Origin of the sequence: Cellulomonas pasadenensis, assembly GCF_047229365.1 — a bacterium.
Classification (GTDB): domain Bacteria; phylum Actinomycetota; class Actinomycetes; order Actinomycetales; family Cellulomonadaceae; genus Cellulomonas.
In genome coordinates this window covers 1-43,467 of sequence record NZ_JBFTEP010000015.1, presented here as the reverse complement: position 1 = coordinate 43,467, position 43,467 = coordinate 1, and the positions used below count along the sequence as shown (strand labels likewise).

General features: G+C 75.4%; 42 protein-coding genes and 1 riboswitch. Of the genes, 24 read left to right on the top strand and 18 right to left on the bottom strand.

Going from position 1 to position 43,467, the window contains the following annotated elements; all coding sequences use genetic code 11:
* Positions 1–179: 179 nt before the first annotated feature.
* Positions 180–887, bottom strand: a complete 708-nt coding sequence (locus tag AB6N23_RS04005; protein WP_412864806.1) for an NADPH-dependent F420 reductase — start codon at positions 885–887, stop codon at positions 180–182.
* The gene (locus tag AB6N23_RS04000; RefSeq protein ID WP_412864805.1) at positions 884–1,927 is read right to left on the bottom strand and encodes an LLM class flavin-dependent oxidoreductase; all 1,044 of its coding nucleotides are present in this window, start codon (positions 1,925–1,927) and stop codon (positions 884–886) included. Before AB6N23_RS04000 ends, AB6N23_RS04005 begins: the two co-directional genes overlap by 4 nt.
* A gap of 240 nt (positions 1,928–2,167) precedes the next feature.
* Here AB6N23_RS04000 and AB6N23_RS03995 point away from each other — a divergent pair, with 240 nt between their 5' ends.
* Together AB6N23_RS03995 and AB6N23_RS03990 are read left to right on the top strand one after the other, a co-directional pair.
* Positions 2,168–2,635, top strand: a complete 468-nt coding sequence (locus tag AB6N23_RS03995) for a hypothetical protein (RefSeq protein WP_412864804.1) — start codon at positions 2,168–2,170, stop codon at positions 2,633–2,635.
* 112 nt (positions 2,636–2,747) lie between these two features.
* The gene (locus AB6N23_RS03990) at positions 2,748–4,217 is read left to right on the top strand and encodes an SPFH domain-containing protein (RefSeq protein ID WP_378198915.1); all 1,470 of its coding nucleotides are present in this window, start codon (positions 2,748–2,750) and stop codon (positions 4,215–4,217) included.
* 95 nt (positions 4,218–4,312) lie between these two features.
* Here AB6N23_RS03990 and AB6N23_RS03985 read toward each other — a convergent pair whose 3' ends face one another.
* Positions 4,313–4,750, bottom strand: a complete 438-nt coding sequence (locus tag AB6N23_RS03985) for a nitroreductase family deazaflavin-dependent oxidoreductase (RefSeq protein WP_412864803.1) — start codon at positions 4,748–4,750, stop codon at positions 4,313–4,315.
* Between the two features lie 126 nt (positions 4,751–4,876).
* Between AB6N23_RS03985 and AB6N23_RS03980 the strand changes: the two genes are divergently transcribed.
* A complete protein-coding gene (locus AB6N23_RS03980) occupies positions 4,877–7,270 on the top strand; it encodes a glycoside hydrolase family 31 protein (protein ID WP_412864802.1) in 2,394 nt (797 codons plus the stop codon).
* Between the two features lie 254 nt (positions 7,271–7,524).
* Here the strand turns inward: AB6N23_RS03980 and AB6N23_RS03975 are convergent, their stop codons facing one another.
* Complete coding sequence (locus AB6N23_RS03975) at positions 7,525–7,656, bottom strand: hypothetical protein (RefSeq protein ID WP_412864801.1); 132 nt, start codon at positions 7,654–7,656, stop codon at positions 7,525–7,527.
* Here AB6N23_RS03975 and AB6N23_RS03970 point away from each other — a divergent pair.
* The 3 genes from AB6N23_RS03970 to AB6N23_RS03960 all read left to right on the top strand — a co-directional run bounded on the left by AB6N23_RS03970 (position 7,655) and on the right by AB6N23_RS03960 (position 11,072).
* Positions 7,655–7,927 (top strand): hypothetical protein, encoded by a 273-nt coding sequence (locus AB6N23_RS03970; RefSeq protein ID WP_412864800.1) that lies wholly within the window; start codon positions 7,655–7,657, stop codon positions 7,925–7,927. The genes AB6N23_RS03975 and AB6N23_RS03970 overlap by 2 nt on opposite strands.
* Before the next feature lie 53 nt (positions 7,928–7,980).
* On the top strand, positions 7,981–9,273 hold the full coding sequence (locus tag AB6N23_RS03965) for an alpha/beta fold hydrolase (RefSeq protein ID WP_412864799.1): 1,293 nt from the start codon (positions 7,981–7,983) through the stop codon (positions 9,271–9,273).
* Between the two features lie 107 nt (positions 9,274–9,380).
* Positions 9,381–11,072 (top strand): OmpA family protein, encoded by a 1,692-nt coding sequence (locus AB6N23_RS03960; protein ID WP_412864798.1) that lies wholly within the window; start codon positions 9,381–9,383, stop codon positions 11,070–11,072.
* Between the two features lie 19 nt (positions 11,073–11,091).
* Here the strand turns inward: AB6N23_RS03960 and AB6N23_RS03955 are convergent, their stop codons facing one another.
* From AB6N23_RS03955 to AB6N23_RS03945, 3 genes are all read right to left on the bottom strand, one after another.
* Positions 11,092–11,220, bottom strand: a complete 129-nt coding sequence (locus AB6N23_RS03955; protein ID WP_412864797.1) for a hypothetical protein — start codon at positions 11,218–11,220, stop codon at positions 11,092–11,094.
* A 69-nt stretch (positions 11,221–11,289) separates the two neighbouring features.
* Entirely contained in the window at positions 11,290–11,715 is a 426-nt protein-coding gene (nrdI, locus tag AB6N23_RS03950) for a class Ib ribonucleoside-diphosphate reductase assembly flavoprotein NrdI (RefSeq protein WP_412864796.1), read from the bottom strand.
* Positions 11,716–11,972: 257 nt separating this feature from the next.
* On the bottom strand, positions 11,973–13,169 hold the full coding sequence (locus tag AB6N23_RS03945) for a cobalamin-independent methionine synthase II family protein (protein WP_412864795.1): 1,197 nt from the start codon (positions 13,167–13,169) through the stop codon (positions 11,973–11,975).
* Between the two features lie 222 nt (positions 13,170–13,391).
* On the opposite strand from AB6N23_RS03945, the gene AB6N23_RS03940 reads away from it, so the two are divergent.
* Positions 13,392–14,924, top strand: a complete 1,533-nt coding sequence (locus tag AB6N23_RS03940) for a M20/M25/M40 family metallo-hydrolase (RefSeq protein ID WP_412864794.1) — start codon at positions 13,392–13,394, stop codon at positions 14,922–14,924.
* Positions 14,925–15,088: 164 nt separating this feature from the next.
* Here the strand turns inward: AB6N23_RS03940 and AB6N23_RS03935 are convergent, their stop codons facing one another.
* Genes AB6N23_RS03935 through AB6N23_RS03915 form a run of 5 tightly spaced genes read right to left on the bottom strand, consistent with a single transcriptional unit; the run spans position 15,089 to position 18,003 of the window.
* Complete coding sequence (locus tag AB6N23_RS03935; protein WP_412864793.1) at positions 15,089–15,346, bottom strand: helix-turn-helix transcriptional regulator; 258 nt, start codon at positions 15,344–15,346, stop codon at positions 15,089–15,091.
* 2 nt (positions 15,347–15,348) lie between these two features.
* Positions 15,349–16,227: an ABC transporter permease gene (locus tag AB6N23_RS03930; RefSeq protein ID WP_412864792.1), complete on the bottom strand. Its 879-nt coding sequence runs from the start codon at positions 16,225–16,227 to the stop codon at positions 15,349–15,351.
* The gene (locus AB6N23_RS03925; protein ID WP_412864791.1) at positions 16,224–17,141 is read right to left on the bottom strand and encodes an ABC transporter ATP-binding protein; all 918 of its coding nucleotides are present in this window, start codon (positions 17,139–17,141) and stop codon (positions 16,224–16,226) included. The genes AB6N23_RS03930 and AB6N23_RS03925 overlap by 4 nt, the downstream gene beginning before the upstream one ends.
* A gap of 55 nt (positions 17,142–17,196) precedes the next feature.
* On the bottom strand, positions 17,197–17,586 hold the full coding sequence (locus AB6N23_RS03920; protein ID WP_412864790.1) for a VOC family protein: 390 nt from the start codon (positions 17,584–17,586) through the stop codon (positions 17,197–17,199).
* A gap of 3 nt (positions 17,587–17,589) precedes the next feature.
* Positions 17,590–18,003: a VOC family protein gene (locus tag AB6N23_RS03915; protein ID WP_412864789.1), complete on the bottom strand. Its 414-nt coding sequence runs from the start codon at positions 18,001–18,003 to the stop codon at positions 17,590–17,592.
* Positions 18,004–18,151: 148 nt separating this feature from the next.
* On the opposite strand from AB6N23_RS03915, the gene AB6N23_RS03910 reads away from it, so the two are divergent.
* Positions 18,152–18,694 carry a hypothetical protein gene (locus tag AB6N23_RS03910; protein ID WP_412864788.1) on the top strand — a complete coding sequence of 181 codons (543 nt, stop codon included), beginning with the start codon at positions 18,152–18,154 and terminating at the stop codon, positions 18,692–18,694.
* A gap of 68 nt (positions 18,695–18,762) precedes the next feature.
* Here AB6N23_RS03910 and AB6N23_RS03905 read toward each other — a convergent pair whose 3' ends face one another.
* Complete coding sequence (locus AB6N23_RS03905; RefSeq protein WP_412864787.1) at positions 18,763–19,596, bottom strand: NERD domain-containing protein; 834 nt, start codon at positions 19,594–19,596, stop codon at positions 18,763–18,765.
* 195 nt (positions 19,597–19,791) lie between these two features.
* Here AB6N23_RS03905 and AB6N23_RS03900 point away from each other — a divergent pair, with 195 nt between their 5' ends.
* The 3 genes from AB6N23_RS03900 to AB6N23_RS03890 all read left to right on the top strand — a co-directional run bounded on the left by AB6N23_RS03900 (position 19,792) and on the right by AB6N23_RS03890 (position 24,379).
* A complete protein-coding gene (locus tag AB6N23_RS03900; protein ID WP_412864786.1) occupies positions 19,792–20,508 on the top strand; it encodes an alpha/beta fold hydrolase in 717 nt (238 codons plus the stop codon).
* A complete protein-coding gene (locus AB6N23_RS03895) occupies positions 20,505–21,911 on the top strand; it encodes an MFS transporter (protein WP_412864785.1) in 1,407 nt (468 codons plus the stop codon). The genes AB6N23_RS03900 and AB6N23_RS03895 overlap by 4 nt, the downstream gene beginning before the upstream one ends.
* A gap of 128 nt (positions 21,912–22,039) precedes the next feature.
* Positions 22,040–24,379 (top strand): UvrD-helicase domain-containing protein, encoded by a 2,340-nt coding sequence (locus tag AB6N23_RS03890; RefSeq protein WP_412864784.1) that lies wholly within the window; start codon positions 22,040–22,042, stop codon positions 24,377–24,379.
* 91 nt (positions 24,380–24,470) lie between these two features.
* Here AB6N23_RS03890 and AB6N23_RS03885 read toward each other — a convergent pair whose 3' ends face one another.
* Positions 24,471–25,361, bottom strand: a complete 891-nt coding sequence (locus tag AB6N23_RS03885) for a hypothetical protein (RefSeq protein ID WP_412864783.1) — start codon at positions 25,359–25,361, stop codon at positions 24,471–24,473.
* Positions 25,358–25,924, bottom strand: a complete 567-nt coding sequence (locus AB6N23_RS03880; RefSeq protein ID WP_412864782.1) for a DUF6318 family protein — start codon at positions 25,922–25,924, stop codon at positions 25,358–25,360. The genes AB6N23_RS03885 and AB6N23_RS03880 overlap by 4 nt, the downstream gene beginning before the upstream one ends.
* 140 nt (positions 25,925–26,064) lie before the next feature.
* A riboswitch (SAM riboswitch) is annotated at positions 26,065–26,178 on the top strand.
* 16 nt (positions 26,179–26,194) lie between these two features.
* Between AB6N23_RS03880 and AB6N23_RS03875 the strand changes: the two genes are divergently transcribed.
* Positions 26,195–27,022, top strand: a complete 828-nt coding sequence (locus AB6N23_RS03875; protein ID WP_412864781.1) for a hypothetical protein — start codon at positions 26,195–26,197, stop codon at positions 27,020–27,022.
* A gap of 64 nt (positions 27,023–27,086) precedes the next feature.
* On the opposite strand, the gene AB6N23_RS03870 is transcribed toward AB6N23_RS03875, so the two are convergent.
* On the bottom strand, positions 27,087–27,569 hold the full coding sequence (locus AB6N23_RS03870) for a hemerythrin domain-containing protein (RefSeq protein ID WP_412864780.1): 483 nt from the start codon (positions 27,567–27,569) through the stop codon (positions 27,087–27,089).
* Between the two features lie 58 nt (positions 27,570–27,627).
* Entirely contained in the window at positions 27,628–28,389 is a 762-nt protein-coding gene (locus AB6N23_RS03865) for a deoxyribonuclease IV (RefSeq protein ID WP_412864779.1), read from the bottom strand.
* A gap of 174 nt (positions 28,390–28,563) precedes the next feature.
* Between AB6N23_RS03865 and AB6N23_RS03860 the strand changes: the two genes are divergently transcribed.
* From AB6N23_RS03860 to AB6N23_RS03820, 9 genes are all read left to right on the top strand, one after another.
* Positions 28,564–30,519, top strand: coding sequence for an adenylyl cyclase (locus tag AB6N23_RS03860; RefSeq protein ID WP_412864778.1), 1,956 nt, complete (start codon positions 28,564–28,566; stop codon positions 30,517–30,519).
* A 285-nt stretch (positions 30,520–30,804) separates the two neighbouring features.
* Positions 30,805–31,086, top strand: coding sequence for an isoamylase early set domain-containing protein (locus AB6N23_RS03855; protein ID WP_412864777.1), 282 nt, complete (start codon positions 30,805–30,807; stop codon positions 31,084–31,086).
* A 139-nt stretch (positions 31,087–31,225) separates the two neighbouring features.
* Positions 31,226–31,525 (top strand): hypothetical protein, encoded by a 300-nt coding sequence (locus AB6N23_RS03850; RefSeq protein ID WP_412864776.1) that lies wholly within the window; start codon positions 31,226–31,228, stop codon positions 31,523–31,525.
* The gene (locus AB6N23_RS03845) at positions 31,522–32,910 is read left to right on the top strand and encodes a hypothetical protein (protein ID WP_412864775.1); all 1,389 of its coding nucleotides are present in this window, start codon (positions 31,522–31,524) and stop codon (positions 32,908–32,910) included. The genes AB6N23_RS03850 and AB6N23_RS03845 overlap by 4 nt, the downstream gene beginning before the upstream one ends.
* On the top strand, positions 32,907–33,629 hold the full coding sequence (locus tag AB6N23_RS03840; RefSeq protein WP_412864774.1) for a hypothetical protein: 723 nt from the start codon (positions 32,907–32,909) through the stop codon (positions 33,627–33,629). The genes AB6N23_RS03845 and AB6N23_RS03840 overlap by 4 nt, the downstream gene beginning before the upstream one ends.
* Positions 33,626–34,393: a hypothetical protein gene (locus AB6N23_RS03835; RefSeq protein WP_412864773.1), complete on the top strand. Its 768-nt coding sequence runs from the start codon at positions 33,626–33,628 to the stop codon at positions 34,391–34,393. The genes AB6N23_RS03840 and AB6N23_RS03835 overlap by 4 nt, the downstream gene beginning before the upstream one ends.
* 157 nt (positions 34,394–34,550) lie before the next feature.
* On the top strand, positions 34,551–37,196 hold the full coding sequence (locus tag AB6N23_RS03830; RefSeq protein ID WP_412864772.1) for a hypothetical protein: 2,646 nt from the start codon (positions 34,551–34,553) through the stop codon (positions 37,194–37,196).
* A gap of 114 nt (positions 37,197–37,310) precedes the next feature.
* A complete protein-coding gene (locus tag AB6N23_RS03825) occupies positions 37,311–37,967 on the top strand; it encodes a hypothetical protein (RefSeq protein ID WP_412864771.1) in 657 nt (218 codons plus the stop codon).
* Between the two features lie 96 nt (positions 37,968–38,063).
* Complete coding sequence (locus AB6N23_RS03820; protein ID WP_412864770.1) at positions 38,064–38,600, top strand: hypothetical protein; 537 nt, start codon at positions 38,064–38,066, stop codon at positions 38,598–38,600.
* A gap of 42 nt (positions 38,601–38,642) precedes the next feature.
* Here the strand turns inward: AB6N23_RS03820 and AB6N23_RS03815 are convergent, their stop codons facing one another.
* Complete coding sequence (locus AB6N23_RS03815) at positions 38,643–39,293, bottom strand: DUF4352 domain-containing protein (RefSeq protein WP_412864769.1); 651 nt, start codon at positions 39,291–39,293, stop codon at positions 38,643–38,645.
* Positions 39,294–39,650: 357 nt separating this feature from the next.
* Here AB6N23_RS03815 and AB6N23_RS03810 point away from each other — a divergent pair, with 357 nt between their 5' ends.
* The 3 genes from AB6N23_RS03810 (at position 39,651) to AB6N23_RS03800 (ending at position 43,311) form a co-directional block, all read left to right on the top strand.
* Positions 39,651–40,814: a sensor histidine kinase gene (locus tag AB6N23_RS03810; RefSeq protein ID WP_412864807.1), complete on the top strand. Its 1,164-nt coding sequence runs from the start codon at positions 39,651–39,653 to the stop codon at positions 40,812–40,814.
* A 64-nt stretch (positions 40,815–40,878) separates the two neighbouring features.
* The gene (locus tag AB6N23_RS03805) at positions 40,879–41,532 is read left to right on the top strand and encodes a response regulator transcription factor (protein ID WP_412864768.1); all 654 of its coding nucleotides are present in this window, start codon (positions 40,879–40,881) and stop codon (positions 41,530–41,532) included.
* A gap of 252 nt (positions 41,533–41,784) precedes the next feature.
* Entirely contained in the window at positions 41,785–43,311 is a 1,527-nt protein-coding gene (locus AB6N23_RS03800; protein WP_412864767.1) for a hypothetical protein, read from the top strand.
* The last annotated feature ends 156 nt before the right edge of the window (positions 43,312–43,467 follow it).

The window sequence follows — 43,467 nt, the reverse complement described above, 5'->3', positions numbered from 1 at the left end:
GGCTCGCCGAGGCGCGCCGCCCCGCCACGCGGGCCGCCCGCGTCGAGCGGGTCGTCCGCGCCGCCGCCGAGGGCCGTCCGGCGCACTGAGCCGTCCACGCACCGGGCCGTCCACGCACCGAGCCGTCCACGCACCGGGCCGTCCACGCACCGGGCCGTCCACGCGCCGAGCCGACGCCGTCACGCCGACGCGCGCCCGCCCTCCCCCGCCACCGCGTCGCTCCCGGCACGCGCCGCGGCGACGAGCCGGCCGCGCGGGCTGGTCGGGAACCGCTCGATCATCCGCTCCAGCTCCTCCCGCCCCACGTTCGCACCGAACGCCTCGCTGCCGGGCTCGAGCGCGACACCCGCGGCCAGGTCGCCGGCGACGACGGGGTCGAAGCCGAGCTCGTCGACGAGGGCGGCGGCCCGCGCGACGTCCGCGGGGGCGCCGGCGACCGCGATCGCCCGGCGGTCGGACGCGCCGGCGGGCCGGGCCCCGGACTCGAGGTCGTGGTAGCCCATGTGGTTGAAGGCCTTCACGACGCGTGCGCCGGGCAGGGACGCCTGCACGATCTCGCTCGACGACGTCCGGGGGTCGGTGAGGTCCTCGCGCGGGCCGTCGACCTCCCACCAGTGGTTCATGGCGTCGAGGACGAGCCGGCCGGCGAGCTCGCGCGCGGGCAGCTCGCGGTAGCGGCCCAGCGGCACGGCGAGGACGACCACGTCGGCGTCGGCGGCCTGCGCGGCCGTCACCGCCTGGGCCCCCGGCACGAGCACCTCGACGACCAGCCGGATGCGCTCGGGGTCGCCCGAGCCGGCGACGAGGACGCGGTGGCCGGCCGCGACCGCGAGGCGCGCCAGCACGGTCCCGACCTTGCCGGCGCCGATGATCCCGACCGTCGTCACGCGGCCTCCCCCAGCATCTCCTTGACCATGGGCACGACCTGCGACCCGTAGAGCTCCACGGCGCGCAGCCGCGCGGACGCGGGCAGCGGGCCGGCCGTGTAGATCATGTCGAACCGGCGCACGCCGAGCGTGCGGACGGCGCCGGCGATCTTGCGCGCCACCGTCTCGGGCGAGCCGACGTAGAGGGACCCGTGCTGGATCTCGGCGACGAAGTCGGACCGGCGCAGCGGCGGCCAGCCGCGCTCGGCGCCGATGCGGTCGCGGTTCTCCTTGAAGTGCGGGAAGAGGATCTCCGCGGCGTCGTGGTCGGTGTCGGCGACGAAGCCGGGCGAGTGCATGCCGAGCGCGTGCGGCGTCGTGCCGAGCTGGTCGGCCGCGCGCCGGTACAGGTCGACGTACGGCGCGAAGCGCGCGGGGTCGCCGCCGATGATCGCGAGCATGACGGGCAGGCCGTACCGGGCGGCGCGGATGACCGACTGCGGCGTGCCGCCGACGCCGATCCACGTGGGGATGCTCCCCGACTCCGTCTTCGGGTAGACGTCGGCGTCGCGCAGCGGCGCGCGCACGGCGCCGGTCCACGTCACGGGCTGCTCGGTGCGCAGGCGCGTGAAGAGCTCGAGCTTCTCCTCGAACAGCACGTCGTAGTCGGCGAGGTCGTAGCCGAACAGCGGGAACGACTCGGTGAACGAGCCGCGGCCGAGGATGACCTCGGCGCGTCCCGGGGCGATCGCGTCGAGCGTCGCGAACCGCTGGTAGACGCGCACGGGGTCGTCGCTGCTGAGCACGGTGACGCCCGTGCCGACGCGCATGCGCTCGGTGCGGGCGGCGATCGCCGCGAGCACGACCTCGGGGGCGGAGATCGCGTAGTCGGCGCGGTGGTGCTCGCCGACCGTGAAGACGTCGACGCCGAGCCGGTCGGCGAGCACGGCCTCGTCGACCACCTGGCGGATCGCGGCGCCGTCGGTGAGGCGCACGCCGGCGTCGTCGGTGGGGATGTCCCCGAAGGTGTCGAGGCCCATCTCGAAGGGGGTGGTGGTCATGGCTGCCTGCTCGTCGCTCGGTGGGTCGCGCGGTGCGCGCGGGGCTGTCATCGCAGTTGAACTCTCAACTACCCGTGAGTGTTCCGCACCTGGACGACCACCGGCCCGCGAGGCCCGGGGACGCCGAACCGACCACAGCCTCCGTCACCCGAACGCCCTGCCCACAGGGGGTCCCGGCCGCCCGGGCGCGGGGCATGCTCCGGCATACTGGCCGCCACCACCACCGGAGGGACCCGTTACGTGACCGTCTTCCTCGTCATCGGTGCCGTCGGCCTCGTCGTGCTCCTCGCGTCGCTCGTGTTCGGCGACCTCCTCGAGTCGTTCGACATCGGCCAGGGCGGCGTCTCCGGCATCGCGGTCGGCGCCGGTGCCGTCGTGTTCGGCGCCAGCGGGGTCATCGCGCTGTCGTCCGAGCTCGACCTCGTGTGGGCGTACGTCCTCGCGGTCGGGCTCGCCGCGCTCGCCGTCGTGGTCGCGCAGCTGCTCATCCGCAACCTGTCCGCGACGGAGGACGCCCCGCCGCCGCCGCTGGAGGGCGCGTTCGGCGTGACCACCGCGACCACGGGCCCCGGCGGCGGTGAGGTCCGGCTCGAGGGCGTCCGCGACCTCGAGAGCCGCCTCGCCTGGGCCGACGACGAGATCGAGGCCGGCGCGCGCGTCGTCGTCGTCGCGGTCTCCGGCTCCCGGGTGCGCGTGACGCGCGCCTGAGCCCGCACCACCCGCCCCACCCCGGCCGCGCCGGCGCGACCGCCGCGGCCCGGCAGCACGGACGACCACCACACGGCACCCAGCGGAAGGAGCCCGGCCGGGCCGGGACACCATGTTCGAGTTCATCGAGGGCGGGACGACCGTCCTGGCCGTCGCCGCGCTGGTCATCGCGTTCGTCGCGGTCATCGCGCTCATCACCAAGCGCATCCGCCGGGTGCCGCCCAACGAGGCGCTCGTCATCGTCGGGCGCGGCGCCGGCAAGGCCGCCGCGGCGGACGCCGGGCAGCGCGTCGTCGTCGGCGGCCGCGTGTTCGTGTGGCCCGTCCTGCAGCAGGGCTTCCCGATCTCGCTCGAGCAGCGCCAGATCGGCATCACCGTCGAGGGCGTCGACCGCAACCGCATCAAGCTCGCCATCAAGGCGTCCATCAACTTCAAGGTCCGCGGTGACGAGGAGGGCGTGCGGCGCGCCGCGCAGCGCTTCCTCTCGCAGCAGGCGACGCTGAACGACGTCATCAAGGAGTCCCTCGAGGGCTCGCTGCGCGCGATCATCGGCGACATGACGATCGAGCAGATCATCAGCGACCGGAAGTCGCTGCAGGACGCGGTCGTCAGCTCCACCAAGTCCGACCTCGCCGAGCAGGGTCTGCAGGTCGACCTGCTCAACATCTCCGACATCTCGACGCCGGGCTCCGACTACCTCGCCAACCTCGGGCGCGCCGAGGCCGCCCGCGCGCGGCAGGTCGCCGAGGTCAAGGAGGCCGAGGCCCAGCAGGTCTCCGAGTTCGCGAAGATCCAGGCGATGGAGTCGATCGCCGAGCGCCAGCGCGACCTCGCGCTCAAGCAGGCCGGCATCAAGGCCGAGACCGACCGCGCCAACGCCGAGGCCAACGCCGCCGGCCAGCTCGCGCGCGCCGAGCAGGACCGCCTCGTCGCGACCCAGGAGCGCGAGGCACTCGCCGAGAAGGCGAAGGTCACCGAGGAGCAGCTCGACATCGACGTCCGCAAGCCGGCCGAGGCCGCCGCGTACGCCGCCGTCCAGCGCGCCAACGCCGAGCGCGACGCCGCCAACGCCGGCACCGAGGCCGAGGCCTTCCGGCGCATGCGCATCGCCGAGGCCAACAAGACCGCCACCGTGCAGGACGCCGAGGCCGCCGCCGAGGCGACCGTCCGCGCCGGTAACGCCGAGCGCGACCGCCAGCTCGCCGAGGCCAAGGCGCTCGAGGCGCTCGGTCTGGCGCGCGCCGCGGCCGCCCGAGCCGAGGGCCTGGCCGCCGCCGAGGCGACCCGCGCCCAGGCCGAGGCGCTGCGCGAGCAGGGCGAGGCCGTCCTGGCGCAGCAGGTCATCGCGCTGCTGCCGGAGATCGTCCGCGCCGCGGCCGAGCCGATCAGCGGCATCGACCAGCTCACGGTCGTCTCGACCGACGGCGCGTCGGCCGTCACGCGGACGGTCGGCCAGGTCCTCGGCGAGGGCCAGGAGGTCATCAAGTCCCTCACCGGGCTCGACCTCAACGACCTCGTGTCCAGCATCGCGGGGCGCGCGGTCGCGCGTCCCGCGGCCGGGCAGGTCGACGGGCACGCCTGACCGACCCCCGACAGCGCGACGCGCCCGGCCCCGCACGGGACCGGGCGCGTCGTGCGTCCGGGCGCGTCGTGCGTCCCGATGTGGCCGCCGCCGGGTCAGTCGACGGGCGTGAGCACGAAGACGGGGATCTCGCGGTCCGTCCGGCGCGTGTAGTCGTCGTAGGCCGGCCACGTCGCGACCGCACGCTCCCACCAGGCGGCCCGCTCGTCGCCCGTGACGATCCGCGCCTCGTAGTCCTTGCGCACGGCGCCGTCCTGCAGCTCGACGCGCGGGTGCGCCACGATGTTGTGGAACCACGTGGGGTGCTCGGGGGCGCCGCCCTTGGACGCGACGACCGCGTACTCGCCGTCGTGCTCGACGCGCATCAGCGGCGTCTTGCGGAGCTTGCCGCTCCGCGCGCCCACGGTCGTCAGGACGATGATCGGGCGTCCCTCCAGCGTCGCGGCCTCGGTGCCGCCGGAGGCCTCGTAGCGCTCGGCCTGGTCGCGGGCGAAGGTGCTGGGGCTCGGGGCGTACTCACCGGTGAGAGGCATGCCGGTGTCAACGCGCCCGCACGGACGCACCATTCCCCGTCCCGCACCGGCCGCGCCGCGCCCGGTGTGCGGGTGGCCGCGCGCGCCCGGTGTGCGGGTGCGCGGCCGCGCGCGAAGGATGGACGCATGCCGCTGCCGACGCTCCTCGCCCACCCGGTCGCCGACCCCGCCGCGGTCGTGCAGGGCGACCGCTACCGGATCACCGTCCTCACCGACGGCCTGCTGCGGCTCGAGCACTCCCCGGACGGCGTGTTCGAGGACCGCGCGTCGACGTTCGCGCTGCACCGCCGCCAGCCCGTGCCGGAGTTCCGCGTCGTCGACCGCGGCACGCACCTCGAGGTCGTCACGCGCCGCCTGCGCCTGACGTACGACAGGGGGCCGTTCACGACGAGCGGGCTGTCCGTCGCGGTGCTCGGCGCGGTGACGAGCTGGCACTCGGTGTGGCGGTACGGCCAGGACGACGACGGCCGCAACCTCGGCGGGACGGCCCGCACGCTCGACGAGGCGGACGGACCGGTGCCCCTCGAGCCGGGCGTGGCCGGCCGCAACGGGTACGCGGTCATCGACGACTCGTCGTCCCTGCTGCTCACCGCCGACGGCTGGGTCGCGCCGCGCGAGCCCGGCCGCACCGACCTGTACGTCTTCGCGTACGGGCACGACCACGCCGAGGCGGTCCGCGCCCTGTACGCGCTGTCGGGGCCGCAGCCGGTGCTGCCGCGGTGGGCGCTCGGCAACTGGTGGAGCCGCTACCACCGCTACACCGCCGACGAGTACCTCGACCTGCTGGCGCGGTTCCGTGCGGCCGGCCTGCCGTTCTCGGTGGCGGTGCTCGACATGGACTGGCACGTGACGGACGTCGACCCGTCGATCAGCAGCGGGTGGACGGGGTACACGTGGGACCGCGAGCTGTTCCCCGACCCGGCGGCGTTCCTCGCCGAGGTCCGCGCCCGCGGCCTGCGCGTGACGCTCAACGTGCACCCGGCGGACGGCGTCGGCCCGCACGAGGAGGCGTACGCGGCGATGTGCGCGGCCCTCGGCCTCGACGCGTCGACGCGCGACCCCGTCGCGTTCGACGTCACCGACGAGGCGTTCCTCACCGCGTACCTCCAGGTGCTGCACCACGGGCTCGAGGCCGAGGGCGTCGACTTCTGGTGGATCGACTGGCAGCAGGGGTCCCACTCGCGCGTCGCGGGCATCGACCCGTTGTGGATGCTCAACCACGTCCACTTCCTCGACAGCGGGCGCGACGGGCGGCGCCCGCTCACGTTCTCGCGGTACGCCGGCCCGGGCTCGCACCGGTACCCGGTCGGCTTCTCGGGGGACACGGTGGTGTCGTGGGCGTCGCTCGCGTTCCAGCCGGAGTTCACCGCGACCGCCGCGAACGTCGGCTACGGCTGGTGGAGCCACGACGTCGGCGGGCACATGTTCGGCGCGAAGGACGACGAGCTCGCGACCCGGTGGGTGCAGCTCGGCGTGTTCTCGCCGGTGCTGCGCCTGCACTCGTCGAACAACCCGTTCATGACGAAGGAGCCGTGGGCCTTCGCGCCCGAGCACGCGGCGGTGCAGACCGAGTACCTGCGGCTGCGCCACCGCCTCGTCCCGTACCTGCACACGATGAACCACCGCGCGGCCCGCGAGGGCGTCCCGCTCGTGACGCCGCTGTACCACCGGTGGCCGCGGCAGCCCGAGGCGTACGACGCGCCCGGTGCGTTCCTCTTCGGGTCGTCGCTGCTGGTCGCGCCCGTGACGTCGCCGCGGGACGGCGCGTCCGCGACGGCGGCGGTGCCCGCGTGGCTGCCCGACGGCGTGTGGGTCGACGTCCTGACGGGCCTCGTCTACGACGGCGGCCGCGAGCTCGTCCTGCACCGCGACCTGACGACCGTGCCGGTCCTCGCGCCGGCGGGGGCGCTCGTGCCGCTCGACGCCGCCGACGTGCCGGGCGACGACCCGGTGGAGCCGACGGCCCTCGAGGTGCTCGTCGTCGTCGGCGCGGACGGCGCGTTCACGCTCGTCGAGGACGACGGCACGGGCGACGGCCTCGACGACGCGCACGTCGCGCGCACACCCCTGGCGTGGGACCAGGCGGCGGGCACGCTGACGGTCGGGCAGGCGACCGGTGCCACCGCGTTCCTGCCGGCCGCGCGGACGTGGACGGCGACGTTCCTGTCCGTGGCCGACGGCGTCTCCCCGGCCGCCGTCGTCGAGGGGGCCGCCGTCGAGCCGGTCGTCGCGCGCACCGCCGAGGGGCACCTGCGCGTCACCGTCGCCGACGTGCCGGTCGGTGCGGTGCTCCGCGTCGGGCTCGGCGCCGCGCCGGCGCTGCGGCCGAACGACGTCCACGGGCGCCTGCACCGCGTGCTCGACGCCGCGCAGGCGGGCTACGAGCTCAAGCGCCGCGCGCTCGAGGTGCTCACGGCGGACCGCCCGCTGCACGTGCGCCTGTCCCACCTGGCCGCCCTGCCGCTCCCGCCGGCGCTTCGCGCCGCCCTGGAGGAGGTCGTCCTGGCGCGCGTCCCCTGACCTCGCGTCGCCTCCCCCGGCACCCCGGCGCGCGCGACCGGCACCTGCGCCCCCTCGCCGAGCGCGGCACGTGCCACCGAGTGCGGGCGGTGCACCACCCGCGCTCGGTGCGACGTACCGCGCTCGGCGGGGACGGCGGGCGCGGTGGCGGCGAGGTGAGGCGGGGCCCGGTGGTCGGTCCGGCGGGTCGAGGTGGGCAGGTGGCGCGCCCTAGCAGGCGGGGCACGGACGCGCTACGGTCGCTGTGCTCCACGTCACAGCCGCTGGTCGCACGACCCGACGACGCCGTCCGCACCGGGACGCCGTCGCGCCCCGGCACGGACGCCGGCGTCCCGCACGCCCGTACCCACCGCCGTGAGCAGCACGGCATCCGATCGGAGCAGCATGACGCACCACACGGTCGACCCCGTCGTGTCCGCAGTCCCCTACGAGGTCCTCGAGGTCGACGGCCGTGCGCCCGCCGCCATCGGCGACTTCGCCGGCACCGTCACCCTGCGGGTGCGCGGCCGCACCGGCGAGCACGTCGTCCGCGGTCAGGGCACCGCGGGCGACCGGGACGCCGTCCTGCAGGAGAAGACCGGTGACGGCACCGGCAAGGACGTCCGCCGGTGGCACGTCGTCGCGGACGGCGACGGGTTCGTCGCCCGCTCGTCCTGACGCCACCGCCCCGCCACCGCGGGGACCGCGCCCGCCGCTCGTAGGGTGGCGCGGTGGACGAGTACGCGATGACCGGGTTCGGGGTGCGCGAGCACCGCGTCGAGGTGCCGGTGGACCGGGCGGACCCGCACCGGTTCGGCACGCTCGAGGTGTTCGCGCGCGAGGTCGTCGACCCCGCGAAGGACGCCGACGACCTGCCGCTCGTGCTGTTCCTCCAGGGCGGCCCGGGCGGGCAGTCGCCGCGGCCGATGCCCGGCGGCGGCTGGTGGTCGACGCTGCTGCGTACGCACCGCGTGGTGCTGCTCGACCAGCGCGGCACCGGCCGGTCGGGACGCGTGGACGGCGTCGACGTGGCCGCGTTCGACGACGCCGCCACGGCCGCCGCCTACCTCGCGTGCTTCCGCGCCGACGCGGTCGTCGAGGACGCGGAGGCCCTGCGGCGCACCGTGTACGGCGGCCGGCGGTGGACGACGCTCGGGCAGTCGTACGGCGGCTTCTTGACGCTGACGTACCTGTCCCGGCACCCGGAGGCGCTCGACGCGTGCTGGGTCACGGGCGGCCTGCCGCCCGTCGGCGCCACGGCCGAGGACGTCTACCGCGCGACGTACCCGCGGCAGGAGGCGCGCAACCGGGCGTTCCGGCGCGCGTTCCCCGACGACGGCCCGGCGCTCGACGCGCTCGCCGACCGGGTCGCCGCGGGGGGCGTCGTCCTGCCGACCGGCGAGGAGCTGACGGTGGAGCGGCTGCAGGCGCTCGGCATGCCGCTGGGCATGAGCACCGGCGTCGACGCCCTGCACTGGCTGCTGGAGACGGCGCTCGACCGCCGCGGCGAGCCGGCGCACCACCTGCTCGCCGACGTCGCCGCCCGCACCGGCTTCGACGCCAACCCGCTGTACGCGGTGCTGCAGGAGGTCATCTACCACTCCGGCCCGCGCGAGCCCGGCTGGGCCGCCGCCGCCGAGCACGCCCGGCACCCGGAGTTCGCCGCGGACGCGCGGCCGCTGCTGCTCACCGGGGAGGCGATCTTCCCGTGGATGTACGCGCAGGTCCCGGCGCTGCGCCCGTTCCGCGGCGCGGCGGAGGAGCTCGCGGCGCGCACCGACTGGCCCGAGCTGTACGACGTCGAGCGGCTGGCCGCGAACGAGGTCCCGGTCGCGGCGGTGCAGTACGTCGACGACCCGTACGTCGACCTCGAGCTCGCGCTGCGCACCGCCGACGGCCTCGGCAGCAGCCAGGTGTGGATCACCAACGAGTTCCTGCACGACGGCCTGCGGGTCGCGGCCGACACGATCCTGCCGCGGCTGCAGGACCTGACGGCCGGCCGCTGGACGGTCACGAGCCGCTGACCCGCCGCCGTGCGCACGTCGCACCCGGCACCCACCCGGACGCCGGACGCGGGAGCGCGGGCACATCGGGCACCATGGGCCCCGCCCCACCCCCTTGGAGCCCGTCCGTGCGCCTGCACCACCCCCTCCGTGCCGTCGTCGGCGCCCTGCTCGCCGGCGTCCTGCCCGCCGCCGCGCTCGCGGCCTGCACGGGCGGCGCCGACCCGACGCCGTCGGCGTCCGCGAGCGCCGACCCCGGCCCGCAGCCGGAGGACGTCGTCGCCACGGCCGTCATCCCGGCGGGCGGCGTCGACCTGGAGGTGCGGGTGCATCCGCTGGTGCGCGCAGGTGAGCACGTGGTGCTGACCGTGGACTTCGTGCCGGTCGACGGCGTCGGGGACGAGGGCTACGTGACCCTCTCCGGGTTCGGCGTCACCTCGTTCGTCGCCGACGGCTCGCACCCCGTGAACGTGCGCCTGTTCGACCTGGAGAACGACGTCGCGCACCACGTCGGCGCGGACGCCGAGGGCGAGCCGGTGGTGGCGCCGGAGGAGTGGGACTGGGTGCGCAGCGAGCGCGGCACCCGCCTGCAGATGCCGTTCGCGGCGCCGCCGGCCGACGTCGAGGCGCTGTCGCTGCTGGTGCCCGGTGCGCCGCTGTTCGCGCAGGTCCCGATCGTCGACGGCGACGTGCCGTCGGGCGCGCACCCGGACGACGTCGCGGCCGCCGCCTCGGCCGCCGCGAGCGCGTCGGCGACGGCGTCCGCGAGCCCGTCGGCGTCCGCCCCCGCGGACGACGCGGAGCCGCCCGAGGTCCTCGACCTCGACGCCGTCGTCGCGGCCCCCACGTTCCCCCTCGAGTCGACGAGCGCGGAGCTGCACGGCGCCGTGCGGACCACCGAGTCCACCGAGCGCGTCGAGGTGACGCTGGGCTCGGACGTGCTGTTCGCGTTCGACTCGGCCGACCTGACGCCGGAGGCCGCGGACGCCGTCGCGCTCGTCGCGCAGCGCCTCGCCGAGCGGGAGCCCGGCACCGTCGACGTCGTCGGGCACACCGACGACCAGGCGGACGACGCCTACAACCTCGACCTCTCGCGGCGGCGCGCGCAGGCCGTGGCGGACGCGCTGGGCGCGCACGTCGACGCGTCCGCGTACCCCGTGCGCGTGGAGGGGCGCGGCGAGCAGGAGCCCGTCGCCGACAACGGCACCGAGGAGGACCGCGCGCTCAACCGCCGCGTCACCGTGTCGCTGACGTCGACGGTCGTGACCCGCACCGACGTCACGACCGCCGGCGAGCTGCCGCCCTTCGACGCGCACGTCGGGACCGCGGGCACACCGCTGCGGGTGGAGAACTGGGCGCGCGCGTGGGAGGTCGACGCGTCCGCGCGCCGGGTGCACGGGCACGTCGTCGTGGACCTCACCGTGCACGCGGCCGACGAGGAGGACGGGCTCGGCTGGGCCGTGAGCTTCCTGCGCGGCTTCTCCTCGCACCGCGGCGGCGACACCGTCACGCCGCACGACATCACCGCCCGCGGCACGGTGCTGCAGGGCGCGTCGCGGCTGTTCCCGCTGGACTACATGGTCGGCGCGGACGAGACGTGGCCGGACGGCGAGTGGTTCACCGCCTCCGACCTCGACGCCGGCGCGTGGATCGACGGCGGCCAGACCCGCACGTACTCGTTCGTCTACCCGCGCCTGGACGCCGACACGGTCGTCTTCCAGGCCGGCACGGGCATCGCGTTCGACGACGACTTCCGGCTCCTTGACGTGCCCGTCGCGCCCGAGGTCGTCACCGACCGGGGCGGCGCACCGCGTCCGTGACGGCCGGCCCGCCGTCGGGTCAGCTCGCCAGCACGTACACGAGGCCGAAGACGGCGCCGAGCACGACGACGACCCCCAGCCACGTCAGCACGCGCGCGAGCTGACGTGTCCGCCGCTCGTCGCCCCACGGCTCGTGGTGCCCGCTCACGTCGTCCCCGTCATGCCTCCACCCTGCGCGTCGGCGGCCGGGCGCGCACCCGCTGCGCGCCCGGCGGCGTCACGACGCGTGCCGGGCCGCCAGCGCCGCGTCGAGGTCCTCGAGCAGCCGCCGGGCCTCCGCCACGTCCCACGGCGTGCCGGCGACCTCGAACTCGAACAGCACGGGCCGCCCGGACCGGGCCGCGATCTCGCGTGCCGCGTGCTGGTAGTACCGCCCGAAGTTCCGGTTGCCCGACCCCATCACGCCGACGAGCAGCCGCCGGTTGCGCGCCGAGCGCAGGAACCGCCGCACGCCCTCGGGGATCGTGTCGTTCGCCTCGTTGCCTGTCGTGTACGACGGCGTGAGCAGCACCCACGGGGCGTCGACCTCGCTGCGCCGGTGCTCGCGCACGGCGACGTCGAACGCCGGCCTGTCCAGCCGCTCCGCGAACGACCGCACGAGCCCGCTGGCGGACGAGTAGTAGTACACGGGCGTCGCACGCACGCCCCCATCCCACCCCGCCACCCGGCCGCCACCCCCGGACCTCGGTCCCACCGCGTTCCCGTCACCCCGCCGATCCCGCCCGCCCGACCCACGACCACCGCCCCACCGACTGCGGTAGTTCGCACCGAGTGCGGGTGTTGCAACGCCCGCGCTCGGTGCGAACTACCGCACTCGACGGGAGGGGCCGAAGGGGGGCGGGTGGGGCGGATCGGCGTGGGTGGGGAGGGGGCGTGGACGTCAGGTCGAGCGGGCCGGCGTCAGGTCAGGCGGGCCGACGCGATCCGGGCGCCCTCCGTGAGCGCCTCGAGCTTCGCCCACGCGATCTGCGGGTGGACGCGTCCGCCCAGGCCGCAGTCGGTCGACGCGACGACGTTCTCGGGCCCGACGCGCGTCGCGAACCGCTCGATCCGCTCCGCCACCAGCTCGGGGTGCTCGACGACGTTCGTCGCGTGCGAGACCACGCCGGGCAGGATCACGGCGCCGACGGGCAGCGTGACGTCGTCCCAGACGCGGTACTCGTGCTCGTGCCGCACGTTGGCGGCCTCGAACGAGAACGCGCCGGCGTGGACCTCGAGCATCGTCCCCACGATGTCGGTCATCGGCAGGTCGGTCGTGTGCGGGCCGTGCCAGGAGCCCCAGCACAGGTGGAAGCGGATGCGGTCCTTCGGCAGGTCGCGCAGCGCGTGGTTGAGCGCCTCGACGCGCAGCGCGGTGAACGCCAGGTAGTCGTCGACGGACGGCTCCGGCTCGATCTGGTCCCAGTTCTCGGCGATCGACGGGTCGTCGACCTGCACCACGAGCCCGGCGTCGATGATCGCGCGGTACTCCTCCCGCAGGACGTCGGCCCACGCGAACAGGTACTCGCGGTCGGTCGCGTAGTGCTCGTTCGCGAGCCGCGCGGCCGAGCCGGGGGCGATCGAGGTGAGGAAGCCGGTGGACGCGCCCGTCGCGTCGAGGGCGGCGCGCAGGTGGGCGGCGTCGGCGGCGATCGCCTCCTGGCCGGTGTACGTCAGCGGGCCGGTCGCCTTGACGAACGTCGTCGGCGCCTCGCCGGACATGACGCCGGAGTCGGGGTCGCGGTACGCCTCGGTGAAGCGCTGCTGGTCGCGGCGGTGCAGGAAGCCGGTGGTCCGCAGGTCGCCGGGCGCGGACAGCCGCCGCTCCGTCGCCCAGGCCATCGACGTGTCGAGCTCGAGCCCGCCGGTGCGCTGGAACGAGTACGACCACCACGCGCCGAAGTCGAGCGTGCTGCTCATCGACTTCCCGTACTCGCCGTCACCGGGCACCGTGATGCCGAGGTCGACCTGGCGCCGCACCAGCGCGACGACCTGGTCGCGGAGGAACTCGTCCCAGTCCTCGCGCCGCTCGCCGGCGGCGCGGGCGGCGTTGGCGGCGATGAGCTCGGGGGTGCGCGGCAGCGAGCCGGCGTGCGTCGTGGCGATGGGGGTGGTCACGTCTCGCGATGCTACGTCGGCCACGGGACCCGTCCGTCACCGGGCCCGCCCGGCGCCCCCCGCCCGCGTTGCGCGCCCGCACCGCCGTCACACGGAAGTAACAGGAAAGTCATCCGATGTCGTGACTTCTCGGGCACCCGGCGCCTACGTTGGGCGGGCGACGTGACCATCGGCGCCCGGCCGCCCGGCCGACGCCGCTCACCGTGGAGAAGGGGGCACCTCGTGTCTGCTCGACGTCCCACCACCACCCTCGCCGGCGCGGTCGCGCTGACGCTCGGGGTGACCGCGCTCCTGGCACCACCGGCGGCCGCGCACGGCCGGCACGGCAGCCCCGAGCGCTTCGCGCAGCAGGTCAGCTCGCGTGCCGTCCTGCGGCACCTGGACGCGTTCCAGCGCATCGCGGACCGCAACGACGGCAACCGCGCCGCCCTCACCGCGGGCTACGAGGAGAGCGCGCGGTACGTCGAGCGGACGCTGCGCCGCGCCGGCTACCGCACGTGGCGCGACCCGTTCACGTTCGACCGTGAGGTCGTCGACGCGGCGACCCTCACGGTGACGGGCGGCGCGACGTACGAGGTCGACCAGATGGAGTTCTCCGTCAGCACCCCCGAGGGCGGGCTGACCTCCCCGGTCGCCGTCCCCGACGACCCGTTCGGCTGCACCGTCGAGGCGTGGGGGGACGCCGACCCGGCCGGCGCCGTCGCCGTCGTCAGCCGTGGCGGCGACTGCCCGTTCTCCGCGAAGGCCACGGCCGCCGAGGCTCTCGGCGCCGTCGCCGTCGTCGTGCACAACAACGTCGACGGCATCGTCGCCGGGACGCTCGGCGAGGAGGGGCTCGTCACGGTGCCCGTGGTGGGCGTGTCGCTGGCCGACGGCCAGGCGCTCGTCGCCGCCGCGGCCGCCGGCCCGGTCGAGGTGACGCTCGACGCGCGCGTGCACCCCGAGGAGGTCGAGAGCTTCAACGTCCTCGCGGAGACGCGCGCGGGCCGCGACGACAACGTCGTCATGCTGGGCGCGCACCTCGACGGCGTCGAGGAGGGCGCGGGCATCAACGACAACGGCACCGGGTCCGCGGCGATCCTCGAGGTCGCGGTGCAGCTCGGCCGCGAGAAGCGCCTGAACAACACCGTGCGCTTCGCGTGGTGGGGCGCCGAGGAGCTCGGCCTGATCGGCTCCACCGCCTACGTGGAGGAGCTGGCCACGCAGCAGGGCGAGCTCGACCGGCTCGCGACGTACCTCAACTTCGACATGGTCGGCTCGCCGAACTACGTCATCGGCGTGTACGACGCGGACCAGTCGACGTACCCGGCGCCCGTCGAGGTGCCGGCCGGGTCGCCCGAGACCGAGGACGTGCTCACCGGCTGGTTCGACGCGATCGGGCAGCCGTGGGTCGACACCGAGTTCAGCGGACGGTCCGACTACCAGGCGTTCATCGAGAACGGCGTGCCGGCGTCCGGCCTGTTCACGGGGGCCGACGACATCAAGACGGAGGAGGAGGTCGCGCTGTTCGGCGGCACGGCGGGCATCCCGCACGACCCCAACTACCACTCCCCCGCCGACGACGTCACGAACGTGAATCCCGAGGCGCTGCGGATCATGACGAAGGCGATCGCGTTCGCCACGGCCTCGCTCGCGCGGGACACCTCCGCGATCAACGGCGTCTCGGGCCCGGGCGACCAGGGCACGCCGTGGAAGCCGTGGTGGCCGGGCAAGGGCCGGCACGACGACGTCCGCTCGCTGGACGACGCGGCGTGACGCCCGCCTGACGCGCGGCGACGCGCACGCCGTCCGGGGGACGCACCGGGCGGAGCGCGTCGCACGCAGGGGGCCGCACCGCGGCTCGCACGAGGAGGCCCGGCCCGGGTCCGCCACCACGGCGGCCCGGGCCGGGTCGTGTCACCTCCCGGGACGGCGGCGGCTCAGCCGTCGGACGCGGTCGCCGGCGCGCCGATCCGCGGGAACGGCGTCAGGGAGAACAGCACCTCGACCGGCACGTCGAAGAACGCGGCGAGCCGCAGCGCGAGGTGCAGCGACGGCGCGTACTCGCCGCGCTCGAGGTACCCGACCGTCTGGTAGTGCACCCCGAGGGCGTCGGCGAGCTCGCGCCGGCTCACGCCCCGCTCGGTGCGCAGCAGGGCGATGCGGTTGTGGACGGCCTCGCCGCCGGGCTCCGCCACGCTCAGGCCGCCCGCTGCAGGTGGGCCTGCAGGCGCGCGGCCATGGCGCCGGCGGTCTGGCGGGACGTCACGCGGCGCAGCAGCAGCGGTGCGACGAGCGCGCCGACGACCGCCCACGCGGCGAGCACCGCCACGGCGAGACCCGGGTGCCACGCACCGCCGAGCTCGAGCGCCTCGGCGCCCGCCGGCAGCGTCGTCGACCGCAGGCCGTGCGCCAGCCAGTACAGGGGGAACGCCTGCACGGCGCCCTGCGCCCACCCGGGCAGCCCGGTCGGCGGCCCGAACACGCCGGACACGAACGCGAGCACGACGACCGGCGCGACGACGAACGGCACGACGCGGGCGGGCCGCCCGCACAGCGCACCCGCCACGACGCCCACCGGCAGCATCGCGAGCGTGCCGAGCAGCAGCCACCCCACCAGCGCCGCCCAGCCGCCGGCCCCCTGGTGCATCGGGTCGCCGAGCAGGAACGGCCACGGCACGAGCAGCACCGCCAGCATCGGCAGCGTGCCGAGCACCTGGGCGGTGAGCATGCCCACCGAGTACGTCGTCGTGCCGCGCGGCACCGCGCGCAGGCGCAGCACCGTGCCGTCCTCGACCTCGGTGGCGAGCGCGAACGCCGGTCCCATCGTCATGCCGAACATGATGGTGGCCGCGAGGATCCCCGGGAGCGCGAGCTCGGGCAGCGTGAGGCCGTCGGCCCCCGGCACCGGCGTGTCCCGCTGCGTCCACAGGTAGACGAGGACGGCGACGCCGATGACGACGTTCCAGCCGACCTCCTCGGCGGTGCGCAGCATGTGCCCGAACTCGGTGACGCCGCGGCGCAGGCCCAGGCGGACGGCCCACGCGCGGGGGCCGGCGGTGACGGTCGGCGTGCTCATCGGACGGCTCCCGTGGCGGTCGCGGCGGGTGCGTCCGCGGCCTCGTGGCGGCGGACGATCTCGAGGTAGGCGTCCTCGAGGCGCGCGTGGTGCACCTCGAGGTCGTCGACGGCGTCGGGCCCGGTGAGCAGCGCGCGGCTGAAGCCCACCGGGTCGTCGGTGCTGTGCACGTGCCGCACGCCGCCGGCCGACCAGCGCACCTCGCTGGGCCCGGCGACGGCGCGCGCGAGGGCGTCCGGGCTGCCGTCGGCGACGATGCGCCCACCGGCGAGCAGCAGGATGCGGTCGGCGACGACCTCGGCCTCCGCGAGGTCGTGCGTCGTCAGCAGGACGAGCGTGCCGTCGTCGTCGACGACCTCGTGCAGGAGCTCGTGGAACTCGCGCCGGGCTGCGGGGTCGAGGCCGGCGGTCGGCTCGTCGAGGACGAGCAGGTCGGGCCGGCCGACGAGCCCGACGGCGACGTCGAGGCGGCGGCGCTGCCCGCCGGACAACGTCCCGATGCGCTGCGCCGCCGCGTCGGTGAGCCCGACGCGGGCGAGCAGCCGGTCGGTGGGGTGCGCACCCCGCCCGCGCGCGGCGGCGTACGGCGCGTAGGCGGCGGCGAGCTGGTCGAGCAGCTCGCGCACGCGCCACCGCTTGTGGTCGCGCCACGACTGCAGGACGACGCCGACGCGGGCGCGCCAGGTCTCGTCGGCGCGTTGCGGGTCCGCGCCGAGGACGCGCACCGTGCCCGCGTCCCGCCGGCGGAACCCCTCGAGGATCTCGACGGTCGTCGTCTTGCCGGCGCCGTTGGGGCCGAGCAGGGCCACGACGCCCTGGTCGACGTCGAACGAGACGCCGTCGAGGACCGTGCGCCGGCCGTACGCCATGCGCAGGCCGTCGACGTGGATCGCGGGGTCGGTGACGGTGGGCATGTAGTAGGTGTACTACATGCCGTCGTAGGTCCGCTACCCCTCGACGTGCGCTCCGTCAGTGCGCGGCCACCCGCTGCTCGACGGCCCAGCTCTGCCCCAACGGGTCGACGAACCAGCCGCGACGCTCGTCGCCCGCGTCGGCGGGCGGGCGGTCGGACGTCGCCCCCGCCGCGACGGCGCGCGCGTGCACGGCGTCGACGTCCGCCACCTCCAGCACCAGCGCGACCGTGCTGCGCCCGACCGTCCGCGGCGCGTACCCGCCGTACTCGTGCGCCTCGTCGGAGACGAAGAACGTCGCGCCGGCGACGGTCAGCGCGGCGAACCCGATCGAGCCGTCCGCGTTCGGGTACCGCTCGCCCGTCTCGGCCGCGCCGAGCGCCGCGACGTACCAGTCGATCGCCGCGGCCGCGTCGTGCACCGTCAGGTACGGGACGAGCGCCGCCACGGCTCAGCCCTCCTGCGGCGCGCCCGCGATGTTCACCATCCAGTTCGTGCCGAACCGGTCCGTGAACATGCCGAACCAGTCGCCCCACGGCGCCTGGTCCAGCGGCAGCACGTTCGACCCGCCGGCGGACAGGCCCTCGTACCAGCGGCGCAGCGTGTCACCGTCCTCGGCGCCGCCGCTCAGCGAGATCGCCACGGACGACTCCGTGGGCACCTGCATGTCCGGCGGGGCGTCCGACGCCATGAGCGTCAGCCCGCCCGGGACGTCGAGCTGCCCGTGCATGACGCCGTCGCCCTCCATGCCGTTCTCGCCGTACGTCGAGATGGTGGGCGCGCCGCCCAGGACGGACGCGTAGAAGTCGAGGGCCTCCCGCGCCTGGCCGCGGAAACCGAGGTAGGGGTTGAGCACGACGGCCATGGGGTCCTCCCGGGGTCGGCGCGCACCCGGCGTGCGCGCGTACCGGGACAGACGTCCGACGACGCGCGAAGTCATCGGGGGCGCGGCAGGGTGGTGCGGACGGATCTCGCAGGACGACGGACGACGACGGACGACCCGGGAGGTGCACGTGGCCACCGACGGCAAGCAGCTGTGGGCGATGGTGCGGCGGTACGGACCGATGGTGGTGGCCGCGTCGGGGCAGGTCACGGCCTACCTGAGGGCACACCCGGAGGTCGCCGGGCCCGTGCGGCGCCGGGTCGAGACGTGGAGCGACGCGGTGGTCGCCGCGCAGAGGCGGCGCTCGCCCGAGGGCAAGGTCGCGGCGACGATCGAGCTGGTGACGCGGCTCGCGGCCGACCGCCACGCGGACGACCCCGTGCAGGCCGAGGCGTGGGACGGCCGCGCCGACCACCTGCGCCAGGCGCTCGACCTGGCGCTCGTGCGCAGCGGGACGGTCCGGCGCGACATGCTCGTGCGGGTGTCCGCCGAGGCGGACGCGCTCGCCGCGGAGGTGTTCGACGCGCTGATCGGCCCGGGCGCCGACGACGGCCCGGCGGGCGACGCGGTGCCGGGGCGGACGATGCCGCAGGTGCACGGGCGCCGGCTGTCGCTGCCGGCGGGTCCCATGCGGCGACCGGGGCGGGGACGCGGGGGCGCCGAGCCCCGCTGAGGGTGCCGCCGCGCTGAGGGTGCCGCCGCGCCGAGGGCTTCGCGCGGGGGTGCGACCTGGCCGGGGTGTCAGAACCCCGGGATGGGTGCGGTGAACGCGAGCGCGCCCGCACCGGCGGTCGTCGCGACGACGAGCGCACGCAGCAGCAGGCCGCGCGCCCGGGACGCGGGACGCCGCCCGGCCTCGGGGTGCGTGACCGTCGGCGTGGCCTCGGCCCGCGCGCGGACGGCCCGCCGGCGCGCCGCGCGGGAGCCGGGCTGCAGGGCCGCGGTCGTGAGCATCTGCGGGCTCTGCGTGCCGCCGAGCCGCACGCCGAGGAACTGCACGAGCCCCGTCACCTCGGCGGGCGTGAGCCGCGGCGGCAGGCCCCGCAGGTGGCCGGGCAGGGCGGTGCGGCCGACGACCGTCGCACCGGCCGCGGTCACGGCCGCGTCGGAGCGGTCGCCCAGGCACAGCGCCGCACGGACGGCGGTGCGGTGCCGCGGCGCGAGCAGCGCCGTGACGGCGGCCGCCGCCTCGGACGCGCGCGCGACCTGGTGCGTGCGTACCTGCTCGCCGACGCGCACCTCGCCGTCGGTCACCACGAGGTCACCTGCCCACGACTCGGTGTGCACCACGACGACGCCGCCCGGGCCGACCACGACGTGGTCGATGTTGGCGAGCGGCCGGCCGGGCCAGTGCACGTCGTGCACCGACGTCCACCCCTCCGGCTCCATGCCGCGCAGCGTGGCGGCGACGAGCCGCTCGGCGGGCACCTGCGCGAGCCACGGCTGCTGCTCGACCTGGTGCCGCCGCGTGGGCGGCGGCACGACGGCGGTCGGCCGGTGCGCCTCCGCGCACGTCGAGGCTCCGGTCGTCACGCGTCCGTGCGCCCCGCGCTCGGCGCCACCCGTGGTCGTCATGCCCATGACCTCTTCATCGGACGAAGGGCTGTCCCTCGTGAGGGTGCCCATCGTCACGCGTCGCTGCAACCGCATACCGCGTACCGGTCCCGCCCCGGGGAGGACGGCACGGCCGGACGGGGCTGTGGTCGGCTCGGCAGCGGGCCTGTGGAGCCCCCGGCCGGCGTGTCGGTGCCCGCCCGTAACGTCCGCCCCATGGACGTCATCCTGGTTCCCGGTTTCTGGCTCGACGCGGCGTCGTGGGACGCGGTCACGCCGCCCCTCGTCGCCGCGGGGCACCGCGTGCACCCCGTGACGCCGCCGGGCCTCGAGGACGGCTCGGAGGTCGCGCGGCACGCGTCGCTCGGGCTGCGCGACTGGGTCGACGCCGTCGTCGCGCTCGTCGACGCGGTGGACGGGCCCGTCGTGCTCGTGGGCCACTCGGGCGGCGGCGCGGTCGTGCACGCCGCGGTGGACGCGCGGCCGGACCGTGTCGCGCGGGCCGTCTACGTCGACAGCTGGCCGACCGGGCAGGACAGCGTCATCAACGACGAGCTGCCGGCCGAGGGCGACTCGATCCCGCTGCCGCCGTGGGAGTTCTTCGAGGACCGCGACCTCGTCGGCCTCGACGACGCGCTGCGCGAGCGGTTCCGCGCCGTCGCCCGGCCCGTGCCCGCGCGCGTCGCGACGGACCCGCAGCAGCTCTCGGACTCGCCGGCGCGCTACCGCGTGCCGGTCACGGTCGTGACGTGCGAGTTCCCCGCCACCGAGGTGCGGCGCCTGCTCGAGGGCGGCCTGCCGTGGCTCGCCGAGCTCGCCACCGTCGAGGACGTCACCTACGTCGACCTGCCGACCGGGCACTGGCCGCAGCTCTCGCGCCCCGACGACCTGGGCGCGGTGCTGCTGGCGGAGGTGGACCGCACGGCGGCGTGACCCCCCTCCCCTTCGCGCGCGCCAGCCCGTACCCTCCCCTGGGCGCCGCAGGCAGCGGCGACGAGCAGGGGGAGCACCACATGTCGGTCACCACGACGACGTCCGCGCCGTGGCGGACGCGTGCCGCCGTGGGCGCGGCGTACGCCGCGCAGGGCTTCGGGTACGCCACGGTCGTGACGTCGCTGCCGGGGCTGAAGGCCCGCACCGGCATCGACGACATGACGATCTCGTTCGTCCTGCTCCTCGGCTGCCTGCTGGCGGCCGCGGGCTCGGTGACGGCGGAGAGGGTCGCCACGCGCCGGTCCAGCCGCACGGCGCTCGTCGCCGGTCTGCTGACCCAGGCCGTCGGGCTCGCGGTCGTGACGACGGCGACCTCGGTGCCGCCGCTCGTCGGCGCGTTCGCGGTCTTCGCGATCGGCCTCGGCATGGTCGACGCGTCGATCAACATGCAGGGCGTCCTGCTGCAGCGCTTCGCGGGCCGCTCGATCATGTCGACGCTGTTCGCGTGCCTCACGGCCGCGGCGATCCTCGCGGCGCTGACGCAGGCGGCGCTGGCCAACCTCGGCACCACCACCGGCGCCGTCGTCGCGCTGCTGACGGCGGCCGCCGTCGCGGCGGCCATCGCGCTCGGCATCCGCGGCTCCCTCATCCCGCGAGCCGTCGCGGACGAGGCCGCGGCCGCCGCCGTGGCGGCGCGCGGTGCCACGGCGGGTGCGGACGGCACGGGCACGACGGCCCGCACGCCCCTGCCGCGCGCCGGCATCTGGCTGTTCGGCTCGATGGTCGCCGTCGCGTTCGTCGCCGACTCGGCCGTGAGCAGCTGGAGCGCCGTGTACCTGGCGGACGGCCTCGACGCCCCGGCCACCGTCGCGCCGCTCGGCTACGCCGCCTACCAGGGCGCCGTGCTCGTCTCGCGCCTCGCGGGCGACCCGCTGGTGCGCCGGTTCGGCCGCGGCAAGGTCGTCGGCGTCACGGTGCTGCTCGCCGTCGCGGGTCTCGGCATGGTGGCGCTGCTGCCGTCGACGGGGGCGGCGATCGTCGGGTTCGCGCTCACCGGCATCGGCGTCGGCGCGCTCGTGCCGCAGGCGTTCTCCGTGGCGGGCGAGCTCGCGCCCGAGCGCCTCGACGAGGTCATCCAGCGGATCAACCTGTTCAACTACGTCGGCGCGCTGCTCGGCGCCGTCGTGCTCGGCCTGCTGTCCGAGGGGCCGGGGCTCGGCCCGGCGTTCCTCGTCCCGGCGCTGCTGCTCCTGCCGGCGGTCGCGCTGTCGCCGCGGTTCGGCGGCGCCCCCGCGACCGGCCGGGCCGGCGAGGCCGGTGCGGCGGCGGGATCCGTCGCACCGCCCAGCACGCCGGCGTCGTCGACCACGGACACGCCCCCGACGTCGCGCGACGCGAGCTGACGGCCCGCCCGCCCGACCCGCGCACCGGGACCGTGCCGGCGCGGCGGTGATCGGGTGGTCCCCGCCCGTCGTCCTCATGCTCGGCCCCTCGCCGGCCGATAGGAGGGCGAGCAGGGAGGGACGTCCACATGCCCGCAGGGGACTCCGCGGCGAGCGAGGCGCAGCGTCAGCTGCTGCTGGCCACCGCGCACGAGAAGGCAGCCGCCGACGCACGCCGCACGGCCGCGAGCTACGGCCTCGCGTCAGCCACCGAGCAGCGCACGGCGCGCGCACTGGCACCGCTGGCAGCCGCCGGCTACCACCTCCTCGCGGACCGGCAGTGGCCGGGCAGCCGCCGCGCGCAGGTCGACATGGTCGTCATCGGGCCGGGCGGTGTCTTCGTCGTCGACACCAAGGCGTGGGCCGACGTGTCGATCGTCGGCGACCGCATCCACCGGGGCGACGCCGACGTCACGGACGACCTCATGGCCCTCGCGGACCTCGCGTACCGCACCGAGGGCGAGCTCGCCGAGGTCGGCCTCGCCCCGGGCGAGGTGCACGCCGTCGCGGTGCTGGCCGGGCGCGCGGGCGTCGACGAGCGCGTCGGCCCCGTGCGCGTCGTCGGCGAGCGGGACGCGCTGCAGCTGATCGCCCGGCACGGGCACCGCCTGACGCCGGCGCAGGTCGACGCCGTGCTGACGCGCGCGCTCGCCTGGTTCCGGCAGGTCGGCGCGCCGGCGCCGGTCAGCACGACGCTGCCCGAGCCGGTCCTGCCCGCGACGCCGCTCGACGCGCCGCTCACGGCCCTGGACGCGCCGCTCACGGCTCTCGACGCACCTCTCACCGCGCTGGACGCGCCGTTGACGGCACTCGACGCGCCCCTCACCGCGCTCGACGCACCGCTCGGTCCCGACGGGCGCTTCCTCGACGTGCCGGCTCCGTCCGCGGTCGTCCCGGCGCCGCGCCCGGCGCCCGACGCCGCGCCGGCCGACTCCGCGCCGGCCGAGGTCGTCCCGGCCGGCCCGCCCGTCCCCGACGACCCGTCCACGTTCACCGTCGAGCCCCTGCTCGACGAGGCGACCGTCCAGGCCGCCCTCCTCGAGGGGCTCATGGCCGCGCCCGTCGAGGAGTGGATGGCGTTCCTGCACCCCGCGCAGGCGCGGATCGTGCGGCGCTCGTTCAACGGTCCGTCGCGCATCCGCGGCGCCGCGGGCACCGGCAAGACCGTCGTGGGCCTGCACCGCGCCGCGTACCTGGCGCGCACGCGCGCGGGCCGGGTGCTCGTCACCACGTACATCCGCACGCTGCCGGACGTGCTGCGCCAGTCGCTGACCCGGCTCGCGCCGGACGTCGTCGACCGCGTCGAGTTCGCGGGCGTGCACGAGACCGCCAAGCGGATCCTCGACGAGCGCGGCGTGCCGTGCCGCATCGACGGCAAGCAGATCGCCTCGGCCTGGACGACGGCCTGGGGGCGCGTCGCGGGCGGCAGCATCATCGACACCGACCGCCACGAGCAGGACTACTGGCACGACGAGGTCATCCACGTCATCAAGGGCCGCGGCCTGACCCGGTGGGAGCAGTACGCGGACCTGCCGCGGCTCGGCCGCCGGCACCGGCTCGGCCCGCAGCAGCGGCGCGTCGTGTGGAACCTGTACCAGGCGTACGACGCCGAGCTGCGCGTGCGCGGCGTGCACGACTTCGCCGACCAGATCGCCCTCGCCGAGGCGGAGCTGCGCCGGCAGCCGCCGGCCGAGCCGTACACGGCCGTCGTCGTCGACGAGGCGCAGGACCTGTCGTGCGTGATGATCCGCATGCTGCACGCCCTCGTCGGCGACGCCCCCGACGGGCTCACCCTCGTCGGCGACGGCCAGCAGACGATCTACCCGGGCGGCTTCACGCTGGCCGAGGCGGGCGTGTCCGTGGCCGGCCGCGGCACCGTGCTCGACGTCAACTACCGCAACACCGCGGAGATCCTGCAGTTCGCGTCGATGCTGGTCGCCGACGACGAGTTCGCCGACATCGAGGGCGTCACCGCCCGCGGCGACCGCCCGACCCAGGTCCCGCGCCGCGGCGCCAAGCCCGTGTACGTGCGGTGCTCGAACCCCGCCGACCGGTCCCGCCGCATGGTCGCGCGCGTCCAGGAGGCCGTGCGGCAGGTCGGCACCGGGTACGGCGACGTCGGCGTGCTGTCCCTGTCGCGCCGCGGCGTCGAGGAGGCGACGGAGGCGCTGAAGGCCGCGGGCGTCCCCGTGGTGAACCTCGAGCGCTACGACGGCGTGCCCGTCGACGCCGTCAAGGTCGGCACGATCAAGCGCGCCAAGGGCCTGGAGTTCAAGCACGTGCTGGTCGTCGACGTGCGCGCGTCGTGGTTCACGCAGAAGCCCGAGCAGCTCGACGAGGTCGAGCGCGAGCGCCGCGAGTACCGCCTGCGCGAGATGTACGTCGCCATGACCCGCGCCCGCGACGGCCTGTGGGTGGCGTCGGTCTGACGTGGGGCGCGCCCCGGCACGCCTGGACCGGTGTGCAGCGTTGTGGACACCTGGTGACCACAACGCTGCACGTCGGGGTGTGGGCGGTGGGTCAGCGGCAGTCGGCGGGCGTGGGGATGGCGGTGCAGAGCTCGGCGACGAGCTTGCTGGTGCGCTCGACGACCTCGAACGGGGCGCTGGTGGCGGTGGTCTGGGCGGTGCCGTCGACGTCGCGCCAGACCGGTGAGCCGGCGACCTGGTAGCGGCCGGACCACTCGGTGCTGAGGGTGATGGTGCGGGTGCCGAGGGATCGGTAGACGTGGAACGTCTCGAACGCCGGGTAGGGGGCGCCGGGGTCGGTGGTGACGAGGGGACGTCCGCCGTCGCCGAAGTCGTACGTGAACCGGGTCGGCGTCGCCTCGACGGTCACCTCATAGCCGAGGAGATCCGTCGTCAGCGTCACCGGAGACGGGTCGGTGTAGACGATCGTCTCCTTGTTGACGAGCACCCAGTCCGCAGCAGGTTGCACGTTGAGCACCGGTGCGGGGATGGGCAGCCGCCGGAAGTCCTCGGCGGAGAGCACGGGCAGGATGTCGGCCCCGCACCCGCCGAAGTCGACCCGCTGCCACGCACCCCATGCGGCGTCCGGGGACGGTCGCGCCCGCCGCCACAGCGACAGCAGCACGCTGTCCTCGCCGCACTCGGCGGGCACCGCGGTGTCGGCGCCGGCACCGCACGCGCCGTCGTCGTTCGCGATGACCCACATACCGGCGGCCTCCCGGCAGGCGACCGCGCGCCGGTAGTCGACGAGGTCGTACTCCGGACTGCCCTTGGTCCGCTCGTGCTTCAGGCGCTCTTGCTCGCCGTAGTAAGCGCCCATCTCGATGGCGCCGTGGCTGGCATGGGCCGCCGTGGCAATTCCACCGCTTCCCCCGGGAAGCGCGGTCGTCGTGATGACGACGCCAACAAGGACCGCTGCCCCGACGCGCAGCACGTGCGTCACGCGACCGTCTCTGACTCGAGCACGTCGACCTCCAGCACGTGCCACGCCTGGTCCCACTGCAGCAGCACGTAGAGGGTCGACCGAGTGCTGGGATTGCGCGCAACAGGCTGGTCGCCGTCGTACTCGATCGACTCGCTCTCGGTGACCTCCATGGTCACGGAGTAGGTGGAGCCGGGACTGATCTCCGTCGGCGACGTGGAGTGCACCTCGACATCCGCTCCTCGAAGGGTGCGTCCGCTGGCACCGACGACGCCGACCATCTCCTCCACGGCGCCGCAGAAGCCGCATTCCGGGCCAGACAGGGCTTGCCACTCGGAGACGTCCGCCGTGTTGCGCGTGTATGTGTAGAGGCGCATCGCGTGCATCGCGAAGGCTGCTGCCCCTTGGACCGATGGCGCGCCGGCATCTGCCGGCAGCGTCGGGAACACCGGCTGCGCGGGAAGGGACGCCGACGGCGTCGGAGTTGCCGTGCTCGACCGAGTCTCCGCAGCCGTCGGCCCCGTCGGCGTCGCGTCCCCCGTGCAGCCCGCCGCCACGAGACCCACGAGCACCGTCGCGGTCACGGCCGCACCCCGCCCACGCCATCGCATGCCCGGAAAGTACCGGTTCCCGCCTTTGTCGACGCCACCCGCGCCCACCCTGTGGATGGCGGCGGCGGAGGGCCGGCCGGGCGGTGTCGGTGCGCCCGGCTACAGTCACCACCGATCACGAAGCTCGGCCTCAAGCCCTCCGGCCGGCCGACTGGCAACCGCGCGGAGCGCTCGGTGCCCCCGGAGGAAGATCCGCCCGCGCCGCCCGGTGCGGGAAGACGCTCGACCCTCTCAGGAGGACCCATGGCTGCACCGTTCGACATCGACGCACCGCTGGGCACGCCCCGTCTCGGCTGCGTCGCCGAGGAGCGGGGGCACGTGCCGGCGTCATCGCGCGTGCGGGTCGCGGTGTCGGCGGCCGGCGAGACCTACCGCGTCACGGGCGTCGAGCGCGACGTCGCCGCCGACGGTCCGGACCCCAGCGACAGCGCCGACCGCCCGGACCGCACCGACAGCACTGACAGCACCGCGACCACCGCCGGCACCAGGAGCACCGAGGACACCGGCGACTCCGCCGGCACTGGCACCACCGGCAGCCCGACGCCGCCCTCGCTCACCGGCCGCCCCGGCGTCGTCCTCGCGACCCGGCACGACGGCGCCCCCGCGCGCTGGTGGGTGCACGACATCGCGCCGTTCGAGGAGCACGCGCGCAGCGCCGACCCGACGGTCCGCCTGCACGACGGCGGCGTCGTACGCGTGGGGTCGCGGTACAGGAGCGTCGCCACGGACGGCGCCGCGACGCCGTGCGTGGAGGGCGTCGTCCGGCCGACGGGCACTCGGTACGCCGTCCTGGAGCGGGCGCTGCCGCTCGACCCGACGCTCGTGGCGGTGCGTCCGCACACCGCGTCGCTGTACCGGCTCGACCCGCCGATGCGGACGCGCGGCGGCCCGGTCGCGCACGTCGTCGTGGTGGCGCAGCACGGCGAGGGCGGCGGCTGGACGCAGATCTTCGGGGCCGACCCGGACGCGCAGATGCGCCCCGGCGACCTGCCCGGCTCGTACGAGGGTGGCACCGACCACGTGGAGGCGCTGCAGCGCGCGGGCTACGAGGTCGTCCTCCCGCCGCTCTGACGGCACCCGTGCAGCGTTCGTCACGCCGGGCGCGACGAACGCTGCACACCCCCGCAGGCCCGCCTCAGCCCAGCGGTCCCAGGACCTCTCGCGGCGACCGGTCGGTCCCCAACCGCGACAGCGGCTCGAGCAGGCGCTTCTCCTCGTACCGGAAGTGCGTCTCCATGATCGCCTCGATGCCGTCGAGGTGGCGGTGCAGGTCGTCGCCGCGGGACCCGGCGTCCACCGCCGTCTGCAGCGCGCCGAGCAGCTGCGCGAGGACGCTGTGGTCCCGCGTCAGCTGCGACACGACGTCGGTGAGCGACGGGTCGAGCGCGACGAGCTCGGGGAACATCACCGCGTCCTCGCCGCGGTGGTGACCGTCGAGGGCGGCGCAGAAGCCGGTGCAGAAGAGGCGGAGGTCGGCGGCGAGCCGCGGGGACGTCGGCTCGGCGGCCGCGTCGTCGATCGCGTCGCGCGCGATCTGCAGGCTGTCTCGGAGGCGGGCGTGGACGTCGCGGAGCTGACGGTCCCACGCGACGACGCGTGCGGAAGGGTCGGTAGGCATGTGCCCCCGACGCTAGGCCCTCGGCGGCGGGCCCCGGAAGTCCCGCACGCGGACGAGGTCAGCCCGCGAGCGCCGCCCTGAGGAACGCGACGTCCTCGGCCTGCCGCTCCCCCGGCGTCTCGACGACCACGTCGCACCCGGCCTCCCGGACGACGTGCGCGATGAGCTCCGCGGGGATCGTCCCCGTGGCGAAGTTGGCGTGCCGGTCGCGGCTCGACCCGTGCTCGTCGCGGGAGCTGTTGGCGTGCACGAGGTCGATGCGCCCGGTGATGGCGGTGAGCCGCTCGACGATCGTCTCGAGGTCCTCGCCGGCCGCCCAGGCGTGGCAGGTGTCGAGGCAGACGCCGACCTCGTACTCGCCGATCGCGTCCCAGAGCATGGCCCAGCGGTCGAGGGTGCGGGCGCAGGCGTTCTCGCCGCCGGCGGTGTTCTCGACGAGCACGCGCACCGGGTACTCGGCGCGCGCGAACGTCTTACGCCAGTTGTCGATGCCGACGGCGATGTCGTCGCCCTCGCCGACGTGCCCGCCGTGCACGATCAGCCCGCGGGCGCCCAGGTCGGCGGCCGCGGCGGCGTGCTGCGCGATCATGTTGCGGCTCGGGATGCGGATGCGGTTGTTCGTCGACGCGACGTTGACCAGGTACGGCGCGTGCGCGTAGATGCCGAGGCCGGAGTCGACCAGCGCGTCGGCGTCCGGCCGCCGCACGGGCTTCTTCCAGCCCTGCGGGTCGGCCAGGAAGATCTGCACGGCCTGCACGTCGACCTCCGCAGCAGCCGCCACCGGGTCGTCGCCACGCACGTGCGCGCCGATCAGCACCACGTCGGTCCCCTTCCCTCGAGTCCGCGCCACGCTAACGCGTGCCGCCCACATCGCCCACCGGCCGCCGTCCCGGACCACGTCCCGGCGAGTTCGGAAGTACCCCTTACTTACACGTCGGTAAGTGTGGTTTGCTCCGAAGCGTCCGATGCCGGAGCTCGACGGAGAGGCACACGCATGGACCACCCCCGCACGCCCGCGACGAGGTCACGACGACGTCGTCGCGCCACCCTGCTCGCGGTCGCGGCCCTCACGGCCGCCGCCACCGCCCTCGCCCCCGCGGCCACCGCCGGCCCGCCCCGCGGCCCCGGCCACGCCGCCCCCTACCTCGGGCCCAACGTGGTCGTCTTCGACCCGAGCATGCCCGTCGCCGACATCCAGGCGCGCGTCGACCAGATCCACGGGCAGCAGGTCGACGCCGAGATGGGCACCGCCCGCTACAGCCTGCTGTTCCTGCCCGGCGAGTACGGCACCGCCGAGCAGCCGCTGCAGATGAAGGTCGGCTACTACACCGAGGTCGCCGGCCTCGGCGCCTCCCCGACCGACGTCACGGTCCACGGCAAGATCGAGACGTACAACCGCTGCCTGTCCCCCGACCCCGAGAACCCCAACTGCATCGCGCTGGTCAACTTCTGGCGGACGCTGTCGAACCTCACGCTCGACATCAACGGCACCGGCCAGGACGACTGCCGGCGCACCGCCAACTTCTGGGCCGTCTCGCAGGCGGTCTCGCTGCGCCGCGTCAACGTCCTCGCCGACGAGGGCGACCCCGGCTTCTCGCTCATGGACTACTGCACGGCCGGCCCGCAGTTCGCGAGCGGCGGCTTCATCGCGGACTCGCGGTTCGGCGACGTGACGAACGGGTCGCAGCAGCAGTGGCTGACGCGCAACAGCGAGGTCCGCAGCTGGTCGAACGCCGTGTGGAACCAGGTGTTCGCGGGCGTCGAGGGCGCCCCGGACGACGCGACGTTCCCCGACCCGCCGTACACGACGCTCGACGAGAACCCGCTGAGCCGCGAGAAGCCGTACCTCTACGTCGACGAGCGCGGCCGCTGGAACGTCCGCGTGCCCGAGGCGCGCGAGGGCACGCGCGGCATCACGTGGGCCGACGGCATGACGCCGGGCCGGTCGATCCCGCTGCGCGACTTCTACGTCGCGACGCCGGGCGACACGGTCCAGACGATCAACAGCCAGCTCGCGCGCGGCAAGCACCTGCTGCTGACGCCGGGCGTGTACGACGTCGCGCGCAGCATCGAGGTCAAGCGCGCGGGCACGGTCGTGCTGGGCACGGGCCACGCGACGCTGACGTCGGTCGGCGGGGCGGTGCCGCTGCGCGTCGCGGACGTGCGCGGCGCGGTCGTCGCGGGCGTGACGATCGACGCGGGCCCGCAGGAGTCGCCGGTGCTGCTGCAGGTCGGCAAGGCGCCGCGCGGCGGTGGTCACGGGCCGTCCGGCCAGGAGGCGGATCACCGCGGCCGCGGTCACGACAAGGACCGCGGCCTCGACCCGATCACCCTGAGCGACGTCTACTTCCGCGTCGGCGGCCCGCACCGCGGGTCCACGGACGTGGCGCTGCGGATCGACGCCGACGACGTCCTCGTCGACCACACGTGGGTGTGGCGCGCCGACCACGGCGTCGAGGGCTTCACCGAGGGCGTCAACGGCGACACCGAGCGGTGGCGCACGAACATCGGCCGCACGGGCGTCGTCGTCACCGGCGACGACGTCACGGCGACCGGCCTGTTCGTCGAGCACTTCCAGCGGCACAACACGGTGTGGGAGGGCGAGCGCGGACGCGTCGTGCTCTACCAGAACGAGCTGCCGTACGACCCGCCGACGCAGGCGGACTGGACGGAGCCCGACGGCACGCTCGGCTGGGCCGGCTACAAGGTCGGCGACAAGGTGCGCGAGCACCAGCTGTGGGGCGGCGGCGTCTACGTCTTCAACCAGAACAACCCGTCGATCATCACGGAGAACGGGTTCGAGGTGCCGCAGCGGCCGGGCGTGCGGCTCACGCACGTCATGACCGTCAACCTCAGCGCCGGGACGATCCGGCACGTCGTGAACGGCGTCGGCGGGCAGGTGGACAACTCGAACACCGGCACGCCGTCGTTCATCACGCAGTACCCGTGACGGGCGGGTCGGTGGCCGACGTGACCGGCCGCCGACCCTGCCCGGGACGACACGCGGAGGGCCGCGGGTGGACACGCCCGCGGCCCTTCGCCGTGGTCCGTTAGGGTGACGCCCGTCGCTCGAGGACGAGGGCGTGCGCCGATGGGGCAGACGGCGCGCCACCGACTCGTCACACGCGGGTCACCGCGCTCGCGCTCCCCGGAAACACTGCCACGCCACGCTTCCTTCTGCGAGCCCCCTGCGAGCCCTCGCGATCCCGCCCGTAGCAAGAGAGTGGATGCCACCGTGCTGAAGAAGTCCCGCTCCGCCAAGTCCGGAACCTGCACCCTGACGTTCGCCCTGCCCACCCCGTCGCTGGACGGGCCGGTCAGCGTCGTGGGGACGTTCAACGACTGGGTGCCGTGCACCCACGTGCTGAAGAAGCGGTCGAACGGCATGTCGAGCACGTCCGTGACCGTGCCGCTGGGGAGCACCGTGACGTTCCGGTACCTCGGCGACGGCGGCAAGTGGTTCGACGACATCGACGCGGACCGCGTGACGACCGACGGGTCCGTCGTCACGGTCTGACGACCCGCCGGGCCCGGCGAACCGGGCCTGTGGACGACGGCGATCTGCCCCTTTCGTCCCGGTAGCGTCGCGGCCCTGCGCTCGAGAGGCGGGCGCAGGACCGCTGACGTCAGGGGGCTGCGCCGTGTCTTCGAACGCCGTGTCTTCGAACGCCGGGAAGCTGGTCGTCGACACCGACCTGCTCCGTGCCGCCGGGGCGCGTCTCGCCGACCTCGCGCAGACCTTCTCCGCCGCGAACGTCACGGCGCGCGACCTGCGGGCGGACGTCGGGCACGACGGCCTCGCGGACGTCCTCGGCGAGTTCGCGATCGGATGGGACGACGTCCGGACGAGCGTCGTCGCGGACGTCGGCGCGCTCGCCGAGGCGTGCACGCGGGTCGGGACGACGTTCGCGGAGCTCGACACCGCCTTCGCCGCGCAGCTGCGGGGCACCGCGTGAGCCGCCCGTTCACCTGGTACCCACTGCACCACGCCGACCCGGTCCCCGGCGACCCCGCCGCGGTGCGCGCGGCCGGCCACGAGCACGAGCGCGTCGCCGCGCAGATCGCCACGGCCGCGGACGAGCTGCGCGCGATCGCGGGCGGCATCGCCGTGACGTCCCAGGCCGTCGACGAGGTGGCGGCGCGGGCCGGCGCGCTCGCCGACACGATCGAGCGCGCGCACGCCCGGTACGCCGCCGCGGGACGGGCGCTCGTCGCGTACGCCGACGGGCTGGAGCGCGCGCAGGCGCTGTCGCTGCAGGCCCGCGACCAGGCGACGGCCGCGATGGCGGCGTCGGGCACGGCGGCCGACGACCTCCGGTACTTCCGCGTGCGCGAGGAGGAGTCGCAGGACGAGCCGGAGGTCGCCGCGCTCATGGCCGCGCAGGTCGACCAGTCGCGGGCCGCGTTGGTCCGCGCCGACCGGCAGCTCGACGACGCCCGCGACCTGCTGGCTCACGCACGCGCCGTGCGTGACGACGCCGCGGAGACCGCCCGCGCGATCATCGCCGCGGCCGTGCGCGCCGACGACCTGCACGACACGTTCTGGCAGGACGTGCGCGGCGGCGTGGAGGAGTCCGGGCTCGCCGTGTGGAACGGGATGGACGAGTTCGCGACGGGGCTGAGCATCGCGGCGCTCGCGCTGTGCTGGGTGCCGGGGGTGAACGCCGCGGTGGCCGCGGTGGCGACGGTCGCCGGGGCGGTCGTGCTGGTGCGGGACGTGATCCTGCTGGCACAGGGGAACGGGTCGGTGCAGGACGTCGTCTTCGGCGCTGCCGGGCTGGTCAGCTTCGGGGCCGGACGGGTGCTCGGGCAGGGCCTGCGCACGGCGACGAACGCGAACCGGGCGGCGCAGGGGGCGCGTGCCGCGACCGCGACGACCGTGGGATCGGCGGCGCACAACGCCGCGTCGTCGACCGGGCGTGCGGCTGCGACGGCGGCGCAGCGCGTGCGCCCGTCGGTCCGGCCGGCGGGGGGTGCGGGGTTGGCGTCGGCGCTCAGTCCGCGGGCCATGCTGCGCGACCTGGCGTCGGACGTGCGCGACGGCGCCGGCGCGGTGGTGGCGGCGACGCGCGGCCCGGCGGCCGCGGGCGTCCACGCCGCCGGTACGGGGGCGCTGCGGAACCCCGTCCTCGAGGGCGGCAACGCGATCAAGGCGGCATGGGGGCAGAACCGCCTGGCGGGCGCGCTGCGCGCGGTCGGCAACGAGGACGCCGCACGGGACGTCGCCTACCTGGCGCAGAACGGCGGCGGCTACAAGGTGCGGGTCGGGTTCACCGTGGCACGGCACGTGGGCGACGTCGGCCTCACCGTCTCCAGCGGTATCGAGGCGGTGCGCCGATGAGCGGGCAGGGCGCGGACACCTCGCGGGCCGCCACGTCTACGACGCGTCCGCCGACCGCCACGGACGTCGGCCTCGGACTCGTCGTCCCCGCCGACTGGTGGGTGCTGCGGCTTGCCGACGCCGATGCCACGCGCCGCACCGTCGCCGCGCTGGTCGAGGAGCGGTTCGGCCGGGACGACGCCCTCGCGGCGCTGCGGCGCGAGCTGCGGGTCAGCGTGTCGGCGTCCGCGCGACGCGCGGCCGCGGCCGGCGGGTGGCTGATGGCGTTCATGCTCACGCGGGTCGCCGACGTGCCGCTGCCCGCGACGCTCACCGCCTTCCGCGTCCCCGGGTCGTTCGCGACGGACGGGCAGGTCGACGCCCTGCGCGCGTCGCTCACCGCGCACGCATCGCAGTCCGGCGGGCAGGTGGACGCCGCCGACGGGCCGTCCGGCCTGGTGCTGCGGTCCGTCCGCGAGCGCGTCGGCGACGTGCCCGGCGCCGGCGCGGTGCCCGTCCTCCTCTGCGACTACTGGTCCGACCCCGGCGACGACCGCGGCCTCGTGCACCTCGGGTTCTCCACTCCGCTCCCCGACCTGCGCGACGGCTGGCTCGACCTGTTCGACGCCGTCGCCGCGACCCTCCACCGGCTCGACGAGCCGACCTCCGTGCACGACGACGACCTTGACGACGACACGCACCACGACATGCACCACGACATCGAAGGAGCACCCGCATGACCGCCACCTCCGCCCGTGACACCGCCGCCGCTGAGGCCACCGCCCGTGACGCCGGCGCGGTCAGCGCCACATGGGCCGGGCTCGCGCGGCCCGGTGCCGCCGCGCCCGCCCCCGCTCGACCCGACGGTCCCGCGCCCGGCGCGGCGCCCGTCGACGCGGCCGAGCGGGGGCAGCGGCGCCGCTGGTGGTTCTCCATCGCGGCCGGAGTCGTGGGCGTGCTGCTGTTCGGGTCGCGGGCGCTGACCGACGGCGACGGCGGCGGCGCAGTCGCGCTGATGATGGTCGCGCTCGTCGGTGCCGGCGTGGGCGTCTGGATCCGCCGGATGGTCACCGCCACGGCGCGTCGGCACGCCGCGGTGCGGGCGAAGCGGCCCGGCGCGGAGGTGCTCGAGGTGTGGGGCGCGGTCGGCCTGCGCGGCGCGCTGCACGCCGAGGGCGTCGCGGACGCCCCGGTGCGCCGGACGCAGGGCACGGCGCTGACCCTCGCCGTCACGGGCGCGGAGCTCGAGCTGTGGTCGGGCCGCGACGACGCCCGGCTGCTGCACACGGTGCGGTGGGCGGACGTCGAGGGCGTCGTCGACGGCACCGGCACGATCGCCGGCGACGGCCCGAAGCCGGCCGTCGTCGTGCTGACGCACGCGGGCAACGAGCTGGTGCTGCTGCCCGCGCGGACGTCGACGGGGTCGATCCGCACCGCGTCCGGCACGGAGGTGCGGCGGCTGGTCGGGCGCCTGGAGGGCATGCGCGTGGCCTCGTCTGCGTGACGGAGGCCGCCCGCGCGGCCCGCGTGGCGACCGTCGGCGCCGGCGCCGGGACGGGTCCCCGTCGAGCGCGCCGCCCGGGTGACGTATCTGGCGGCCATCGTCCGCGTCCTACCCACCGAGCGGCCGCGACGGTGCGGCCCTGCCCCGAGGGGGAGCCATGGCAGGTCGTCACCGGTCCGCGGGGCTCGTGCCGGACGGCACGCCGCTCGACGGCCTCACGGAGATCCGCGTGCACGGCGTCGGCGGGACCGGCCCGGAGTCGCTGCTCGGCGACCTGGCGCCGACGCGCGTCGCCGGGGACCGCATCGCCGGCTTCTACCGGACGACCGACGCGGCCGGGCGGCACCGCGAGGCGTACTCGTGGGGCGGGATGACGTCGCACAGCCCGGTGCGGGCGCTGTGGATGTTCCTCGTGCCGGCGATGTTCTCGAACATGGCCGGCTGGACCGCGCGACGGTGGATCACCGCCGGCGAGGACGAGGTCACGCAGAAGCCGACCATGTGGCTGTTCCGGTGGTTCGCGCGGCTGTCGGCGCTGTCGCTCACGCTCGCCGCGACGGCGATGTCGGTGCTGCTGTTCGTCGACGTCGTCGCCTACCAGTGCGGCGCGATCGCCGGGTGCGGCGGCGAGGGCTGGTGGACGGGCCTCACGCGCTGGGCCGGGCCGGACGAGCCCGGCCGGCGCGTGGTGCTCGGCGCGGCCGTGTCGACGCTGCTCGCGGTCGGGATCTTCCTGCTCGCGGGGCGCACGCGGCGGGCGTACGAGAGCGTCGAGCCGCCGACGGCGAACGGCGCGTATGCGGCGCGTGGGGTGTCGGCGGGCGGTACGTCGACGGGCACGGCGGGCGGTACGTCGGCGACGGCGGCGGCCGGTGCGTCGGTGGACCCGGCGAGCAGCACGCCGACGGGCACCTCCGCGGGCGCGCCGGGCGACGCCGGAGCACGACCGGACGTCCGCAGCACCGACCGCACGCCGTCCGGCACGTGCGCCGCGGCACGCGAGGGCGGGCTCCGCGACCCGCACTTCTGGTCGGGCCGGGTGTGGCACCAGTTCCTCTCGCAGGTGCACCTCGCGGCGTGCCTGGCGGTCGTGACGCTGTACCTCGGCGGCGTCGTCGCGGAGCTCGGGGCGGGCACGGTCCCGGGCACGCTGGGCGGCGTCGCGGTGGCCGTCGCGGCGGCGTCGGTGCTCACCGTCCTGGGGCTGCTCGCGCGTGACCGCGCGGCGCTCCGCGCGTCGGCGGCCCTGCTCGCCGGGACGACGGCCGGTCTGGTCCTCGCCGCGGCCGCCGCCCTGGCGCTGCCCGCCGAGCCAGGTCCCGCGGGGATGGCACCGGGCGCACGGACGGCCGTCAACCTGGCGTGGGGCGTCGCGCTCGGCCTGCTCGTGCCGCTGGCCGGGCAGCAGATCGGCGCGTGGGTCACGCGCCGGCGCAAGGAGCACGCCGCGGCGCGGGCCGGCATCCCGGTGCGACGGCTCGAGCTGTTCCCGTGGGCGGCGCCGTTCGTGCTGAGCGCGGTCTCGCTCATCCTCGCGAACGCCGTGCTGCTGTCGGTGATCGTCTGGGTGGCGCGGGCGCTCGCGCCGACGGAGTGGGGCTTCGCGCCGGACGACCCGACGGCGACGCCCACGGCGATCCACCTGCCCGCCGCGATCGGCACCATCGCGTCGGTGCTGTCGCTCGGCCTGGTCGCGGCCGGGGTGCTGTTCGGGCTGGTCATGGCGCTGCGCTACCTGCGCGTGCGGTCGGTCTGGACCACCGACGTCGAGAACGACCTGCGCGCCGCGTACCGCGCGCACCGGCGTCCCGTGACGGCGACCGTCGTGCGCCCCGACGACCGGTGGTGGCACTCCGCGCTCGACGGGCCGGCGTTCGAGACGCAGGCCGTGCCGCGGCCGGGACGCCCGAACGGGTGGGTGCGGAAGGTCGCGCGCATGCGGTACGCCGCGGCGCACTCGCGCGACGTCGCGTGGCTGCTCGTCGGTGTGACGGTCGCGGGCGTGCTCGGTGCCGCCGCGTTCCTCGTCCACGTGTGGGTGCTGCGCCGCGGCACGCCCATCGTCCTGCCCGAGCTCGGCATCACCCTCGCGGTCCTGCTGCCGCCCGCGTACGTCGGCCTGCTGCTGCTCATGTGGCGGCGCGAGCGCTGGCGCAAGACGCTCGCGTCGGTGTTCGACGTCGGCACGTTCTTCCCGCGGTCGTTCCACCCGTTCGCACCGCCGTCGTACGCCGAGCGCGCCGTCCCGGAGCTGACGCGCCGCATCTGGCGGCTGCACGACAACGGCGGCCGCGTCGTGCTGACCGCGCACTCGCAGGGCAGCGTGCTCGCGGCGGCGGTCGTGGGGCGGCGGTCGTCGCGGCCGGGCGAGCCGACGATCGGGCTGGTCACCGTCGGGTCGCCGCTCGGCAAGCTGTACCGGTGGGCGTTCCCCGCGCTGTTCACGGACGGCTTCCTCGACGGGATCGCCCAGGGCCGTCCGGGCATCGGGCCGGTCGCGTGGACCAACGTCTACTACGCGACGGACTACGTCGGCGGGCCCATCTGCACCGCCGACTCCGTCGTGCCCGGCGGCGTCGACCACGAGCTGCCCGACCCGCCGACCGACCAGCACGTCGTCGACCAGCCGCTGCCACCGGTGCTCAGCCACACCGGGTACTGGGTGGACCCGGCGTTCTGGGCGCGCGTCGACGCGACGTGCGAGGCGGTGCGGGCGGATGCCGCAGCGCGGAACGGTGTGCCGCACGGGGTGGTGCGGGACCGGAGGGTGATCGACCCGGGGGTGCCGTTGCGGTACCTGTGAGGGGGCGGCGGCCACTTGGGATAGGCGACCGACCGGTCGGCCGTCCCTGCGTCGCTCATCGCAGGCGCCCGGTCCGTTCTCTCGTGCTCGTCCCGGCGCGGGACACTGGTCGCGATGTCTGCGTCCTCGATTCCTGGTGCCGATCGCGGCCGGCCGTACCGGCGAACCGCGGTCGTCGTCGTCGCGGTCGCATTGCTCGCGGCGGCGGTCGTCGGGATCGTCGCCGGCGGGCCCGTCCTGCGACTCACGGGGATCCTCGCGACGGTCGTCGTGGTCGGAGGCGCCGTCGTCGTCGCGACGCCCCTGCGGACCACCCGGCACCGGCACGCCGCCGTTCGGGCGTTGCGGCGCAAGGCCGACGTCATCGAGGTGCGCGGCGCCGTCGGCCTCCGAGACGCGCTCGCCGGCGAGAAGGCGCTGCGCGCACCGGTGCACGCACGGCGGCGGACGCCGCTGTCCCTGGCGGTGAGCTCCGAAGGCGTGGAGCTGTGGGCCGGTGGGACGACGCCGTCGCTCGTCTACTCCGCTCGGTGGTCGGCGGTGGAGGCGTTCGAGGTCATCGCCGAACGGGCGGCTGGGGCGCTGGTCATCGTGACCGCACGTGGGAACCGCCTGATGCTCGAGCCGGCGCGCCACGCCGACGGGTCGCCGCTGCGGGCGCGGGAGAACGACGTGCGCGACCTCGTCGCGACGCTGGAGGCGGCGCACGCCGCGGGCGTCGCTGCGGAGGCGGCACGGGCAGCGCGGGGCCTGCGACGACGGCGGCGGTAGGCGCTCGGTGGCGTGGGCCGCGGCGCGGACGTGCCGGGCGCCGCCGAACGGGTGATGCTCGATCCACGCCCCGATCCGGCTCCCATACTCGAACGCGTGACCAGCGACGCGGACTCCCTCACGCTGCAGGTGGCGGACGGCGGCACGATGCTCCACACCGCCGAGTGCCCGCACCTCGGACCCGACGCCCTCGCCTCGTTGCGACCCGCCACGGACGAGCAGCTGGAGACACTGCCGACGTGCGCGTCGTGCAGGGCTCTCCTCGACGGGGGCCGGCGGCAGACGTTCACGTCGCTCGAGCCCGCGCTGGAGTCGCTCCCCGTGCCGCTGGAGAACCGGCGACGTGTCCGGGAGATCGCCGCAGGCCTCACCTTCACCGCTGTGTGGATCCCGGCATCCCGCTCGTACGTCGCGGTCGCCGAGGCGCCGGGCATCACCGCCGCCGCGTACATCAACAAGGGCTTCGTCGACGTGCGGCGACCGGGCGGCGGGTACGACCGCGAGCTGTTGCCGCACCACGGGACGCGCGGCCGCCGAGGGCCCGGCGCCCACGCCGACGCGCCGCCGCGGACGTGCCCGAGCTGCCACATGCAGCTGCCTGCATCCGGTGTGTGCGACGACTGCGGGGCGTAGTGGCGGGCGGCGCGGACGAGCGTCCACACCGCCCGTCCGGCGTCACCCCAGCGCCACCGACACGCCGCCGGAGAAAGCCGAGTCGTGCAGCTCCAGCGACGCGGGCGCAGCGTCGGCCGGGATGTCGAAGACGACGGTGCCGTCGACCGAGTTCCCGGGGTTGATCTGGTTGAGGAAGCTGTTGGAGTCGCCGACGTAGATCGCCGCGGCGGTGTCGGCCGAGTGGGTGCGGCCGGCGGTGTCGAGGAGCTTCTGGCTGCTGCCGTCGAACATCTGCGCCTCGTCGCCGATGTTCGTCACGCGCAGGTGGACGAGCAGGAACTGGCCCTGGGCGTCCTCGCCGAACAGGTCGTCGCCGACCCGCGCGACGCCGGGCTCGACGCTCGTGACGGTGAACTCGAACTTCCCGTCCCGGACGGGCGTGCCGACGCCGGCGGCGGGCTGCTCGGCGGGCGCCTCGGGCTCCGCAGGCGCGGGGTCGGCCGGGGCATCGGCCTCGCCGGGTGCCGCGTCGGCGGGCACGGCTGTGCTCGCGGTGGTGGGTGCGTCGTCGTCGCCACCGCCCATCGCGCCGCCGACGACGGCGACGAGCACGACGACGCCGATCGTCGTGAGGATCTTGTGGCGCGCGAACCAGGAGCGGCGCGGCTGCTCGGCGGGGGCGGGGGCGGGGGTCGAGTGCTGCTCGGTCATCGTGACTCCTCGGTCGGTGGGTGTGGCGCCGATCGTGCTGGTGGGCGGCACGCCGGCGGGTCGGCCGATCGGCTCGACGTGGCTGGCCGGTCGGGTGGCGCTCGGCGGTCGGGACCGACCGATCGGCGGACGTCGGCGTCGGTGGCCGCCCGTACGCTCCGACGCATGTCCTTGCCGCCGCCTCCTGCTGCCGGGCAGTCGCCGGCGCGGGGTCCGGCGCCTGCCGCCGGTCCGCCACCGGCGTGGCCCGATGCGTACGTCCCGACGCCCGTTCGGTACCCGCCGCAGCGCCCGGCGCCGGCGCGCCCGCGGCGGTGGACGTCGCGCCTGGGGACGACCGGTGCCGTCGTGAGCGTGATGTTCTCTGCCTCCGCCGCGGCGTCGTTCGCGTCGACGGGCAACACGGGGATGGACGGGCTCGCGCTGCTCGGGGCGTTCGCGGTGGGCATCTCGATGGTGTGGCGTGCCCGCTGGCCGCTCGCCGTGTGCGTGGGCACGGCCGTCGCCGCGCTCGTGATGCCGCTCGACCCGCTGGGACCGCTGATCGCGCTGTCCTGGGTGATCGCGACGGCCGGCCGGCGCCAGATCGCCATCGCCACCACGGCGGCGGTCACTGCGCTCGTCGTCGCGTCGGCCCGGGACCTCGCGCGCACCGGCGACAAGGTGTTGTTCTCCGCCGTCAGCGAGGTGACCGGGTCGCGTCAGTACCTGACCCCCACCGGCTACTCGATCCTCGTCGCCGTGGCGCTCGTCGCCGCGGTCGGCGTCGGGCTCACGCGCCGCTACCGCGCGTCGGCGCAGGCCGCGCTCGTGACCGCGTCGGCGGAGCACCACCGCGCCGAGGCGCTGCGGACGCAGGCCGCGCAGCTGCGCACCGAGCTGAGCCGGCAGGACGAGCGCGAGCTCATCGCCCGCGAGATGCACGACACGGTCGCCCACCAGCTGTCGCTCGTGTCCCTGCACGCGTCGGCGCTCGAGGTGACCGCGGACGACCCCGGCACCGACGTCGGCGAGGCGGCCCGCTCCATGCGGATCTCCGCCCACCGCGCCCTCGACGAGATGCGCACCCTCATCGCCTCGCTCCGCACCGCCGGCGACGCGTTCGCCGAGCAGTACGCCGGACCGGCGCCGCGCCTCGACGACCTGCCGCGGCTCCTCGACGACGCACGGTCGGCGGGCGTCGACATCGGCGCCACGGTGTTCGTGCAGCAGGCCGACGACGCGCCGCCCGCCCTGACCCGTGCGGTGTACCGGGTCGTGCAGGAGTCGCTGACCAACGCGATGAAGCACGCACCCGGTGCGCGGGTGGACGTCGACGTGCGGGCGCGGCCGGGGGACGGGGTGGCGGTGACAGTGCGGAACGCGCTCGGGTCCGGTGCCGGCCGTGGGGGCGGCGCCGGCGCGGGGCTCGTGGGGATGCGGGAGCGGGCGGAGTCGCTGGGCGGGACGTTCGCCGCCGGGGCCGAGGGCGCGACGTTCGCCGTGCGCGTGCACCTGCCGTGGGCGCCGCCGACGGCGTGACCACGCGGCATGCGTGGTGGAGCGGGTCGCGGCCGGTGTCGGCGGGAGCGGCTACCGTCCTGGCGTGATCCGGGTGCTGGTCGTCGACGACGACCCCATGGTGCGGCGGCTGCTGCGGACGATCCTGCGGCCCGACGACATCGAGGTGGTCGCCGAGGCGTCGGACGGCGACGAGGTCGTCGCCGTCGTGCAGGCGCACCACCCGGACGTCGTGCTCATGGACCTGCGGATGGAGCGCGTGGACGGGATCCGCGCGACGGCGTCCGTGCGAGCGCTGCCGTCCCCGCCGGGGGTGATCGCGATGACGTCGTTCGACACGGAGGCGGCGATCCTCGATGCGGTGCACGCCGGTGCCGGCGGGTTCCTCGCGAAGGATGCCGGGCCGGACGAGATCGTCGCGGCGGTGCGGGCGGTGGCCGCCGGTGAGGGGTGGCTGTCGGCGCGGGCCGCGCGGACGGTGATGGCGCGGGTGGCGGTCGACCCGGGCGCGGGCGCGCGGCGGGAGGCGGCTGCGGCGCTGGCCGGGCTCACCGAGCGGGAGCTGGAGGTGGCGCGGGCGGTGGCCGAAGGGCTGTCGAACGCGGAGATCGCGCAGCGCGTGTACGCGTCGGAGGCGACGGTGAAGACGCACCTGAGCCGGGCGATGGACAAGCTGGGCGTCGGGAACCGGGTGCAGCTGGCGGTGGTGGTGGATAGGGCGGCGATCGAGGCACGCTGACGGGTACACGACCCCGAGACCCGGTCGCGACGGCAGTCCGCTGTCCGATAGCCCGTCGGCGGGCGCCGCTGTCTGGTGTACCGGTCGACAAGCGCCGCTACGACGGCTGCTGGGCCACCGTGGTCCGGCCGTCGGTCCGAAAGCGAGAGCCGTGACATGGAGCCCTCACGCTCCTGGCTCCCCGTGCCGACAGAGACCAAAGGTGCGACCACGCCCGTGGCGCAAACGACGGATCGAGAACGACGAGGCCCCGTGGACGAGCAGCTGGAACCGGTCGAGCCCGAGGTCACGCTCGTCCCGCTCGACGAGCACGGCCGAGTGGCCGTTGTCGCCGCAGACGTGGAGCGGGCTCGAGACGTGGTGCACCGTCTCGGCGCCACTCTCCCCGTGGCGACGACGCGCGGCGAAGGCGCGGCTGCCACTTATTTCGGCGGCGCGGCGTTGGTGGGGGCACAAGGAATCGTGGCCGGCGTTCAAGGGCTGCAGGGCGTGGTGCAACTCGCCCCGGAGACGCTTGCTCTCCTGCATCAAGGCGGGCACCTCATGATGTCCCACGGCCAGATGCTCGGCAACGTCGTCGGCGCGAACGGGACCATCGTCGCGAACGCGGCCTTCGTTCCCGTCTCGGCTGCCACTTCGATGGCGACCCTCGTGGCCACGCTCGGGCCTGCCGTGGCGCTGGTGGCGATCCAGGTCCAACTGGGGCGCATCCAGAAGGCCGTCGACCAAGTGGGGCGATCGGTGGACCTACTCCTTTCGGAAGCGCGCGAGTACCGCTCCGCGGACGTGGAGACTCGCATCGACCGAGTCGCCCGCGAATCGGCACGCGCCGTCGAGCTGGGTCGCGTCCCGACGGGCATGCTCGATGAGCTACGGGGAGACGGGCATGCCCTCGAGGCGTACTGCCGCGCTACCGCGCACACCATCGACGCCCGGCTGCGTCAGTTGGGCATCGGCCGCGACAGAGGCGCCTCCGTCCAGAAGGACGTGCTGCTCCGGGACGCGGCCAGCCTGCTACGTGACACGGTGAACCTGCACGCCGCGGCGGAGTGCTGGTTCGTCTACGAGCTGTTGCGGGCGGCCACGCTCCGCGCTCAAGACCACGAATACGCCGATGCAGTCGTCGACTCGGCGTCCGCGCGCAGCGATGCCTGGCGCACCACGGCTGCAGAGCAGACCGCCGTGCTCCAGCGACGACTACGCCAGGTGGCGGCGGCTCCTGGCAAGGCGCTCGACCCCCGGACGAAGCGGCGTGTGGCCGCCATCGCGCAAGAGGTGGCGGACGCGGTCGTCGAGGCGATGCCGACGACGGACCCAGCACTTCCGGCAGCCGAGCTCACCGTCGGACTCAACGACGAGCATCAGGAGCAAGTCCTCCAGGAGCTCCGGTGGCGCACCGAGGATGGGCCGCTGATCCTTCTTGCCGGCGTGTCCGTGCCGCGCGTGGCTGAGGTCCGCGGCATCGACGTCACTCGCGGCGCACCACGTGCCGTCGCCGCTCGTGACGGCTTCATCGCGGTCGGGACGCACCGCGTCGTCGTCGCGATCGTCAAGGAGTTCGTCGCCGACGGGTCGACGATGCTCGATGCGCCGCGTACGGACTGTGGCGTCAGCACCGTCGAATCGGCCACGGGTCAGTTCTCGCTCCAGGTCATCGACGGCGAGTCGGTCCGTGTTGTGCCGCATGAGGCGCAGCGGCGTCTCGCGCCGTCGCTGATGCACAGGCACGTGGGTGAGGCGTTGGCAAGGCGAGCGCCGCGGGGGCAACTCGGCCGGTGAACGGGTGCCCGACCAGCGGGCCCCTGAGCAGACCACCGGGCCCTGAGCACCCTGTCTCGCCCCGGCTTCAGTGGAGGCTCGCAAGTGACGCGTCGACGGGTGTCGGTGCGTCGTTCTGACGGTAGTAGTTCTCTTCGTGCTCGGCGGGTGGGATCA

Excerpts from the sequence above, each read along its gene's own strand:
- AB6N23_RS03985 (WP_412864803.1), bottom strand. The coding sequence starts at position 4,750 with ATGCCTCTCACCGGTGAGTACGCCCCGAGCCCCAGCACCTTCGCCCGC.
- AB6N23_RS03930 (WP_412864792.1), bottom strand. The coding sequence starts at position 16,227 with ATGAGCACGCCGACCGTCACCGCCGGCCCCCGCGCGTGGGCCGTCCGC.
- AB6N23_RS03835 (WP_412864773.1), top strand. The coding sequence starts at position 33,626 with ATGACCGCCACCTCCGCCCGTGACACCGCCGCCGCTGAGGCCACCGCC.
- AB6N23_RS03870 (WP_412864780.1), bottom strand. The coding sequence starts at position 27,569 with ATGCCTACCGACCCTTCCGCACGCGTCGTCGCGTGGGACCGTCAGCTC.
- AB6N23_RS03825 (WP_412864771.1), top strand. The coding sequence starts at position 37,311 with ATGTCTGCGTCCTCGATTCCTGGTGCCGATCGCGGCCGGCCGTACCGG.
- AB6N23_RS03925 (WP_412864791.1), bottom strand. The coding sequence starts at position 17,141 with ATGCCCACCGTCACCGACCCCGCGATCCACGTCGACGGCCTGCGCATG.
- AB6N23_RS03860 (WP_412864778.1), top strand. The coding sequence starts at position 28,564 with ATGGACCACCCCCGCACGCCCGCGACGAGGTCACGACGACGTCGTCGC.
- AB6N23_RS03905 (WP_412864787.1), bottom strand. The coding sequence starts at position 19,596 with ATGACGACCACGGGTGGCGCCGAGCGCGGGGCGCACGGACGCGTGACG.
- AB6N23_RS03810 (WP_412864807.1), top strand. The coding sequence starts at position 39,651 with ATGTTCTCTGCCTCCGCCGCGGCGTCGTTCGCGTCGACGGGCAACACG.
- AB6N23_RS03890 (WP_412864784.1), top strand. The coding sequence starts at position 22,040 with ATGCCCGCAGGGGACTCCGCGGCGAGCGAGGCGCAGCGTCAGCTGCTG.
- AB6N23_RS03840 (WP_412864774.1), top strand. The coding sequence starts at position 32,907 with ATGAGCGGGCAGGGCGCGGACACCTCGCGGGCCGCCACGTCTACGACG.
- AB6N23_RS03875 (WP_412864781.1), top strand. The coding sequence starts at position 26,195 with ATGGCTGCACCGTTCGACATCGACGCACCGCTGGGCACGCCCCGTCTC.
- AB6N23_RS03915 (WP_412864789.1), bottom strand. The coding sequence starts at position 18,003 with ATGGCCGTCGTGCTCAACCCCTACCTCGGTTTCCGCGGCCAGGCGCGG.
- AB6N23_RS03990 (WP_378198915.1), top strand. The coding sequence starts at position 2,748 with ATGTTCGAGTTCATCGAGGGCGGGACGACCGTCCTGGCCGTCGCCGCG.
- AB6N23_RS03815 (WP_412864769.1), bottom strand. The coding sequence starts at position 39,293 with ATGACCGAGCAGCACTCGACCCCCGCCCCCGCCCCCGCCGAGCAGCCG.
- AB6N23_RS03900 (WP_412864786.1), top strand. The coding sequence starts at position 19,792 with ATGGACGTCATCCTGGTTCCCGGTTTCTGGCTCGACGCGGCGTCGTGG.
- AB6N23_RS03975 (WP_412864801.1), bottom strand. The coding sequence starts at position 7,656 with ATGCTGCTCCGATCGGATGCCGTGCTGCTCACGGCGGTGGGTACGGGC.
- AB6N23_RS04000 (WP_412864805.1), bottom strand. The coding sequence starts at position 1,927 with ATGACCACCACCCCCTTCGAGATGGGCCTCGACACCTTCGGGGACATC.
- AB6N23_RS03970 (WP_412864800.1), top strand. The coding sequence starts at position 7,655 with ATGACGCACCACACGGTCGACCCCGTCGTGTCCGCAGTCCCCTACGAG.
- AB6N23_RS03980 (WP_412864802.1), top strand. The coding sequence starts at position 4,877 with ATGCCGCTGCCGACGCTCCTCGCCCACCCGGTCGCCGACCCCGCCGCG.
- AB6N23_RS03830 (WP_412864772.1), top strand. The coding sequence starts at position 34,551 with ATGGCAGGTCGTCACCGGTCCGCGGGGCTCGTGCCGGACGGCACGCCG.